Source organism: Streptomyces sp. NPDC026092 (genome assembly GCF_040638605.1).
Taxonomy (GTDB): Bacteria; Actinomycetota; Actinomycetes; order Streptomycetales; family Streptomycetaceae; genus Streptomyces.
Genome location: NZ_JBEZYN010000021.1, coordinates 1 through 56,619 on the forward strand (window position 1 = coordinate 1; position 56,619 = coordinate 56,619).

The following is a 56,619-nucleotide window of genomic DNA, read 5'->3' on the forward strand; positions in this document are numbered from 1 at the left end:
ACCCGCACGCGATCGGCGTCTCGGCGTGGCTGATGGCCAGGCGCACCGGGACGCGGGGCAGTACGACGCCGCCGACGCGGTCACCATGCAGGCTCCACCGCGTCCCCGGGCACACCGGCCGCCCCGGTGGCGCCGGACGTCGCCGCCGCGCGCCGCGAGGGCGACCGGCTGCGCTTCGTCGGGGCCGCGACGCGGCGGATCGCGCGCGGCATAGACCTCGACGAGATCGTCCTGGGCCTCTGCCGCGCGACCGTGCCGACCTTCTCCGACGCGATCCTGGTCTACCTCCGCGACCCGCTCCCGGTGGGCGACGAGCGCCCCGTCGCACCGTTCGTGCTGCGGCTGCGCCGCACCGACCGGCTGCGCTTAGCGGAGGTGGAGGGCGAGGAGCTGACGCTCGTCCCCGACCCGGACCCGACCCCCGCGGCCGAACTCTGCGAGGTGCGTTCCGGCGGGGCCCTGGCCGAGGTGTTGCGCGGTGTCCGGCCGGTCTTCGGCGACTCCGCCGCCGCCCGGGCCGCACTGCCCGAGCTGCTCGGGCCCGAGCACACCCTGCCCGGCGGCCACCGGGCGATCCTGGCCCCGCTGCGGGGGCGGCGCCGGGTCATCGGCGCCGCCGTCTTCCTGCGCCGCCCCGAGCGGCCCGGCTTCGAGCCGAACGACCTGCTCGTCGCCGCCCAGCTCGCCACGCACACGGCGCTCGGCATCGACAAGGCCGTCCTGTACGGCCGCGAGGCCTACATCGCCGACGAGCTCCAGCGCACCATGCTCCCGGACTCGCTGCCGCAGCCGACCGGTGTGCGGCTCGCCTCCCGCTACCTCCCGGCCGCCGAGACGGCCCGGGTCGGCGGCGACTGGTACGACGCGATCCCGCTGCCCGGCAGCCGGGTCGCGCTGGTCGTCGGCGACGTCATGGGCCACTCCATGACCTCCGCCGCGATCATGGGCCAGCTGCGGACCACGGCGCAGACCCTGGCAGGGCTCGACCTGCCGCCGCAGGAGGTCCTGCACCACCTGGACGAGCAGGCCCAGCGGCTCGGTCAGGACCGGATGGCGACCTGCATGTACGCGGTGTACGACCCGGTCTCGCACCGGATCACGATCGCCAACGCGGGCCACCCGCCGCCCATACTGCTCCACCTCGGCGGCCGGGCGGAGGTCCTGCGGGTCCCGCCCGGGGCGCCGATCGGCGTGGGCGGGGTCGACTTCGAGGCCGTCGAGCTGGACGCCCCGGCGGGCGCCACGCTGCTCCTGTACACCGACGGCCTGGTCGAGTCCCGGCTGCGCGACGTGTGGACCGGGATCGAGCAGCTGCGGGAGCGCCTTGCGGCCACCGCCCAGCTGACGGGTCCGGACCACTCGCCGCCCCTGGAGGCGCTCTGCGACGACGTCCTCGACATGCTCGGCCCCGGCGACCGGGACGACGACATCGCGCTGCTCGCGGCCCGTTTCGACGGGATCGCGCCCAGTGACGTGGCGTACTGGTTCCTGGAACCGGAGGACGCGGCACCGGGACGGGCCCGGCGGCTCGCCCGGCGGGCGCTCGCCCGCTGGGACCTGGAGGAGCTCTCCGACTCCGTCGAGCTGCTGATCAGCGAGGTCGTCACGAACGCCGTGCGGTACGCGGAGCGGCCGGTGACCCTGCGGCTGCTCAAGACCGACGTGCTGCGCTGCGAGGTCGGCGACGACTCGCCGCAGCTGCCCCGGCAGCGGCGGGCGCGGGACACGGACGAGGGCGGTCGCGGGCTCTTCCTGGTGAACCGGCTGGCACGGCGGTGGGGGGCGACCCGGCTCTCGGGCGGCAAGGTCGTCTGGTTCGAACTGGCGACCCGCACATGACAACGCACGAACGACCCTAGAGGCCGCTCCCCCAACCGCGACCCCCTCTGATTCCGGCCACATGTTGCCTCTCTCCCGTCGGCGGCGTTGACTTTGGTGGTGGACGAAGCGACCCCACCCCAGCTCCTCACCGACGGGAGGACGCTCGTGACCCACACGACGAACAACGCCGGCATCCCGGTGGAGAGCGACGAGCATTCGCTCACCATCGGCGCCGACGGCCCGATCCTGCTCCAGGACCACTACCTCATCGAGAAGATGGCCCAGTTCAACCGGGAGCGGGTCCCGGAGCGCGTGGTCCACGCCAAGGGCTCCGGCGCGTACGGCATCTTCGAAGTCACCAACGACGTCAGCCAGTTCACCAAGGCGGCCCTCTTCCAACCCGGCGCGCGCTGCGAGATGCTGGCCCGCTTCTCCACCGTCGCGGGCGAGCAGGGCTCCCCGGACAGCTGGCGCGACCCGCGTGGCTTCGCCCTGAAGTTCTATACGGAGCACGGCAATTACGACCTGGTCGGCAACAACACCCCGATCTTCTTCGTCCGTGACCCGCAGAAGTTCCAGGACTTCATCCGCTCCCAGAAACGCCGCCCGGACAACGGGCTGCGCGACCACGACATGCAGTGGGACTTCTGGACGCTGTCCCCGGAGTCCGCGCACATGGTGACCTGGCTGATGGGCGACCGGGGCATCCCGCGGGACTACCGCCACATGAACGGCTACAGCTCCCACACCTATCTGTGGGTCAACGGCGGCGGCGAACGCTTCTGGGTGAAGTACCACCTGAAGACGGACCAGGGCATCGAGTTCCTGACCCAGGCCGAGGCCGACGAGCTGGCCGGGCAGGACCCGGACGCCCACCGCCGCGACCTCTTCGAGGCGATCGACTCGGGGAACGCCCCGAGCTGGACGATGAACGTCCAGGTCATGCCGTTCGAGGACGCCCCCGGCTACCGCTTCAACCCGTTCGACCTGACCAAGGTGTGGCCGCACGGCGACTACCCGCTGATCGAGGTCGGCCGGATGACCCTGAACCAGAACCCGGAGGACTACTTCATCCACATCGAGCAGGCCGCCTTCGAGCCCTCGAGCCTGGTGCCGGGCATCGGCCCGTCCCCGGACAAGATGCTCCTCGGCCGGCTCTTCTCCTACCCGGACACCCACCGGTACCGGATCGGCCCGAACTACACGCAGCTGCCGCCCAACCGGCCGCGTTCGCCCCTCGCCTCGTACGCGAAGGACGGACCGATGCGGTACGAGCCGGCCGCCACCGCCAGGCCGTACGCGCCGAACTCCTACGGCGGCCCCGAGGCCGACGTGCGCTCCTTCGGCGACCCCGCGGGCTGGGCGGCCGCCGGGGAGATGGTCCGCGAGGCGTACACCCTGCACAGCGAGGACGACGACTGGGGGCAGGCGGGCACGATGGTCCGCACGGTCCTGGACGACGCGGCCCGTGAACGCCTGGTGTCGAACATCGCCGGCCATCTGAAGGACGGCGTCAGCGCGCCCGTCCTGGAGCGCGCCGTGCAGTACTGGCGATCGGTCGACCAGGATCTGGGCGACCGGATCGCCAAACAGGTCGACGGCGGCTGAGGCTCCGTACCGAAGCCGAAGGCCGGACCCCTCTCGGGTCCGGCCTTCGTCAGGTCACCGCGGTGGGCGTACGGCGCCGCCCTCGCCGGTGTCGTCACCGCCGGGGTCCGGCGGGTCGATCGTCGGCGGCACCGGGTCCGTCGTCCCGGTGGGCGGCGGCGGCACGGTGATCGTGGTCGTCGGCTGCGGCGGCGTGGTCGCGGTCGACGTGGGCGGCGCCGTCGGGCCCGTGGTGCCGGTGGTGGGCGGCGGGGTCGTGGTCGGCGCCTCGCCGGTCGGCGTGGACGTCGGGTCGGGCTCCACGGAGTCCCCGGAACTGCCGTCGGTCTCCAGGTCGAACTGGGCGTCGGAGCCGCCGCCGAGCGCGGCGCCGGTGTAGTCGCCCCAGATCTGGGCCGGGGTCCTGCCGCCGTTGGCGCGGCCCTCGTTGATCGTGTTGGTCAACGTGACCTGGTTGCCCTTGGTGTCCTCGCCGAAGAGACCGACGGCGGTGACCAGCTCGGGGGTGTAGCCGACGAACCAGGCGGAGCGGTTGTTCTCCGAGGTGCCGGTCTTGCCCGCCGCCGCGTAGTCGCCGGCGGCACGGGATCCCGAGCCGTTGCGGACGACGCCGGTCATGGCCTTGGTGACGGTGTCGGCGGCCTCGCGGCTGATGACCTGGTCGCCGATCGCCTTCACCGGGTCGGCCTTGCGGTCCTTGTGCTCGGCGGACTTCACGATGGTCGGGGTGACCTTGACCCCGTGGTTGTCGAGCGTGGCGTAGACGCCGGCCATGTCCCAGGTGGAGGCGCCCATGGTGCCGAGCGACATCGCGGGGGTCTCGCCGAAGTCGGCGCCGTCCTTCATGCCGAGGTCGAGGGCGGTCTTCTTGGTGTTGCCCGCGCCGACGTCCACGATCATCTGCGCGTAGACGGAGTTGATCGAGCTGTTGGTGGCCTTCTGGACGGTGACCGGGCCGTAGCTCCGGTTGTCCTCGTTCTCCGGGTTGAACGGGATGGTGCTGCCGACCACCTTGCGCTTGCTGGTGCCGTCGTAGATCGTGCCGAGGCCGATCCTGCGGCCGTCCTGCGTCTCGGCCTTGTTGTCGAGGGCGGAGGCGAGGACGAGCGGCTTGAAGGTCGAGGCGGGCTGGTAGTCGCGGCGGGTGGCGTTCGACGTCCAGTGCTCGGTGGCGCCGATGCCGCCGTACATCGCGACGACCGCGCCGGTCTTCGGGTCGACCGAGGTGGCGCCGGCCTGGACGGTGGCGTCCTTCTTGTCGCCCTTGCGGTCGAGCTTCTCCTCCAGCTGCCGCTCGACCGCCTTGACCAGGGCCTTCTGCTTCTTCTCGTCGATGTTGAGGGTGATCGTCCAGCCGCCGGCCTTGATGTCCTCCTCGGGGATGCCCTGCCGCACCAGCTCCTGGTTGGCGGCCTCCACGAGGTAGCCGCGCTGGCCCTCCATGCCGGGGGCGGGCTTGGCCTTCTGCGGGGCGGGGAACTTCAGCCCGGCGCGCGTCGTCGCGTCGAGCCAGCCCTCCTCGACCATGTTGTCGAGGGTGTAGTTCCAGCGGTCCTCGACCAGCTTCTTGCCGGTCGCGCTGGCGGCGGTCCAGTCGTACTGGTTCGGGGCCTGGAGCAGGGCGGCGAGGTACGCGCCCTGGGCGACGTTCAGCTTGCCCGCGTCGGTGCCGTAGTACGACTGCGCGGCGGCCTGGATGCCGTACGCGCTGCGGCCGTAGTAGCTGGTGTTCATGTACCCGGCGAGGATCTCGGGCTTCGTCATCTGCTGGTCGACCTTGAGCGCGATCACCATTTCGCGGAGCTTGCGGGTGACCGTCTGGTCCTGGTCCAGGTAGTAGTTCTTCACGTACTGCTGGGTGATGGTCGAGCCACCCTGCTTGCCCTTGCCGGTCACCGTGTTCACGGCACCGCGCAGGGTGCCCTTGATGTCGATGCCGTTGTCCTTGTAGAAGGTCTTGTTCTCGGCGGCGACGAAGGCGCGCTGGACCTCGAGCGGGATCTTGTCCAGGCCGACGATCTCGCGGTTGATCTCGCCGGTACGGGCGAGGATCTTGCCGTCCGCGTACTTGTAGACGTTGCTCTGCATGGTCGCCTGGGCGTTGGCCCGCGGCACCGGGACCATCAGGTAGATCGCGTAGAAGGCGCCCATCAGGAGCAGGCAGCCGACGAAGAACGTGCCCAGGATCTTCTTCCAGGTGAAGAGGCGGCGTATCCGCCCGCCCTTCTTCCCCTGGCTCTTGTCCGCTCGGCCCATGTTCTCCGTCGCTCCGCTCGTCGTGGTGTCGGGCGTGTCCCCGCTCCGAATCAGCTCAGCAAGCTAACACCGCCGATGCTGACAAAGGGCGATCGATCCGGTCTTTCCGGACGTGACAATCAGCACCTGTCCCGGTGGAACCGACGCGTATGGGGACCGGATGGTTGTGCGGCGCGGGTCACATCACCCCTTCGTGGCAGGTCGCGGCGGCGGAACGACGGCCGGCCGGCTGCCGCGCGGCGGCTATACATCGTGCGTATACACCCGGTGTAGAGTGGCCGCATGTCAATAGGACACACGCTCCTCGGGCTCCTGGAGTCCGGTCCGCGCCACGGCTACGACCTCAAGCGCGCCTTCGACGAGAAGTTCGGCCACGACCGGCCGCTGCACTACGGCCAGGTCTACTCGACCATGTCCCGACTGCTGAAGAACGGCCTCGTCGAGGTCGACGGCATCGAGGCGGGCGGCGGCCCCGAGCGGAAGCGGTACGCCATCACCGAGGCCGGCGTCACCGACGTCGAGCAGTGGATCGGCCGCCCCGAGAAACCGGAGCCGTACCTCCAGTCCACGCTCTACACGAAGGTCGTCCTCGCCCTCCTCACCGGCCGCGAAGCCGCCCAGGTCCTCGACGTGCAGCGGGCCGAGCACCTGCGGCTCATGCGCGAGCTGACCCGGCGCAAGAAGGACGGCGACCTCGCCGACCAGCTGATCTGCGACCACGCCCTGTTCCACCTCGAAGCCGACCTGCGCTGGCTGGAACTGACCGCCGCCCGCCTCGACCGGCTCGCCGAGGAGCTCCACCGATGACCACCACCCCCCTGCTCCGCGCGACCGGCCTCACCAAGACGTACGGACCGACCCCCGCGCTCTCCGGCGCCGAGTTCGCCGTCCGGGCCGGCGAGGTCGTCGCCGTCATGGGCCCCTCCGGCTCCGGCAAGTCCACGCTGCTGCACTGCCTCGCCGGGATCGTCCGGCCCGACGCCGGCACCATCACCTACGACGGGCGGGAGCTCACCGCCCTCTCCGACGGGGCCCGCAGCGCGCTGCGCCGCACCGACTTCGGCTTCGTCTTCCAGTTCGGCCAGCTGGTGCCCGAGCTGACCTGCGCCGAGAACGTGGCCCTGCCGCTCCGGCTCAACGGCGAGCGGCGCAAGGCCGCCGAGGCCCGCGCCCGCGAGTGGCTCGAACGCCTGGAGGTCGGCGACGTCGCCGGCAAGCGGCCCGGCGAGATATCCGGCGGCCAGGGCCAGCGCGTCGCCGTCGCCCGCTCCCTGGTCACCGCCCCGCGCGTGCTCTTCGCCGACGAACCGACCGGCGCCCTCGACTCGCTCAACGGCGAGCGCGTGATGCGGCTGCTCACGGACGCGGCCCGGGACACCGGCGCCGCCGTCGTCCTGGTCACCCACGAGGCGCGGGTCGCCGCCTACTCGGACCGCGAGATCGTCGTCCGCGACGGCTCCGTGCGCGACGCGGAGTGGGCGGTATGAGGCTCCGTACCTGGTCCCGCGATCTGGCGCTCGGCGCCCGGTTCGCGGTCACCGGCGGCCGCAGGGGCTGGATCCGGACGACCCTGACGGCCGTCGGCATCGGCCTCGGCGTGGCCCTGCTGCTCGTCGCCTCCGCCGTGCCGCACATGTCCTTCGCCCGCGAGGTCCGCGAGTCGCAGCGCAGCGTCGACGCGAGCGAGAACAACCCGAACCCCACCGCGGACTCCTTCCTGTACGCGACCCCCGAGACCGTCTTCCGGGGCGACTCGGTCACCGGCCTGGTCCTGCGCCCCGAGGGCGCGGACGCGCCCACCCCGCCGGGGCTGCCGAAGATCCCCGCGGCGGGCGAGATGTGGGTCTCCCCCGCCCTCGCCGACCTGCTCGACTCCCCCTCCGGCGCGCTCCTGAAGGAACGGCTGCCGTACAAGGTGGCGGGCACGATCACCGAGCCCGGCCTGATCGGCCCGGCCGAGCTGCGGTACGTCGCCGCGAGCGCGACGCTCACCACCGACACGTCCGACGGCCGCGGCCGCGGCTACGGCTGGTCGGTGCCGGAGGAGCCGCTCAACGCCTTCCTGCTCCTGCTCGTCGTCATCGCCTGCGTCGTACTGCTGCTGCCGGTCCTCGTCTTCGTCGCGACCGCCGTCCGCTTCGGCGGCGAGCAGCGCGACCGGCGCCTCGCCGCGCTGCGGCTCGTCGGCGCGGACACCGCCATGGTGCGGCGGATCGCGGCCGGCGAGTCCCTCGCGAGCTCGCTCCTCGGGCTCGCGCTCGGCGGTGTCTTCTTCGCCCTGGGCCGGCAGGCCGTCGGCCTGGTGACGGTCTGGGACGTCAACGCCTTCCCCTCCGACGTCGTGCCGCTGGCCCCGCTCGCCGCCCTCGTCCTCACCGTCGTCCCGGTCTCGGCGGTCGTGGTGAGCCTCTTCGCCCTGCGCGGGGTCGCGATCGAACCGCTGGGTATCGTACGGGCCGCCACGCCCCGCCCCCGCAGGCTGTGGTGGCGGCTGCTGCTCGTCGCGGCCGGGCTCGCGCTGCTCCTGCCGATGGCAGGCGACATCGACCTGCGGGAGACGGCGATCGACACCAGCGGTGTCGCGGTCGGCGCCACGCTCGCCCTGATCGGCCTCACCACCCTGCTGCCCTGGCTGGTGGAGGCCTGCGTCAAGCGGCTCCGAGGCGGTCCGGTGGCCTGGCAACTGGCCACCCGCCGCCTGCAGTTGAGCAGCGGTACGGCCGCCAGGGCGGTCAGCGGCATCGTCGTCGCGGCGGCCGGGGCGATCGCCCTGCAGATGCTGTTCCACGCGATGCAGGACGACTTCATGAACGTCACGGGCGCGAACTCCGAGCGGGCGCAGATCCAGTCGACGATCGACGCCAAGGACGGCGGCGAGGCCCGCGAGATGATCGAGAAGTTCTCCAGGACCGAGGGCGTCACGGCCGTCGTCGGCACGATCGAGTCCAACGCCTGGCGGCCGGGACCCCTGAAGACGGGCGAGCAGTTCGCCCCGATCACCCCGCTCGTCGTCGGCGACTGCCCCTCCCTCAAGGAGCTGGCGAACCTGCCCTCCTGCAAGGACGGCGACGTCTTCGTCGCCCTCGCCCACGGGCAGCTGGGCGCGGCGGACGACGACTGGGTCAAGGAGACCGCGCGGCCCGGCGCCGACATCGCGCTCCGGGACCCGGCCGAGCACCGTACCGCGGCGCCGACCTGGCGGATCCCGGCCTCGGCCCGCGCGGTCGACTCCCGCGTCGACCCGGTCGGCAACTACCAGTTCGGGATCTTCGCCACCCCGTCGGCGATCGACGTCGCACGGATGGACGCGGCGGAGGCGACCGCGCTGGTGCGGGTCGACCCCGATGTGCCGGACGCCACCGAGCACGTGCGGAACACCGCGGCGGCGATCGACCCGCTGGCCTGGGTCCGCACCCTGCAGAACATGGAGCGGGACGAGCAGTACTCCAGCGTCCGCACCGGCATCCTGGTCGGTGCCACCGCGACGATGCTGCTGGTCGCGGCCTCGCTCCTGGTCACGACCCTGGAGCAACTGCGGGACCGCAAGCGGCTGCTGTCCTCGCTGGTCGCCTTCGGCACCCGGCGGTCGACCCTCGGCCTGTCGGTCCTCTGGCAGACGGCGGTCCCGATCGGCCTCGGCATGGCGCTCGCCGTCGTGGGCGGCCTCGGGCTCGGCGTGGTGCTCCTGAAGATGATCGGCAAGCAGGTCGTGGACTGGTGGGTGTTCCTGCCGGTGGCGGGCGTCGGCGCGGCGATGGTCGCGCTCGTGACCCTGCTGTCCCTGCCGCCGCTGTGGCGCCTGATGCGCGCGGACGGCCTGCGGACGGAGTAGTACGTGGTGGGGCGCCGGTCAGTGGCCGGCGCCCACCACCCGTACCGGCAGTCAGTGCCCGGCACCCACCACCCGTACCGGCAGCCGCCTCATCGCGCCGCGCAGCGCGCCGGCCAGCTCCTCGAACTCGGCCTGGCGTGCCGAGCCCGTGCGCATGGCGAGGGCGACCTGCCGGGTGGGCGCGGGGTCGGTGAAGCGGCCGGTGAACAGGGCCGTGTTGCGCGCCGTCTCGACCTTGACCGCCGTGCGCGGCAGCAGGGTCACCCCGAGGCCGCCCGCGACCAGTTGCACGAGCGTGGAGAGCCCCGCGGCGGTCGTGGTGACCGGCGTCCCCTCGGTGCGCCCGGCCTCCCGGCAGATGTCGAGGGCCTGGTCGCGCAGGCAGTGCCCCTCGTCGAGGAGCAGCAGCTTGAGCTCCTTGAGGGCCTCGCGCGGAATGTCGTCCCGCCCGGCCAGCGGGTGGCCCTGCGGGGTGACGAGCACGAAGTCCTCGTCGAAGAGCGGGAGTTCGGTGACCCCGGGCACCCCGAGCGGTACGGCGAGCAGCAGCAGGTCGAGCCGCCCGGCCGCGAGCCCCTCCAGGAGCGAGGAGGTCTGCTCCTCGTGGACCTGGAGGTCGAGTTCCGGGTAGCGCTCGTGGACCAGGCTCAGCACGCTGGGCAGCAGGTACGGGGCGACCGTCGGGATCACGCCGAGCCGCAGCACGCCGGTGAACGGGGCCTGCGCCGCCTCGGCCTCCTCCATCAGCTCCGACACGGCGTCCAGGACGGCCCGCGCCCGGGCCGCGAGGCGCTCACCGGCGGGCGAGAGCAGCACCTTGCGCGTCGTACGCTCGAGGAGCTGGACACCCAGTGCCTCTTCGAGGGCCGAGACCGCGCCGGAGAGCGCCGGCTGACTCATCCCTATGGCCGCCGCCGCATCCCGGAAGTGCAGATGCTCCGCGACCGCCGCGAACGCTCTGAGCTGGGACAAGCTGGGCTGCTTCACACGCCGCACCGACACCACTGATAACCACCTTCGATCAACCCGACCCAGTCTAGCTATTTCACTGATCAATGCACTCCGTGCCAGGATGACGACCGTCCAACCCCTCACGGAAGCCCCAAAAGGGACCTTCCAACCTGCAAGGAGAGCGCGTGCTCACTGTCGGTGACCAGTTCCCCACCTACGACCTGACCGCCTGCGTGTCGCTGGAGAGCGGCAAGGAGTTCGAGCAGATCGACCACAAGTCCTACGAGGGCAAGTGGCGTGTGGTGTTTTTCTGGCCGAAGGACTTCACTTTCGTCTGCCCGACCGAGATCGCCGCTTTCGGCAAGCTGAACGACGAGTTCGCGGACCGCGACGCCCAGATCCTCGGCGTCTCCGGCGACTCGGAGTTCGTCCACCACGCCTGGCGCAAGGACCACGCCGACCTGCGTGACCTGCCCTTCCCGATGCTCGCCGACTCCAAGCACGAGCTCATGCGCGACTGCGGTGTCGAGGGCGAGGACGGCTTCGCCCAGCGCGCCGTCTTCATCGTGGACCAGAACAACGAGATCCAGTTCACGATGGTGACCGCCGGCTCCGTGGGCCGTAACCCCAAGGAGGTCCTGCGGGTCCTGGACGCCCTGCAGACCGACGAGCTGTGCCCGTGCAACTGGAACAAGGGCGAGACCACCCTCGACGCGGCCGCGCTCCTGTCGGGCGAGTGATCTGACATGGCTCTCGACGAACTCAAGTCCGCCGTACCGGACTTCGCCAAGGACCTGAAGCTGAACCTCGGTTCGGTCATCGGCAACAGCGAGCTCCCGCAGCAGCAGCTGTGGGGCACGGTCCTCGCCTGTGCGATCGCCTCGCGCTCGCCGAAGGTCCTGGCGGAGCTGGAGCCGGAGGCCAAGGCCAACCTCAAGCCCGAGGCGTACACGGCGGCCAAGTCCGCCGCCGCGATCATGGCGATGAACAACGTCTTCTACCGGACCCGGCACCTGCTGTCGGACCCCGAGTACGGGACGATGCGCGCCGGTCTGCGGATGAACGTCATCGGCAACCCGGGCGTCGAGAAGGTCGACTTCGAGCTGTGGTCGCTGGCCGTCTCGGCGATCAACGGCTGCGGCCAGTGCCTGGACTCGCACGAGCAGGTCCTGCGCAAGGCCGGTGTCGACCGCGAGACGATCCAGGAGGCCGTCAAGATCGCCTCGGTCATCCAGGCGGTCGGCGTCACGCTGGACGCCGAGGCCCTCCTCGCCGAGTAGGGCGTACGAGCGGACTCACGCGAAGGGCCCCGGGGCACAAGACCCGGGGCCCTTCCGTCATGTCTTCCCGCGCGTCACTTCTTCAGCGCGGCCATCAGAGCCAGCAGGTCCTGCGCGAGGACGGTGTCGATGCCCTCGAGGTCGACCCGCTCGGTGGTGCTGACCGACTCGCCCGCCTCCTCGTCCCAGACGGTGTTGGTGCTGACCGAGATCTCCAGCTCCACCTGCCCGTCGAGGACGGCCATCTCCGCACCCTCGTCGCCCGGGTGCAGGAGGTAGAAGGCGCTCTCCCCCACACCGTCGACGCGCTGGAAGTCCCCCCACGAGGAGCCCTCGTAGCGGGCGAGGAACTCCGGCCCCGGGTCGGTCACCTTGTGCAGCCGGTAGCTGATCGAGACCCCGTGCCCGGTCGCCGGGTTCCCCATCGTCAGCGAGCAGTGCGCCGTGTCCAGCGCCTCGTGGTTCTCCGAGGAGGCCCCGACGTCCGCGGACTTCGGGCCCAGGGCGCCGGCGAGCCCCTTCAGTTGGGCCGTCGCGCACAGGTCCGCGACCGTCCGGTACCCGGCGAGGTCCGGCCCGTCCCCTTCCTGGCTCCGCTCGTACGCGTAGAGCCCACCGGCCCACACCGCCGAGGCGACGACCGCGCCGCCGAGCGCCCACAGCCAGGGACGGCCCGGACCCGTCGGGCGAGCGGGCGGCTCGACGGTCTCCGGCACGGGGACCTGCCCGGCCGGGAAGTCCTCACCGCCCACCAGCTCGGGCTCGGATATCACGCGTCGTCCCTTCCCTTCGTGCCCGGCGCGGGCGTGGGCGCCACCGCCCACGCGGTCGCGCCGCGCGGTTCCGGGGTGCTGAGCAGCGCCTGTTCATGGCTGTACGCGCGGAGGTAGCCGACCACGGTGTTGGTGACGGCGACCAGCGGCACCGCGACCACCGCGCCGCCGATGCCGGCGGTCAGTCCGCCGGCCGCGACCGCGAGGACGACGGCCAGCGGGTGGACGCGTACCGCGCGGCCCAGGATGAACGGCTGCAGCACATGGCCCTCGATCTGCTGCACGGCGAGGACCACCAACAGGACCATGAGGGCGGTGAACACGTCGTTGGTGACCAGCGCGACCACGACCGCGAGGGCACCGGAGATGACAGCGCCGACCAGCGGGATGAACGCGAACAGGAAGATGAACACGGCCAGCGGCACGGCCAGCGGCACATCGAGGAAGTACAGGCCGAGGCCGATGAAGACGGCGTCGATCAGGGCGACGAGCACCGTGCCGCGTACATAGGCGGTCAGCGTCCGCCAGGCCCGGGGCCCAGCGCCCGCGACACCGGGACGGGCCTGTGCGGGCACCAGCTTGAGCGTCCACTGCCAGACCTTCTTCCCGTCGTAGAGGAGGAAGAGGGTGCAGAACATCGCGAGCAGTATCCCGGTGATCGCCTCGATGACGACGGTCACGCCCTGGAGTCCGGCGGAGGTGATCTGCTCGGTGTTGGAGCCGATGGTGTCGCTGAGGTTCTTGGCGATGTCGTTGATCTGCTTCTCGGTCACATGGAACGGGCTGTCGAGGAGCCAGCGCTTGAGCTCCTCGATGCCGTCCCGGACGCGGTCCGAGAGGTTGTCGATGTTGTCCAGGACCTGCCAGACCACGAACCAGCCGACCAGGCCCATGATCACGAACCCGGAGACGGCGGTGACGGCCGTGGCGACCCCGCGCGGCAGCCCCATCGAGCGCAGCCGGGCGACGGTGGGCTGGAGCAGGGCGGTGATGAGGAGCGCGGCAACGAAGGCGAGGACGACCAGCTGCACCTCGCTGATCACCTTCATCAGCACCCAGACCGTGCCCGCGAGCACGAGCAGCCGCCAGCCGGCCTCGGCGGCGACCCGGATGCCCCACGGGATCGCGGCGACGGGGTCGGGGCGTGCCGCTATGGCCGGGGCGTAGTCGGGCGGCGCGGGTACGGAGGTGACGGCGCCCTGCGGCCCACGGCGGCCGGGCCACCGCTCACCGGCGGGCGTCGCCCCGCCCGCGGCCGGTCCGCCGGCGGGCTCCTGGGGCGACTCCTGTCGTGACTCCCGCTCGCCGCCCGCGCCTTCACCCGCGCCCGCGGCGGGGCCCGCGCCCGTGGGCGGCTCGGCGCCCAGGTCGTCGGCGCGCTCCGCGCGGGCGCGGCGCTCGCCGATGCGGCTGAGCTCCCCGCCCAGCCGGCTCAGCCATCCTGGCAGTCTCGACATCCTCTTCCCTCTTCCCCCGCTCACTCCCTCGGGGAGCACATGGGCCCGAACCTACACGCATGAAGCCCCCCACCGTAGGACGGTGAGGGGCTCAGCGAGGTTGAGAGCGCCGGTACTAGTACCAGCGGTTGGCCTGCCAGAAGTTCCACGCGCCACAGGGGCTGTCGTAGCGGTTGTTCATGTAGTTCAGGCCCCACTTGATCTGGGTGGCCGGGTTCGTCTGCCAGTCGGCGCCGGCCGACGACATCTTCGAACCCGGGAGGGCCTGGACGAGACCGTACGCGCCGGAAGACGGGTTGGTCGCGCGGTAGTTCCAGCCGGACTCGTGGTCCACGATGTTGCTGAAGCACTGGAACTGCGAGGCCGGGATCATCTGCCGGGCGATGGCCTTGACCTCGGCGATGGAGTAGGAGCCCTGCGCGGAGAAGCTCGCCGCGTCGCGGACCGAGGAACGCTCGGCGCGCTCGGCGGCCTCCTTGCGGTCCTTCTCCGCCTTGTCGGCGGCCTTCTTCTTCGCTTCGGCGTCCTTGGCGGCCTGGATGCGGGCCGATTCCTCCGCGGACTTCTTCGCGGCCGAGTCGGCCGCGGCGGCCTGGACAGAGGCCTGCTCCGAGAGCGAGGAGACCTGAACCTGGGCCTGCTCGCCCACGGGAATGTCCGCGAGCAGCGTGGTGTCGGCCGCGGTGGCCTCGAAGTTGTCGCCCGAGGGCTGGGTGTCGCCCGAGGCAACACCCACGACGGCGCCGACGGTGGTGACCGCAGTGGCCGAAGCCACCGCGAATCCCCGGACCGAGATCCGGCTCACACGGTTTCCTTCCAGCATCGCCCACACAGGTGACCAAGCGGGCGAAATCGTGCCCCTTGCGCTGGTCTCCGACGTACTGGGTCACAGAAGACACGGGCCCGTGGTGCTGTGGGCGGCATACGGCGAACGGCTGTTGAGTTGTGTGGTGCCACACCCCTGGAGGTGTGCGTGGGCCGTATGCGGGGCCTGACGGAAGCAAGACTCTGCCGGACGCCGACACCGCAAGGCAATTCCGTGTTGCGTGTGAAAGCTCACACCTCGTAAGTCACAGAAGTTTTGGCCGATTTACCGGACAGCACGGCGCCGCCCGGCTAAGCTCCTGCGCTCTGCCGGGCGGCGCCAACTCCCATACCCGTACGGGAAGGTGCTAATCGGTCCAATGGGACCGAACGGATCAGATCTGGCCGTCCTCCAACATCTCGGTCACGAGTGCGGCGATCTGCGAGCGCTCCGAGCGCGTCAGCGTGACGTGCGCGAAGAGCGGATGCCCCTTCAGCTTCTCGACGACGGCGACGACTCCGTCGTACCGGCCGACCCTGAGGTTGTCGCGCTGAGCCACGTCATGGGTCAGGACGACACGGGAGTTCGCCCCGATCCGGGACAGAACGGTCAGCAGAACGTTCCGCTCCAGCGACTGGGCCTCGTCCACGATGACGAACGCGTCGTGCAGGGAACGGCCCCGGATGTGCGTGAGCGGCAGGACCTCCAGCATCCCCCTGCCGAGCACCTCCTCGATGACCTCACGGCCCGCCACGGACGACAGCGTGTCGAAGACGGCCTGCGCCCACGGGCTCATCTTCTCGGCCTCGCTGCCCGGCAGATAGCCGAGCTCCTGGCCGCCGACCGCGTACAGCGGACGGAACACCATCACCTTCTGGTGCTGCCGGCGCTCCAGGACCGCTTCCAGGCCCGCGCAGAGGGCCAGCGCCGACTTGCCCGTACCGGCCCGGCCGCCCATCGAGATGATGCCGACGTCCGGGTCGAGGAGCAGATCGAGCGCGATCCGCTGCTCGGCGCTGCGGCCACGGATGCCGAACGCCTCCCGGTCGCCGCGCACCAGGCGGACGTTGCCCTCCGCCGTGATCCGGCCGAGCGCCTTGCCCCGCTCGGACTGCAGGACCAGACCCGTGTGCACCGGAAGCTCGGCGGCCTCCGGCACGTACAGCGTCTCCTGGTCGTAGAGGATGTCCACCTGGTCGGCGGAGAGGCCCAGTTCGGACATACCGGTCCAACCGGAGTCCGTGATGGCGAGTTCCGCGCGGTACTCCTCGGCGAGGAGACCGACCGAGGACGCCTTGATGCGCAGCGGCAGGTCCTTGGAGACGACCGTGACGTCGTACCCCTCGGCCTGCAGATTGCGCGCGACGGCCAGGATCCGGGAGTCGTTGTCCCCGAGCCGGTAGCCGGCCGGGAGGACACCGGGGTCGGAATGGTTCAGCTCGACACGCAGGGTGCCGCCCAGATCCCCGATGGGGAGCGGGGCGTCCAGACGCCCGTACCGGACCCGGAAGTCGTCCAGGAGGCGCAGGGCCGCCCGGGCGAAGTAGCCGAGCTCGGGGTGGTGCCTCTTGGCCTCCAACTCAGTGACCACGACGATCGGGAGCACGACCTCGTGCTCGTCGAACCGTGACACGGCGTTGGGGTCGGCCAGCAGGACGCTGGTGTCGAGAACATAGGTGCGCCTGTCGGACAAGCGGCGCTTAGTGCTGGTCACCACGGAAGGACAGACCCCCTTTGACGACCCCTGAGAGGTCGGGGCGCGACGGAAGCGGTGTCGCTGCGGGATGGGACCGGGCTCTGGCCACGATGCGCGGGCCGAGCTCCGGCCCTCCGCTCCGTCCGTACATGTCCTGCACGGTCGTCCTGGTGCAACGGGCCTCCCGGGTGGCGGTCTCCGTGCCGCTCACTCTGGAAGGGATATGCCCTCGATCACGCGCCGCCATGCCATGGCATATGACGACGTGTTCGTGAACAGAGTCGAACGTGTGGCGATCGCTCCCGCGGACGGACCGGGGAGAAGGGAGTGAAGAGGGTGAAGCCGGTGAAGGGCGTGCCTGAAGTGCCCGGGGTGCCTGGGGTGACGCGGAGGTGGCTCAGGATCCGTAGCGGCGGTGACGCGCCGCGTAGTCACGCAGCGCCCGCAGGAAGTCGACCTTGCGGAAGGCCGGCCAGTGGACCTCACAGAAGTAGTACTCCGAGTGCGCGCTCTGCCACAGCATGAAACCGGACAGCCGCTGCTCACCACTGGTCCGGATCACCAGATCCGGGTCGGGCTGGCCCCGCGTGTACAGGTGTTCGGAGATGTGTTCGACATCCACGATCTCGGCGAGCTCCTCGAAGCTCGTCCCCTTCTCCGCGTGCTCCAGGAGCAGCGAACGGACCGCGTCCGCGATCTCCTGACGGCCGCCGTAGCCCACCGCGACGTTCACGAGTATCCCCGTGTTGTCGTGCGTGGCCTGCTCGGCCTCCTTCAGCACGGACTGCGTACGCTCCGGCAGCAGATCGAGCGTGCCCACGTGGTGCACCCGCCAGCGGCCGTCGGCCGCCAGGGCGCGCACCGCGTCCTCGATGATGGCGAGCAGCGGGCGGAGCTGGTCCTCGGGCCGGTTCAGATTGTCCGTGGACAGCATCCAGAGCGTCACGACCTCGACGTCCGTCTCGGCACACCAGCCGAGCAGCTCCTGGATCTTGTCCGCGCCGGCCTTGTGGCCCTGCTCGGGGGTCCCACCGGAGGCCTTGGCCCAGCGCCGGTTGCCGTCAAGGATGACGCCGATGTGCTTGGGCACCTGGGCGTGGTCGAGGCGGCCTTCCACCCGGCGTGCGTAGAGCCCGTACACCAGGTCGCGCAGGTTCACTGTTCTTAACCCCTCCATGCCGCGGCGTTCCCCGAAGCCGACACCCTACTGCGGACGGGTAACAGGCTCCCAGCCCGGGACTGTCACAAGTCCGTGATAAGCAGAGATACGTGACTGATTCCCCGATCTACACCGCCTCCGCGGACCGCTACGAGCACATGGAGTACCGCCGCACCGGCCGCAGCGGACTCAAGCTCCCCGCCGTCTCCCTCGGCCTCTGGCACAACTTCGGCGACGACAAGACCCTCGGCACGCAGCGCGCGATCCTGCGCCGCGCCTTCGACCTCGGCGTCACCCACTTCGACCTGGCGAACAACTACGGGCCGCCGCCCGGCTCCGCCGAGCTGAACTTCGGCAAGATCTTCGCCCAGGACTTCGCGCCGTACCGGGACGAGCTGATCGTCTCGACCAAGGCCGGCTACGAGATGCACCCCGGACCGTACGGCGAGTGGGGCTCCCGCAAGTACCTGATGTCCTCGCTCGACGCCTCCCTGAAGCGGATGGGCCTCGACTACGTCGACATCTTCTACTCGCACCGCTTCGACCCGCACACCCCGCTGGAGGAGACGATGGGGGCGCTCGCCTCCGCCGTCCAGCAGGGCAAGGCGCTGTACGTCGGCGTCTCCTCCTACACCAGCGAGCAGACCGCCGAGGCCGCGCGGATCCTCAAGGACATGGGCGTCCCCGCGCTCATCCACCAGCCGTCGTACTCGATGATCAACCGCTGGACCGAGGAGGACGGCCTCCTCGACACGCTGGAGGCGGCCGGCATGGGCTGCATCTCCTTCGTGCCGCTGGCCCAGGGCCTGCTCACCAACAAGTACCTGAAGGGCATCCCGGAGGGTTCGCGGGCCACGCAGGGCAAGTCCCTCGACCCGAACCTGCTCTCCGACGAGGTCCTGCGGCGCCTGCGCGGCCTGGCCGAGATCGCCGAGCGCCGCGGCCAGTCCCTGGCACAGCTGGCGCTGTCGTGGGTGCTGCGCGACGAGCGGATGACCTCCGCGCTGATCGGCGCGTCCAGCGTCGCCCAGCTCGAGGAGAACGTGGCCGCGCTGACGGCGCCGCCGCTGACGGAGGAGGAGCTGAAGGAGATCGACACCTTCGCCGTGGACACCGAGGGCACCAACATCTGGGCCGGCCGGGGCTGAGACGCCCTGATCCGCTGAGGCGAAGGCAAGCCGGGGGAAAGAAAACGGGCCGGTCCGTGGGGGGGATACGGACCGGCCCGAGGGGGGGTTTCCACCATAACCCTTCATAAGCGCTGCTGCGTGCCACACGACACCGCCGGTCCCACCCGGTTTCCCCGGAGCCCAGTCGGGACAAGGGCCGTGAGGGTCTCTGGCGGGTTTGCGCCCCGGCGTGGCGGCGGGTTCCGTACCTCCCAAGAGGGACCCCCTCGGGTGGGCCTCCGGTTGACGGACGACCGCCGCCCGAAGCAGGTCAGGCTGCCTCCACCGCGCCATCGGCAGCGCCCTCGGAAGCCTCGTCGGAGACGTCCTGGGAGACCTCCTCGGCCGTGCGCCGGGCTTCCTTGATCGCGAGGATCTCCGCCATGAAGGACTCGCCCCAGTCCCCCAGCGGCAGCAGCGCCGTGTTCAGCGCCTCGCCGAGCGCGGTCAGCGAGTACTCCACCCGGGGCGGCACCTCCGGATAGACCTCCCGGTGGACGATCCCGTCCGCCTCCAGCTCGCGCAGCTGCTGGATCAGCACCTTCTCGCTGACGCGGGCGATCTGCCGCCTCAGCTCACCGAAGCGCGTCGCGCCGTGCGCGTGCAGCGCCCACAGGATGAGCGGCTTCCACTTGCCGCCGACGACATCGACGGCCGCGTCGAGCCCACACCCGTACTCGGTCTTCCCCTTGGCCATCGCCAACTCCTCGCCCGGTCCCGACTCTTCGGCCCCTATGGGCAAGGCGGACAGCCCCTGACCTATTCCGCGCCTACCGTCGGCACATGACGACCTCCACCCCGCCAAAGGTCAGCTGGGCACAGGCCGACGCCCGCAGGATCCACCGGCAGTTCCTGGACCAACCCACCGACGCACCGCCCGCGACGGTGGCCGCCGCGATGCTCGGCGCCCACGCCCAGGTCCTCTCCGCCGCCGAACTCTCCCTCGCGCTGCGCACCACGGACTCCACCCGGGTGGACGTACGGGCGGCGCTCTGGGAGGACGGCACGCTGGTCAAGACGTACGGCCCGCGCGGCACGGTCCATCTGCTGCCCGCCGCCGACCTGCCGATGTGGACCGGCGCCCTGTCGGCCATCCCCACCGGCGCGAACCCGATGCCGGCGGACGTACGGATGACGGAGGAGCAGACCGACCAGGTCCTGGCGGCCATCGCCGACGCCCTCACGGACACGGAGCTCACCGTGGACGAGCTGACGGACGCGATCGTGGCGCGCACCGGCCCGTGGGCGGGCGACCGGGTCATGGAAGCCTTCCAGGACAAGTGGCCGCGCTGGCGGCAGATCACCCACCTGGCGGGCCACCGCGGAGTGCTGTGCTTCGGCCGGGACCGCGGCCGGAAGGTCACGTACACCAACCCCGGGGTCCGCCCGGCGGAGGGGACGGGGGCGCTCGGCGACCTCGTGGCGCGCTACCTCCACGCGTACGGCCCGGCGAGCCCCCGGCACTTCGCCAAGTGGCTCGCGGCCCCGGTCGGCTGGGCGACCGGGCTCTTCGCCTCGCTCGCCGGGGCGGGCCGGATCGAGGAGGTGGAGTTCGAGGGGGCGCCGGGGTGGGTCGTCGCCGGAGACACCACGTTCCCGGACGCCCGCCCGGCGCGCGGGGTGCGGCTGCTGCCGTACTTCGACGCCTTCACGATCGCCTCGCAACCGCGCGAGTCCCTCTTCCCCGGGGACGCGTACAGCCGGGCGCTCGCGGGCGGCCAGGCCGGGAACTATCCGGTGCTCCTGATCGACGGCACGGTCGCGGGCGTCTGGCACCAACGCCGGTCGGGCCAACGGATCACGGTGACGGTCGAGCTGTTGAAGTCGCTGAGCTCGCCGGAGTCGTCGAAATCGCCGAAAACGCCGCACCCGCTCAGCGCGACCCGGCTGCGGGCCCTGGAGGCGCAGGCCGAACGTGTCGCCACGATCCTGGAGGGCCGTGCGGAGCTGGTGGTCGGGCAGGTGACGGTGGGCCCGCACGCGTAGGGCCGCTAGTTCGGGGATCGGCGCAGGAGGGTCACGCCGTCCCGGGCGGCCACCACCTCGTACCCGTGCTTCTCGCTCGCGGCCCGGAGCTCGGCCTCCTGCTGCTCGGCGGGGTAGGGCCACGGGCCGCTCTTCTGCGGCCACGCCTCCGGCGGTACGGAGTCGTAGACGATCCACTCGGCCGTCGGGGCGGGCAGCGGGCCGGTCTCCCGGAGGTCGAGGCGGGTGTCCACCGGGAACGTCGGGAAGATCATCACCTCGCAGCGCGAGGTGAGCTGCGGGGCCAGCCGGTTGGAGGCGGCGACGGTCGCCCCGTCCGGGACGCGCGCGAGCAGCGCGCGGGCGGCCTCGATGTGCGGCGTGGTCCGCCAGGTGGGCCGCTGGACGAGCTGGGCCAGCGGGAACGACGGCAGCAGCACGGCGGTCACGGCGAGGACGGTGACGAGGGAGGCGCGCACGTTCCGGGCGGACTTCTCCCGCGCGAGGACGTCGATCAGGCCGGCGAGGACGACGGGCATGAGGATCGCGCTGTAGTGGTACGCCGTGCCCCAGTGAAAGGGGTTCTCGGAGACCATCCGCCACCCGAGGGTCGGTACGGCGATCATCGCGAGCGGCGAGCGCAGCGCGAGCAGCGCGGACGGGGCGAAGACCAGGACCAGGGTCAGCGCCTTCACGTCGGGGCGCAGGGCGTCGAGCGGCGCGTGGGCCAGGGTGGAGAGCAGCGAGCCGTGACCGTCGGCGAGGTTGCCGCCGTGGGCGTAGCCACCACCGAGGTTGAAGGCGGGCAGCAGGAACTTGATCTCGACGAGCGAGCCGAGCAGCCCGACGGCCGCGGTGGCGATCCCGAGCCGCCGGGGCCCCTTGACCGCGACGTACACGCCCACGGCGGCGAGGGTGAGCCCCAGGTCCTCCTTGATGAACAGGAGCGGCGCGGCCCAGGCGACGGCGGCGCGCCAGCGGCGGTGGGCGAGCGCTTCGAGGGAGAAGGCGAGCAGCGGTACGGCGAGGGCGACCTCATGGAAGTCGAACGCGGCGGCGGAGGCGATGCCCCAGCTGAGCCCGTACCCGGCGGCGACCGCGTGCGCGGCGCGCACACCCAGCGCACGCCGGGCCCAGCGGGCGAGCGGGACGACGGCGAGGGCGAGGAGGGCGGACTGGGCGACGAGGAGGCAGAGGGGCGAGGGCCAGAGGCGGTAGAGGGGGGCGAGGGCGGCGAGGAGGGGGTGGAAGTGATCGCCGAGGAGGTTGAAGCCGGCGCCGCGCAAGGGGACGACGGGGGCGCGGAGTTCGGCGTAGGCGCGGACGGCCTGCTCGAAGATGCCCAGGTCGTATCCGGTGGTCCGGAGGAGCTGATGGCGACGGACGGCGACGGTCGCGTAGAGCAGACAGAGCCCGGCGGCCCACGCCCAGGGGAGGAGGGCGGGGTGGCGGTACCAGGGGGCGGGGGCGGGAGGCGCCTCCGGCTGCGAGTCGACGGGCAGTTTGTCAGTCAATGTCCGCATGTGCCGGAATGCTAGGCCGCGAACCTCAAGGGGAGGCGGAGAGCGCGCCGAGGAGCAGCCCGAGCAGGGTCCCACCGATCATGAACGGCCCGAACGGAATCGCGGACTTCCGGCTCCCGCGCCGGACGAGGACCAGACCGAACCCGTACAGCGCGCCGAAGAGGAAGCCCGCGAAGGTACCGGCGAACAGAACCCCCCAGCCGTACCAGCCGAGGACCGCGCCGACGGAGAGCGCGAGCTTGACGTCCCCGAAGCCCATGCCGCCCGGCCGGATCAGATGCAGCAGGAAGTAGCCGCCGCCCAAGGCGAGTCCGCCGAGCAGGGCGTGGAGCCAGGATCCGGCGTCGTACGGGAGGAGTTCGGCGCCCAGGAGGAGGAGCGGGGCGACGGCGGCGAGCGGGAGCGTGAGCAGGTCGGGCAGCCGGTGCACCCGGACGTCGACGGTCGCGAGCAGCACGGCGACGGGCGCGCAGAGCAGCCAGACGACGAGCTCGGGCCGGGGCCCGGTGGCGGCGGCGAGCGCGGCGCAGGAGAGGGCGGTGAGGAGGACGGGGGTGAGGAGGACGGGGGTGAGGAGGCCGGAGGTGAGGAGGCCGGAGGTGAGGAGGCCGGAGGCGAGGGGTCGGGGCCGGCTCTCGCAGGAGCGGCAGCCCGGGGCGCCGAGCCAGCCGCGCGCAGGCCCCGCGAGGGCGTGGCCGGCCTCGCAGGTGTCGCGCCACGGCTCCTCCGGCTCGACCGACAGCCGGTACGCGGCGCGCGGCACGAGCAGCCCGGTGGCGGCGCCCCAGAGCGCGGCGACGGCGATCAGCGTGGCGAACACCCGCCGCACCCTACCCAGCCGCACCGCTACCGTCTCCCCCATGGGGAGACCGGGGAAATGGCGCGACGGCGGAGCGGACTTGCTGGTCGGTGCAGCGGAGGACTCGATCCCGCTGGAGGTGGCGGCCTCCTACCGGGCCCGGCGGCGCGGCCTGCTCGGCCGGGACGGCATCGACGGGGCGATGCTCATCACCCCGACGAACAGCATCCACACCTTCGGCATGCGCTTCGCCCTGGACGTCGCCTACCTGGACCGGAACTTCACCGTCCTGGACGTCGTCACCATGAGACCCGGCCGGCTCGGCATGGTGCGCCCGCGCGCCCGGCACGTACTGGAGGCGGAGGCCGGGGCGATGGCGGGCTGGGGGCTGGTGAAAGGCGTGAGGGCGCAGATCCGGGTGACGGATCCGGGTCACGGGGGTCCTGAGCCGAGGAGCGTGAAGGCGCCGTAGGCACCGGACGCGAGAGCGAGGCCGGTGAGTGCGAGGACCCGGTCGCGCGGGCGGAGCCGTACGAGCGCCACGGCGGGCGGCAGGAGCAGCCCGAACGCGGGCATCATCAGGCGCGGCCGGGAGCCGAAGTACGCGGCGCCGATGAGCGAGATCACGACGACCGCGATCGTGTACACGAGGAGCGGCAGCGGCTGCTTCTGCCGGACGCAGAGGGCGACCAGCCAGCCGAGCAGGGCGAGCGCGGCGACCAGACCGAGCGCGGCGAGCGGCGGGAGACCCCGGATGAAGCGGGCGAGGGCGACCCCGCCGTCGATCGAGTTGCCCCAGGCGGCCTGGACGTCGAAGTAGGCGGTGGCGCTGGATTCGCGGACGCCGACGTAGACGACGTACGCCAGCCAGCCCAGCGGCGCGAGCAGGACACCGGCCACCATGCGGGCGGACAGCTTCCGTTCGCGTACGACGGTGACGACGGCCGTGATGCCGATCGCGGCGATCAGGGCGGCGGCCGTCGGCCGGGTGAGCCCGGCGAGCGCGCACAGCGCCCCGGCGAGGATCCAGCGCCCGCGGAGGACGGCCAGGATCGACCAGGCGGCGAGGGCGGTGAAGAGCGTCTCGGTGTACGCCATCGACTGGACGAACGCGGTCGGGTACACGCCCCAGAGGACCGCGAGCACGACCCCGGCCTGCCGGCCCGCGACGTGCGCGCCGACGGCGTAGATGCCCCAGGCGGCGGCGAGGGAGGCGGTCCAGGAGACGAGGAGCCCGGCGGTGGCCGCGTCGACGGGGAGGACGGCGGACAGGCCTCGTTCGAGCGCGGGGAAGAGCGGGAAGAAGGCGAGGTCGGAGTGGACGCTGCCGTCGGGGAGGGTGACCTGATGGCCGTACCCGTTCTCGGCGATCCGGACGTACCAGACGGAGTCCCAGCGGCCGCGCAGCCGATGCAGCCCGTCCTTGCCGGTCCCGACGGCGGCGAGGGCGAGGATCGCGAGGCCGATGACGCGGGCGGCGGCGTAGCCGCCGAGGGCGAGGGTGAGCGAATCAGGCGTTCGGCGCTTTTGGGGCGCATCGGATGAACGGGACCGGTCTGGGGACATGCGCTCGATTATGTCCGGGCGGGTGGGGGCGGCCGGGGCGGGGGCGGGGCTCGTACCCGACCCCGTGCGCACCCGTACCCGTACCCCTGCCCCGTCAGCCCCCGGGGCGGATGCGTACGAACCGCGCCGCCATGACCGGGCCGAGCTCCTGGACGATGGCGTACCCGGGCTCGTGCGGATACGGCAGGTCGTTGAGGAACGAGGTGACGATGACCTCGTCGACGCCGAGGTCCCCGCGCGCGCTCTGCTCCTCCAGGAAGTCGAGCGTGCGCCGCCAGTCGGCCGCCGCGGGGTCCTCGCCGAGGAAGGATCGGACGCAGTTCTGGACGACGTCCCAGAAGAAGACGTGCGGCAGCACATCACCCTGACTGAAGATGTGGGACTCGTACGCTCCCCGGAACTCGGGGATGTGGGTCACGAGATCGCTGACCAGCCGAACGCTGGGGGATGTGGTCGTCATCGGCAGTCCACTTCGGTGCGGGCCCTGCGCCCGTTCGCACCAGGATGCGGCATGACGGCAGGAGTTATCCACAGGGGGTGCGAATAATCCCCCGTCCGTGGATCGTTGAGCCATGGCGGGAGAGACGGAGGAGTGGGTGAGGGTCGCCCGGGGCGGGGTGCTCCTCACAGCGTGGGCCTACGAAGCGGGATGGCCGGCAGGCAGCGGCCAGGTCGGAAGGCGGCTGCGCGCGGAGGGCTGGCAGCGGATCTGCCGGGGCGCATGGGCGGCCCCCGGCAAGGACGTGGACTGGCGCGTCCGCGCCCGAGCCCACCAGCTGCTCCGCCCGGAGCTGGTGTGCAGCCACGGCACGGCGGCGACACTGCACCGCATCGAAGTACTCGGGGGGTGGGGGGAGGGGGTGGGGGTGGGGGACCCCCCGAGGACAGGTAGCGGCGCGGCGCGTGGCACCTCAGCGGCGAGGCCGGCGGGGTCGGGGCCGACGGTGTCGGGGTCGGCAGCTTCGGGGCCGGCGGCTTCCGCAGCGCGGTCGGCGGCTTCGGTGTCGGCAGCGGTGCCGGATGGGCCGGGCGTCCTGGAGTTCACCGTGCGGCGCCCGCACTCCTCCCGTACCGGCGAGGGCGTGCGCGTCCATTCGACGGAGTACCTGGCCGACGCCGACTGCGTCATGCGCGCCGGCCTCCGGACGACGAGTCCGGCGCGGACGGTCGGCGACCTCATGCGAAGGTGCCGGACGCGCGAGGCGGCGGTCGTGGTCGCGGACTCGGCGCTGTCGCGGCGCACGGTCCGGGGCGTTCGCCGCGAACCGCTCGTGCACCGCGCGCAACTGGCGGCCGAACTGTCGGCGCCCCGCACCGGCGCCACCCTGGCCCGCCACTGGCTGAAGCTCGCGGACCCGGCGTGCGGCTCCCCGGCGGAGACGGTCGCCCGCCTCCACATGCGCGACGCCGGCCTCCACCCGGAGTCCCAGCCGCTCCTCGGGTCCCGCTCCGGCCGCACCCTGCGCCCGGACTTCCTCTTCCGGCGGGCGGGCCTGGCAGTCGAGATCGAGGGGTACGCCTACCACGGCACCCGCCAGGCCCACGACCACGACATCCGCCGCTACAACGACCTCGCCGACTGCCCGGAGGTCCGCCGGGTCCTGCGCTTCACGGCCCGGGACGTCTTCCGCCGCCCGGACGCCGTCGTCGCCACGATCCGGGCGGTGCTGGGGCAGTTGGCAGGAGGCTAGGGCGAGGGAGCTAGGGGGCGGGGGAGGTCGTGGTCGTTCGCGGGAAAGAGATCTCTACGCGGCGGTTCTTGGTGCGGCCTTCCTCGGTGGCGTTGGAGGCGATCGGGTAGTCCTCGCTGTAGCCGCGGATGTCGAACGTCTTCCCCGGTTTGAGCGTCTTGGCCAACTCCTGCTGCACAGCGTCGGCGCGCTCCTTGGAGAGCTTGAGCCCGTGCTCGTACGTCCCGAGGTCGTCGGTGAATCCGAAGACGCGGACGCGGCTGGAGTTCTGCTTGTTGATCTCGACGGCGATGGCGGCGATGCGGGCGGTGGCGGCGGGGCCGAGCTTGGCGCTGTCCTTCCCGAAGAGCACCTCGGCCTGCAGGGCGAAGGTCACGTCGACGTTGGTGTCCTCCCGCCGCTGCTCGCCGCCCTCCTCCTCGACGACCTGCTTGATGTCGAGCACCTTGGGCGCGGCGAGGGTGGCCCCGTCGGGAAGCATCAACTCGGGTGAGTTGGCGTCGATCTCGGGGGGCGGGGACGCGCTGGAGGTGGAGTTGGGGGGATCGTCGGCGAGGACGGGGCCGGTTGCGGTGACGTAGAGGAGGAGGGTGAGGGCGGCGAGGGGGGCGAGGTGGCGGGGTGTCATGGCGGCGTCCGTCAGGAGAGTTTGATGGTGCCGGGTTCGAAGGTGGGGAGTTGGAAGGTGACTTCGGTGGTGCCGGCGGGGGGTGCGGGGAATTGCATGAAGACTTCGGATGAGGCTCCGGACCGGAAGATGTCGAGTCCGGTAGTGGTCAGGGGCCTGCCGTCCGTGTCCCGGAGGACGTAGTAGCGCTTCTTCGCCACCCCATCCACCAGCGTGGCGCCCCCCAGGGAATCGCCGTGCTTCAGCACTTCGGTCTCGTTGCCCTTCACGCCCTGCGGCAGGGCACGCGCCTTCTCGGAAGTGTTCGTCAACCGCCCCTTGACCGTGAGGAAGGCTCCGGCGTCACGCTGGGCCGAGGTGATCGTCAGCTCGAAACCGTCCTGCCCCTTGAGTACGGCCAAGGTCTCCTCCGGCGCCTCTGGCGCCTCCGACTGAGGCTCTTTGTTGCCTTCGCTCTTGGGGGACGAGGAACTCGTGGCGGGCTGGGTATTCGGAGGTTCATCGTCACTGCCGCAGCCGGCTACGCCGAGGACCAGGCCGGCCGTGGTGACCGCCACGGCCCACCCCCTGAGGGCCGTCGTTGCGTACCGAACACTCATGAACGGGATTCCTTCGTTTGTCAGTCGGCCAGTCGTACGGTGAAGAGATCAGCGGCGCTGGGCAGTTCCGGATCGTCGGGGTCGATCGTCCACGGGACACCGTTGCACGTGAGACCGAGAATCGGGGCCGGTTCGGTCGGCGTGGGTTCTGGCTCCGGCTCCGAGGAGGGATCAGGGTCGGGATCGGGTGTGGGCGGTTCAGGTTCCTGAGTCGGTTCAGGAGCCTTGAACGTGCAACGCGATTCCAGCACGGCGGTCGCCTTCGCTGTGGCGTGCTGGTTCTCCGTCCCAGGGACGACGGAAGAGCCGACGGAGTCCAGAGTGCGAACCTCCACTCGGAATCCCTGCTCACCGGCGGGGAGGGAGACACAGCCCTCTCCCGAGAGTTCCGCGTCGTTCTTGGCGGCGAAGGAGACCGCGCGACCACATGCGACGGACTCGTCGTACGCGAGACCCGAGAGGAAGTCACCCCACTGTGCGGGGTCGAGAATGACTCCCAGCCAACCATCCCTGAGCTGATCGCGGGCGTCCTGTGCTGCAGCCAGTGCCGCAGCGTCTGCGGCTGTCTGGGCACCGTTCCGGGTTGCCGCGGCCTGGCCGACGGCGAAGTACGCGAAGGCTAGAAAGAGCAGGCCCGCCATCACTGTGATGTAGACAGGGAATGCCTGCCCCGAATCCGTGCGGCGGCATCTGCCGACCGGCATTAGTCGATGAGGTCGGCGATCTTGTTCGAGATCGCGGTCCGGATCGTGTTGCCGATACTCGTCCCGCTGATCGCCACCACGATCGCCACGACCACCACGATGATCCCCAGGTACTCGACCGCCGTCTGGCCGCGGTCGTTTGTCGTCCTCGTGCGGAGCCAGGCTTCGACGTGGAGTTTTGCCTTCGTCGCAGCCTTCAGCATGAGGTCGCTCATGGTCGCCGTCCCCTCCGGATTCGTACATCCCCGTGCCGCTGCCGAGTTCGGCACGCGCACGGTACGTCAACACCACCTCCTCCCCACAGGGCCCGTAGGCCCAAACACGGGCCCAGCTCATGAGGCGGCCCTTGTGCCGAGCCAGGCTGCTATGGCTTCGCTGCGGGAGGTGGCGTGGAGTTTGGCGAAGATGCGGTTGATGTGGTTCTTGACCGTTTTCTCGCTGATGAAGCATGTGTCGGCGATCTGCCGGTTGTTGAGGCCCGATGCGATCAGGTCCATCACCTCCCCCTCCCTCACGCTCAGTCCAAAGCGTGACACATTCGGTTGCATCTGCGAAGCCCCGGAGCCAAATCGCCATCCGGTCGAGACAATTGGCCGCACACTGCCGTGTGCAGTCGCACCCCGCACCACTCCCACCAACGCGTTGGCCGCCGTCGGGGTGAAGCGGGCGCGGCCCGCTCGTACGTCGCGGACGGCTGTCACGAGTTCCTCGGCCGTGAACTCGCCGTGGACCAGGTAGCCCCCGGCTCCGAGGCGGAGTGCCTCCTGGACGACCTCGGTCTCCACGCTGTACGTGAGCATCAGGACCGGGGCCACGCGGACCAGGTGCGGGAGGGCGGTGAGGCCGTCGACGATGGGCATGCGGACGTCGAGGAGGACGACGTCGGGGCGGGTGCGGCGGGCTTCGTCCATGGCGGTGCGGCCGTCGGGGGCCTCCGCGACGACCCGGATGTCGGGGGTCGCCGCGTCGAGCAGGGCGCGCAGGCCGGCGCGGACGACCGGGTTGTCGTCGGCGACGAGCACTCTGAGCGTCATCGTGTCCTCACCTTCACTCCCCCGTGATCGATCCGAGGTTCGTCCCCGAGCCGAGGAACAGGCCGGCGCCCAGGAGGATCATCGTCGCGGGGACCATGAGCGTGGTGATCACCATCGTGGCCTTGGGGACGGCCTTCGCGGCCTTCCGGCGGGCGTTCTGGGCGTCGGTGCGGCGCATGTCGTTGGCGATCTGTATGAGCGTCTCGACGATCGGTGCGCCGAGCTCCTCGCCCTGCTGGAGGGCGGTGACGAACTGTGCGACCTGTTCGCTGTCGTTGCGGCGGCGCAGTTCGTCGAAGGCCTGGCGGCGGCTCACGCCCATGTCCATCTGCCGGAGGGTGATGCGGAGTTCGTCGGCCCAGGGGCCTTCGTACTTCTCCGCCACCCTGTCCAGTGCCTGGCGGAAGCCGAGGCCGGCCGACACCACCACCGCGAGGACGTCCAGGAAGTCCGGGAGGGTGCGCTCGATCTGGTCCTTGCGGATGCGGATCGCCGACCAGATGCCGACCTCGGTCCAGAACGCGCCGAAGGCGAAGAGCAGCAGCGCGACGAGTACGTCGCCGTCGGAGAGCATGATCAGGCCGCCGAAGCCGCCGAGGAAGCCGTAGACGGCGCGCCGTGCTCCGTAGCGGTCGATGGTCAGGCCGCCGGGGTTGCCGGCCAGGTCGATGCGGCGGCGGACGGCGTCGACGCGCTTGGGGCCCATCGCGCGCAGGACGGCGGCGGAGTAGCGCATGCCGAGGCGGTCCACGACGGAGTAGACGGCGCCGGTGCGGGTGGAGCCGACTTCCAGGGCGAGTTGGAGGTCGTCGGGGAGTTTGGCGTCGGCCCGGTAGAGGCGGATGCCGTAGAGGATTCCGGTGACCGACAGGGCGGCGGCCAGTGCGAGGAGAAGGTTCATGTCCGTCCGCCCCTCACACGTCGATCTTCGAGAAGCGGCGGATGATCACGAAGCCGACGACGTAGAGCGCGAACGCGGCGACGACGGCGGCCTGGCCGAGGCCCGAGCCGGTCATCCGGTCCAGGGCCCCCGGCTGCATGTTGTCGATGAGGAGAAGGGAGCCGATGCCGATCACCGGGACGGAGTACGCCGTCATGCTCACCTGGGAGAGTTGTGTACGGACCTCCCTGCGCGTCTCTTTCCGTTCCTCCAGGGTCTCGGTGAGGTTGCGCAGCGAGGAGACGACGGTGCCGCCCGCCTTGTTGGCGAGGACGAGGGTGGTGACGAGGACGACGAGTTCGCGGGAGGGCAGACGTTCGGCGAGTTCGCCGAGCGCGTCGTCGATCGACGTGCCGACGGCGAGTTGTTGGGCGACCTTCTCCAGTTCGTCGCCGGCCGGTGCGTCGAGTTCGTCGGCGGCCATGCTGAGGGCCATGCGCAGGGCGAGTCCGGCCTGGGTGGCGTTGGCGAGGATCCGGGAGAGTTCGGGGAGTTGGTTGATGAACTTCTCGATGCGTTTCTGGCGCTGCCAGTTGAGGAAGCCCAGGGCGACCCAGATGCCGACGAGGCCGCAGATCGGGCCGAAGAACGGCGAGAGCACGGCCTGGCCCGCGATCCAGAGCAGGAGCACCATGACCGTCATGGCGACGACGAACTCGCCGGGAGTCACGTCGAGGCCGGTGGCGGAGATCCGTAGCTCCAGTTTCCGGCCGAAGGCGGTGCGTCGTACGCGCCGGTCGATGCCGCGGAAGCGGCGCCTGCGGCGGCCGGTGAGCTCCGGTTCGCCGGTCTGCTTGAGCCGGGCGACCAGCGCGGCGCGGTCGGCGGTGCCGCGGGCGTACGTGTGGATGCCGAGCACCCCGAGGACGCAGGCGAGCAGTACGACGCCGGTCACCGGCCAGGTCGACGAAAGCATCTCTGTTCCCCTCCCTCTCCTACTTCGCTTCTCGGGTGGTCAGCTGGTCGTCGGACGTGGCGACGCCGAAGGCCTGTGGGACGGGCTGGCCCGCCAGGTAGAGCCGGTCGGCGACGCGGCGGGGCAGCGGGTGGTACGCGTACACGCCGTACACGCGGCCGTCGGCGGCGAGCGGCTGTGCGCGGAAGGAGCAGACGGTGGCGAGGGTGAAGCGTTCGCGGCCGCGTGAGGCGAGGACGGCGATCTCGGTGACGCGGCGGGTGCCGTCGGGGTGCCGGGTGAGCTGGACGAGGACGTCGACGGCGCTGTTGATCTGGTCCCTGAGCGCCTCGAAGGGGACCTTGACCTCGGACATGGAGGCGAGGGTCTGGAGTCGCATGAGGGCGTCCTCGGCGGAGTTGGCGTGGACGGTGGCGAGGGAGCCGTCGTGGCCGGTGGACATGGCCTGGAGCATGTCGAGGGTCTCGCCGCCGCGGACCTCGCCGACGATGATGCGGTCGGGGCGCATGCGCAGGGAGTTGCGGACGAGGTCGCGGATGGTGACGGCGCCGCGGCCCTCGATGTTCGGGGGGCGGCTCTCCAGGCGGATGACGTGGGCCTGGCGGAGCTGGAGTTCGGCGGAGTCCTCGATGGTGATGACGCGTTCGCCGTCCGGGATCAGTTCGGAGAGCGCGTTGAGGAGGGTGGTCTTTCCGGTGCCGGTGGCTCCGGAGACGATCACGTTGAACTTGGCCTGCACGAGTCCGGCGAGCAGCAGCACCATCTGTTCGTCGAGGGAGCCGAGGCCGACCATCTCGCGGAGTGTGTACGCGCGTGGGAAGCGGCGGATCGTCAGGGTCGCCCCGGTGAGGGAGAGCGGCGGGATGATGACGTTGACGCGTTCGCCGGAGGGCAGCCGGGCGTCGACCATCGGGTTGGACTCGTCGACGCGGCGGTTGACGGTGGAGACGATCCGCTCGATGGTCTGCATCAGCTGTTCGTGGGAGGCGAAGCGGAGCGGGAGGAGTTCGACCCGGCCGGCCCGTTCGATGTAGATCTGGTCGGGGCCGTTGACCATGATCTCGGTGATGGAGGCGTCTTCGAGGAGGGGTTCGAGGACACCGAGGCCGAGGGCCTCGTCGACGACGCGGCGGATCAGCTGGGCGCGTTCGGCGGTGGAGAGGACGGGGCCTTCGCGGCTGATGATGTGGCCGAGGACGCGTTCGAGGCGGGCGCGCCGCTCGGTGGCGACGAGCGCGGACATCTCGGTGAGGTCGATCTCCTCCAGGAGCTTCGCGCGGAAGGTCGCGACGAGGTGGCTGTCCTCCTTGGCGCCTCCGACGCGGGGTTCGTCGGGGGTACTGATGCGGGCTCGCAGGCTCATGGCTACTCGCCCTCCTCGGGCACGGGCATGGTGGCGCTCTTCTCGATCCGCCCGAAGTCCCAGAAGGGGACGACGGACGGGATGTCCACGGTGACGGTGGCGACGGCCTCGCCGCCGCCTTCGCGGACGACGACTTCCGCGTTCGACGCGATCCAGTCGCTCATCGCGGACCGGCCGGCCCGTCGCGGGTCGATGCTCGCGTCGTCGTGGCCTTGGGCCCGGGCTGCGGCGCGCGCTCCCGTTCCGGCCTGCTGGGCCGCGTACGCGGCGATGCCGAGCTGGATTCCGGCGAGGGCGACGAGGAGGAGGATGGGGAGGAACCCGAGGTACTCGACGGCTGCCTGGCCGCGGTCGCGGGCGACCGCTCGTCCTCCGTCGCAGACGACCGCTCGTCCCCCGTCGCGTGGCGCGACGGTGCGTGGCGCGGCGGTGCGTGGCGCGGCGGTGCGTGCGCGGCTCATCCGGCTCCCGCCCCCTCGTCCTCCCGTACGACTCCGGCCTCGCCGGTCACGGTGAAGGGGAACGAGACCGTGCCCGGGACGAGGACCGGGACCTTGAGCCTCACCGTCGCCTGGGCCAGGTCGCCCGACGCGTCGCAGCCCACCCCGGCCGCCCACGCCTCGCCCACGTGCCGCTTCCCTGCCGCCGCGTAGTCGCCGCCGACCGCGCAGACGCGGGCCGCCTCGTCGGCGGCGTTGGCGGCCAGCGTGAAGGTGTAGCCGACCAGGACGCACTGCCAGAGCAGGACGAGCGTGATCAGGATGAGCGGCACCATGCCGAGGAACTCGACGGCGACCTGCCCCCTGTCGTCCCCTCGCGCCCGAGCTCTACGCCCCGAAGTCGGCATGGCTCAGCGCCCGCCCTTGCCGCGGGTCAGCCGGGCGAACTGCTTCCCGGAGCCGAGCTGCTTCCCCGAACCGGAACCGGACTGCCTACCGGAACCGGGCCCCAGCGCCGGCCGCTGTTCGCCGCCCGAGCCGACAGCCCCGGCCGGCGGGCCGACGAGCCCCAGCTCGCCGGCGAGCGCCCACAGGGCCTGCTTGACGCTCGACCGGGCGTCGAGTTCGTGCATGCGGCCCGCGTCGACGACGCCCTGCAGCTCCTTGAAGTTGGCCGGGACGACGACGCCCGCCATGCGCGTACCGGTGATCTTCTGGATGAGGGCGGGCTGGATCTCGGTGCCGCGGGTGTGCCGGTTGACCAGGACGGTCGTCTCCTCCGCCTTGCGGATCTGGAGCCGGTCCCACATCCGTACGGTCCGCTTGGCGGCCCGCACCGCGACCACGTCCGGGGTGGTGACGAGGACGGCCGCGTCGGCCATCTCGACGGCGGCGGCGTTGGCGCCGTTGAGGTACGTGCCGCAGTCGACGACCACGACGTCGTAGCGGGAGCGCAGGGCGCCGACGATCTGGCGGGCGGAGCGGTCGGCGACGTCCTCGCCGCGTTCGCCCTCGCCGGGGGCGAGGAGGAGGGCGATGCCCGTCTCGTGGACGTACAGGGCTTCCTGGAGGACGCGGGGCGAGATGTCGTCGACGGCGGCGAGGTCGGCGACCGAGCGGCGGAACTGGACGTCGAGGTAGGAGGCGATGTCGCCGCCCTGGAGGTCCATGTCGACGAGGGCGACGTTGCGGCCCGAGGCGCGGGAGGCCAGGGCGAGTTGGACGGCGGCGACGGTGGTCCCGACGCCGCCCTTGGCGCCGCTGACGGTCACGACGGTCCCTCCGGGTCCGGTGAGGACGTCCGTTCCGCCGCCGAGGTGGCGGCGGACGCCGACGGACCACTGGGCGGCGGCCTGGACGCGGCTGGCCAGCTCCTCGTACCCGAGCGGGAGGGTGACCAGGCCGCGCGCGCCGGAGTCCATGGCGGCGGAGAAGAGCACGGGGCTCGCGTCGGCGGTGATGAGGACGACGCCGACGGCGGGGAAGCGGAGGGCGACCTCGCGGACGAGTTCGAGGGCCGGCATCGGGCCGATCCGCTCGTGGACGAGGACGACTTCGGGGAGTTCGTCGAGGGACTGGGCGGCCAGCCGGGCGAGGGTGTCGACGAGCTGGGTGGAGTCGGCGACGGGCGCGCCGGGTTCGGCGCCGGGGAGCTGGCTGAGGAGGCTGATGACGGCGCGGGCCGCGTCGGGGTCGGCGACGGCCGGCAGGATCCTGGTGGTCATACCGGCCTCACTTGTCCTTGTCGAGCGTGTAGGTGCGGTCGTCGGGGGTGAGGGTGGGCTCGCCGCCGGGGGCGACGAGGGCGAGCCGTACGTGCTCGGCGAAGGACTCGGCGTACGCGACGCGCTGGGTGTCGAGCGTGGAGAGCGCGAAGGTGATCGGGACGGCTTCGGTGGGGCCGTTGCTGCGGTCGTCGCGGTCGGAGATGGGGGTGAGCTTGCCGACGTCGATGACGCGGGCGTTGCTGACGATGACCTTGGACTGGGCGGCCTTGCCGCCCTTCTCGCCGGCGAACGTGGCGTAGATGTTGACCGTGGCACCGGCGGTGATCTTGCCGGCGACGCCCGTCGCCGCGTCGATCATGATGGCGATCTCCTGCTGGCCGGGCTGGAGCGCGGGCCGCTTGACGATCATGTCCGACTGGAGGAGGGAGCCGGCTTCGAGCCGGGTGACGGCGATCTTGCCCCGGATCTGGTCGAGGTCGGTCACGGCGGTCTTGGAGAGCCAGCGCTTCGGCATCGAGATCTTCTCGAACTGCCCGTCGTTCAGCGGGGTGTGGGGCGCCACGTCGCCCTTGACGCGGTACGCGGTCACCTCGGGTCCGACCTTGGAGTTGACGTCGTCGATCACGGAGAGGACGCCGGCGAACGCGCCGAGGGCGCACAGGACGGACAGCAGCAACAGGATGACGCCACGACGCTGGCGAGAGTTCATTGCCGGACAACCTCGATCGGGGGTACGTAGGTCAGCGGACGGGACACGTGGGGCTCAGCGGGCGGGGTGCGTGGCCGGCGGGATGTCTCCCGGCGGCGGCGGTGACGGCGTCGACGGCCACGGGGGCGCCGAGGGCGCCGGTGCGGTCAGCGCGCGGGACGGGCGGTCGCCGGCGGCGGTCGGCAGCGCGTTCGGCGGGGCGGACGCGGGGGCCACCGAACGGGCGGCGGCCGAGGTGCCCGACGAAGCGCCCGACGACCCCACCGCCCCCGCCCCCGCGCCCACTCCCGCCGCGGTGCGCGACGGCGCGGGGGCCGTCGACGCGGCCCACGGCGCGGCGCAGAAGCCGCAGCGGTCGCCGATGAGTTCCATGCCGCACCAGTGGCAGGTCTCGCGCCGTACGGAGGCGACGAGCCGGTGGAGTACGGCGATGTCGGGGAGGTACGCGGTGAACTCGACGAGCCGCCCGGTCCCCCACCAGCGGGCCGACTCGGCGGGCAGCGGCGCCTCGTGGACGGCCTGGACCTGCCAGGTCGGGGCGAGCGTGCCGGTGGGCCAGTCGGTCTGGAGCTGGCCGCGGGCGACGAGGAGCTGGGTGGCGAACTCGGGTCCCGTGGGCGGTGCGACGCCCGCGCCGATCCGGACGAGCTGCGGGACGGGTCCGGCGAGCACGGCGAACTGGGCGCCGGGGAGCCAGCCCTTGACGTGCGACGTCAGGGTGACGGGCACCCGGTCGAGCTTGGCGACGGAGCCGAGGACGGCGCCGGCGTAGATGTAGTGGGTGAGCAGCCGGGCGGCCGAGGCGACGACGCCGGGGCTGAAGTCGCAGACGGAGAGCTGCCGCAGCTGCCGGGCCAGGACGGCGGTGCCGAGGGGCGGCAGGTCGGTCTTGACCAGGGCGATCCGGTCGCTCTCCAGGAGGGAGCGGATGGCGTGCAGGCGCTGTTCGGCCGGCTTGGGCAGGGAGCTCGGGCAAAGGACGATCACATGGCCGTAGCGGTCGAGGAGGAGCTGGAGGTCGGCCACGGCGGAGGAGAGGGACCGGGCTTCGGGTGCGGGCAGGACGGCGGCGGTGGGTGTCTGCTGGTCGGTCGGTGGCAGCACCAGGTCGGCACTGGTGACCGCGATCGCTGTCGGCACGTCGGGCTCCCCGTCCCCAAGTCCCCATGTCCCCATGACTCACTGCGTTCACCGCGTTACTGCACAGCGCGATGCTGGCACTTTATCCACGACCTGTGGGCTGGTGAACACACAATCCGGCAAGCACAACGAGAATTCTTGGTCCGGATGGGTCTTGCGCTGGGCCTGACACCGGACCCAGCGCTGGGCCCACAGCTGGGCCCTGGACTGGGTCCGCGCATGGGCCCGAGACGGCCCCTCGGGCCCACCCGCCCAACTCCCCAGCCCCGTCAGAGGCCTTGACAACTCGATTGGTCTGGACCAGCTTGTTCCTCCAACGGTGGCCACCGTGACCTACCTCCCTTTCCCCTCCCCCTCTCCCCCATCTCCCCCACCGGAGGCAGCAAGTGGACCGCACCACCACACGCTCGCGCAGATGGATCGGCGGCGCCCTCGCGCTCGCCGTCGGCTCCGGGCTCGCCCTCGTCGGCGGCACCGGCACCGCCCAGGCCGCGGACATCAACGTGGCCAAGAACGCGGGCTTCGAGTCCGGCCTGGCCAACTGGACCTGTACGGCGGGCAGCGGCGCCGCCGTCTCCTCGCCCGTACGCACCGGGGCGGGCGCCCTCAAGGCGAGCCCGGCGGGCCAGGACAACGCCCGCTGCAGCCAGGTCGTCACCGTCAAGCCCAACTCGACGTACTCGCTGAGCGCCTGGGTGCAGGGCGGGTACGCCTACCTCGGCGCGACCGGCACCGGCACCACCGACGTCTCCACCTGGACCCCCGACAGCACCTCCTGGAAGCAGCTGACCACCAGCTTCACCACGGGCGCCAACACCACCCAGGTGACCGTCTACACCCACGGCTGGTACGGCCAGGCCGCCTACCACGTCGACGACGTCTCCGTCTTCGGCCCCGACGGCGGCGGCCCGGTCGACCCCGACCCGGTCGTCCCCGCCACCCCTGCGGGCCTCGCGACCGGCTCGATCACCTCGTCCTCCGTCGCCCTGAGCTGGAACGCGGTCTCCGGCGCCACCGGCTACAAGGTGTACCGCGACGGCTCCCTCGCGCAGACCGTCTCCGGCGCCTCCGCCACGGTGACGGGCCTCGCGGCCAACACCACGTACCAGTTCCAGGTCTCGGCGACCAACGCGGCGGGCGAGTCCGCCAAGTCGACCGCCGTCTCCGCCCGTACGACCAACCCGGGCCCCGGCCCGTCCGTGCCGAAGCACGCCCTGACCGGCTACTGGCAGAACTTCAACAACGGCGCGACCGTCCAGAAGCTGCGGGACGTACAGGCGCAGTACGACATCATCGCCGTCTCCTTCGCCGACTCGACGACCACGCCCGGCCAGATCGTCTTCAACCTCGACCCGGCCGTCGGCTACGCCTCCGTCGCCGACTTCAAGGCCGACGTCGCCGCGAAGAAGGCCGCGGGCAAGTCGGTCATCATCTCGGTCGGCGGCGAGAAGGGGAACGTCACCATCAACAGTGACGCCTCGGCGACCGCCTTCGCGGACAGCGCGTACGCCCTGATGCAGGAGTACGGCTTCACCGGCGTCGACATCGACCTGGAGCACGGCATCAACTCCACGTACCTGACGAAGGCGCTGCGCCAGCTCTCCGCGAAGGCCGGCTCCTCGATGGTCCTGACGATGGCCCCGCAGACCATCGACATGCAGAACACGGGCACCGAGTACTTCAAGACCGCGCTCGCCGTGAAGGACATCCTCACGGTCGTCAACATGCAGTACTACAACAGCGGTTCGATGCTCGGCTGCGACGGCAAGGTGTACAGCCAGGGTTCGGTGGACTTCCTCACCGCGCTCGCCTGCATCCAGCTCCAGGGCGGCCTCGACGCCTCCCAGGTCGGCCTCGGCGTGCCGGCCTCGACCCGGGGCGCGGGCAGCGGCTACGTCGACCCGTCGATCGTGAAGAACGCGCTCGACTGCCTGGCCCGCGGCACCAACTGCGGCTCCTTCAAGCCCTCGCAGACCTGGCCGAACCTGCGCGGCGCGATGACCTGGTCGACCAACTGGGACGCCACGGCCGGCAACGCCTGGTCCAACGCGGTCGGCCCGCACGTCCACAACCTGCCGTAACCCCACAGCAGGACCCTGTCGTAGCGACCCACAGCAGGACCCTGCCGTAACCACCCCACAGCACGACAGCGGCGCCGTCGCCCCCCCAGCGACGGCGCCGCGCCATGTCCTGCCGTCCTACGCGGGCAGGTAGCGCCTCAGGGCCAGGTCGAGCTGCCGGGCCCACGCGTCGGCGCGCTCGGTGCCGCGGGCGTCGACCTCGCAGGTGTAGGTGGAGCCGTCGTACAGCGTGAGGGTGACGACGAGCCGCCGGCCGCGCCGGGTCAGCTCGCTGGCGACGGACCCGATCTCCTCCCAGCCGAACTCCGCCTCGACGTCCGAGACCACGAAGACCACCCCGTCGGCGTCGACGGCGATCCCCGAGGTCTTGTCGGCGGCCTCGAACGTCGGCGCGGGCCCCGGCGGCGCGGCGGGCCGCGGCGGTACGACGACGGTGGGCTGCGCGTGTACGGGCACGGCGTCCTGGACGTGGACGGGTACGGCGTCCTGGACAGCGTCCCTTGAAACGACGGACACGACGGTCGGCGTCGGCAGCACGGGCTCGGGCTCCGCCACGAGCGCGTCGAGGAGCTGCGCGGGCGTGGGCCGCTCGGCCGGGCTCTTGGCGAGGCAGCGCCCGACAAGCCCGCGCAGCGCTTCCGGTACGGAGGTCAGGTCCGGCGCCTCGTGGACGGTGCGGTACATGAGCCCCATCGGGGTCCCGTCGCCGAACGCCCGCCCGCCGGCGGCCGCGACGAGGACGCCGCCGAGGGCGAACACGTCGGCGGCGCCGGTCACCTCCTCGCCGAGGGCCTGCTCGGGGGCGAGGTAGCCGGGGGTGCCGAAGGCGGTTCCGGTGGCGGTGAGCCGGGTCGACTCCAGGGCGCGGGCGATCCCGAAGTCCAGGACGCGAGGCCCGTCGGCGGCCATGACGATGTTGCCGGGCTTGAGGTCGCGGTGGACGAGCCCGCAGCCGTGGATGGCCTCCAGGGCCTCGGCGAGCGCGGCGCCCAGCGCCCGGAGCCGCCGCTCGTCCATCGGGCCCTCCGCGGCGACGAGGCCGGCGAGGGTGGGGCCGGGGACGTAGGCGGTGGCGAGCCAGGGCGCCTCGGCGTCGGGGTCGGCGTCGACGACCTGCGCGGTGTGGAAGCCGCCGACCCGGCGGGCGGCGAGGATCTCGGCCCGGAACCGCTCGCGGAATCCGGGGTCGGCGGCGAGTTCCGGCCGGGCCACCTTGACGGCGACGGCGCGTCCGCCGCGCGAGCGCGCGAGCCAGACGGTCCCCATGCCGCCCTCGCCGAGCTTGCGTTCGATCTCATACGTGCCGATCAGCGTCCCCACGCGGCACAGTATCGCCGAAGGATCTTCCTTTCGCGGTTTTCGCGGTCCGATGTGATCTCCTGTGGAACCCGGCCACGAAGGCGACCTTGACGACCGGTGGCCGAACCGCACTCTTGACCCGTCCATGTCATAGCCTCACCATGTGCGAACACCCGCGCGGAACACGCGCACCGAGCACCCGCACGGCAAATCCCGCACGGCACATCCCGCACAGCAACCCACCACAAAAATCCCGCACAGCCTGTCGCACCCCCCACCCTCCCCACCCAGGAGACAGCATGCGACTTCGAACCCGCGGAAGCGGAACGCGCGATACGCGCGGCAGGAGGTCCGCCACGCTCGCGGCCCTGCTGGCGCTCGCCCTCGCGGCGCCGCTCTCGCTCGGCAGCCAGCAGGCCGGAGCCGACTCCGAGCCGACCCCCGCCGCCGAGGAAGTGATCCGCCAGTACGAGATCCACGGCCCGTCCACCGTCGCCGAACGCACCGCGCTCGCCGCCACCGGCGTCTCCATCGACGAGGCCGACGACCACAGCGTCGTCGTCAGCGCCAACCAGGCCCAGCTGCGCAAGCTCCGCGCCCTCGGCCACCGCCCGGAGGCGCTGCCGGCGCCGCCGGACCGGTCGGCGAAGGGCCTGGGCGTCGAGCCCTTCGACTTCCCCTCGGCCGACTCGAAGTACCACAACTTCGCCGAGATGAACGCGGAGATCGACCAGCGCATCGCCCAGTACCCGAGCCTCATGAACAAGCGGGTCATCGGCAAGACCTACCAGGGCCGGGACATCGTCGCCATCAAGATCAGCGACAACGTCGGCACGGACGAGGCCGAGCCCGAGGTCCTCTTCACCCACCACCAGCACGCGCGCGAGCACCTGACCGTCGAGATGGCGCTGTACCTGCTGCGCGAACTCGGCGCGGGCTACGGCTCCGACAGCCGGGTCACGAACATGGTGAACAACCGCGAGATCTGGATCGTGCCGGACCTCAACCCGGACGGCGGCGAGTACGACATCGCCTCCGGCTCGTACCGCAGCTGGCGCAAGAACCGGCAGCCCAACGCCGGCTCGTCCTACGTCGGTACGGACATGAACCGTAACTGGGACTACAAGTGGGGCTGCTGCGGCGGCTCCTCGGGCACCAAGAGCTCGGAGACCTACCGGGGCACGGCCCCCGAGTCGGCCCCCGAGGTGAAGGTCGTCGCCGACTTCGTCCGCACCCGGGTGGTGGGCGGCAAGCAGCAGATCAAGGCGGCGATCGACTTCCACACGTACAGCGAACTGGTGCTCTGGCCCTACGGCTGGACCACCGCGAACACCGCGCCGGGCCTGACGCAGGACGACCGGGACGCGTTCGCGGCGGTCGGCGGGAAGATGGCGGCGAGCAACGGCTACACGGCCGAGCAGTCCAGCGACCTCTACATCACGGACGGGTCGATCGACGACTGGCTGTGGGGCGCGCAGAAGATCTTCGGCTACACCTTCGAGATGTATCCGGCCTCGTCCTGGAACGGCGGCTTCTACCCGCCCGACGAGGTGATCGAGCGCGAGACGAGCCGCAACAGGGACGCGGTGCTCCAGCTTCTGGAGAACGCGGACTGCATGTACCGCTCGATCGGCAAGCAGGCGCAGTACTGCACGACGTGACGGCGGGTACCACGTGACGAGGAGGGCGCTCCCGGAAAGCCGGGGGCGCCCTCCTCCGTAGTAACCGCGGGGCTAGACCGCCAGACTGAGCGCGGCGGCGACGGCGAATCCGGCCACGGAGAGGACGGACTCCAGGACGGTCCAGGACTTCAGGGTGTCCCGCTCGGAGATGCCGAAGTACTTCGAGACGATCCAGAAGCCGCCGTCGTTGACGTGCGAGGCGAAGATCGAGCCGGCCGAGATCGCCATGATGACCAGGGCGAGGAAGGCCTGCGAGTGGTCGCCGCCCTCGACCAGCGGCAGGACGATGCCGGCGGTGGTGACGATCGCGACGGTCGCGGAGCCCTGGGCGACGCGGAGCACGAGGGAGATCAGGTAGGCGAGGACGATGACGGGCAGGCCGACGTCGTTGAAGGTGTCGGAGAGCGCCTGCGCGACACCGCTCGCCTTCAGGACCGCGCCGAAGACTCCACCCGCGCCGACCACGAGCAGGATGTTGCCGACCGGCTTCAGCGAGGACGTGGACACCTGCTCCAGGGACTTGCGGGACCAGCCGCGCCGGATGCCGAGCAGGTAGTACGCGAGGAACAGCGCGATCGTCAGGGCGACGAACGGGTTGCCGAAGAACTCGATCACGGAGCGGGCGGTCGACTCGTCGAGCGCGATGGAGGAGAAGGTCGCGGCGAGGATGAGGACCAGCGGCGTACCGATGATGAGGAGCACGGTGGCCAGCGAGACGGGCGCCTCGGAGGCGCCGTCCTTGCGCTCGGCGGCGACCTGCGCCTTGGCGTCCTCGGCGGCCTCCAGCATGTCCTGCGGGACCTCGACGAAGAGCCGCTTGCCGATCCAGGCGGCGTAGGCCCAGGCGGCGAGGACGGCGGGGATGCCGACGACGATGCCCATGAGGATGACCCAGCCGAGCGAGACGTGGAGCAGTCCGGCGGCGGCGACGGGACCGGGGTGCGGCGGCAGGAAGGCGTGGGTCATCGACAGACCCGCGAGCAGGGGCATGCAGTAGAGCAGGATCGATTTGCCGGACCGCTTGGCGGCGGCGTAGACGATCGGCGCGAGGACGAAGATGCCGACGTCGAAGAAGACGGGGATGCCGAAGATCAGTCCGGTCAGGCCCATCGCGAGCGGGGCGCGCTTCTCGCCGAAGAGGCCGAGGAGGCGGGAGGACAGCACCTCGGCTCCGCCGGAGACCTCGAGGATCGCGCCGAGCATGGTGCCGAGGCCGATGATGATCGCGACATGGCCGAGGATGCCGCCCATGCCGTTCTCGATGACGGAGGTGGCGGCGGACTTCTGGACGGTGCCGAAGAGTTCGGTGACGGAGAGTCCGGCGGCGAGGCCGACGCTGATGGAGACGGCGAGCAGCGCGACGAAGGGCTGCAGGCGGACTTTGATGATGAGGACGAGGAGAAGGGCGATGCCGAGGGCGGCGACGGTCAGCAGACCGGCCGTGCCGGGTATGAGGAGGAGCAGTCCTCCGGTGTGGGGTGGCGCCTCGGCGGCGGGGGATGCGGCGGCGAGCAGCATGGTGGGGCCTCGTTTTTGGGTAGGGGGGAGCGCGGCACGGCGTCCCGGGGACGGACGCCGTGCCGTAAAGCGGCGTGCTCAGCGAAATCAGCTCAGGTTGTGGGGGTACCGGCTCGGGCTCGGGCGCGGAATCGGGCTCAGGAGAGGACGGCGAGGGCGTCGATCTCGATGAGGAGGCCCTTGGGGAGGCCGACGTAGACCGTCGTACGCGCGGAGGCGGGGGCCTTCAGGCCCTGCTCCTCGAAGTACGCGTTGTAGATCTCGTTCATCTCGGCGAAGTGGTCGACGTCGGTGAGGTAGACGCGCATCATCATCACGTCGTCCCAGCTCGCGCCGCCCTCCTCCAGGATCGCCTTGACGTTGGCGAAGGTCTGCAGGGTCTGCTCGCGCAGGGTCGGGCCCGCGGGCGTGGGCGCCTCGCCCTCCTCGGCGGGCAGGAACCCGACCTGCCCGGCGACCTGCAGAATGTTCCCCTTCTTGACGCCGTGCGAGAACTTGGCGGGCGGGGCGGTGTGGGTGGCGGGGGTGAGCGCGATCTTCTCGGTCATGTCCGGTCCTTGGTAGGGGTGTTGCCTGAGTAGTCCCGGCTGATGGCGTCGGCGGTGCGGCGCACCAGCGGGAGCAGGGTGAGGAGTTCCTCGGCGGTCACGACCACATTGGGCGCCGAGACCGACATGGCGGCGACGACACGGCCGTCGGCGCCGCGGATGGGCGCTCCGACACAGTTGATGGACTCCTCGTGGCCACCGAGGTCGGTGGCCCAGCCCTGTTCGCGTACGGTCGCCAGCTCCTTGAGGAAGGCGGTGGCGTTGGGGGTCGAACGGGGCGTGTACATGGGGTAGTCGAGCTTGGCGGCGATGGCGCGCCGCTCGGGCTCGGGGAGGTCGGCGAGCAGCAGCTTGGCGACGGCGGCGACGGTGATGGCGACGGGCTTGCCGATACGGGAGTACATCCGGACCGGGTAGCGGCTCTCGACCTTGTCGATGTAGAGCACCTCGCTCTCCTCGTAGACCGCGAGGTGGACGGTGTGCCCGATCTGCTCGTTGAGCGCGGTGAGGTGGGAGTGCGCGATCTCGCGGATGTCGAGGTTCTCGACGGCCTCCTGCGCGAGGGCGAAGAGACGGGCGCCGAGGCGGTAGCGCTGGTCCTGCTGGCGGTAGACGAGGCCGTGCTCGTGCAGGGTGCGCAGCAGCCGCAGGGCGGTGGACTTGTGCACCCCGAGCCGGTCGGCGACCTGGCCGAGGTCGGCGGGCCCCTGGGCGAGCAGCGGCAGGATGCTCAGCGCGCGGTCGACGGTCTGACTCATGGCGTACGTACCTCCTGGTCCTCCCCCGTCCACCCGGGGCCGAGGTGCAGTGTCTCCCAGGCGGAGTCGCCGAGGGCGACCAGCCGGTCGGCGTGTGCGATCCAGGAGGGGCGCTGCGAAGCAGCTCCGTGAGGGGTGGTGGCCGGGTGACGGGTGGGCGGCAAGGCGAGATCTCCGGGCACGGTGAGCGCGGCGGCGGCCATGAGATGCCCATGCCGAACCCGCTCCCGTACGGGCAGCCCCCGAAGGGTCCCCGACAGAAACCCGGCAGCGAACGCATCCCCGGCCCCGACGGCCGCGACGACATCGACACGGGGTGCGGGGACGTCGGTGACGGCGTCGGGGACAAATCCAGCCCTGCCGCCAAATCCGGCCTCGCCGGCAAATCCAGCCCCGCTGGGGGTCCCCCCACGCCCCTTGGCGTAGGGGGAGTTTGAGGCGCGGGGGTCTGGGGGCAGAGCCCCCAGTTCGGGAAGGGGCGGGGTGGGGAATGGCCCAGCGCAGCGCTCAAGGACGACCGCCCCCGCCGCCCCTCGCTTCACGACGAGCACGGCCGGCTCAGGCAGCGCGCCCCGGACAGCCTCCGGCCCCACCAACCCCCACGCCTCCTCCGCCTCGTCCTCCCCCACAAACACCACATCCGCCCCCCGAGCAAGCTCCAGCAGCACCCGCCCACCGACCACGGCGTCCCGCCAAAGCCCCGCCCGAAAGTTCACGTCGAACGACACGACCGGCCGCCGACCCACCCGCCGAGCGGTCAGCACCCGCATCAGCGCCAGACTGCCCTCCGACAGCGCCGCGGTGATCCCCGACAGATGCAGCACCCGCCCGTCCACCACCGACTCGTACGGAACCGTCTCCGGCGACATCGCCGAAGCCGCCGACCCGGCCCGGTAGTACGCGACCTCGTGCGCCGCCGCGGCCCGATCCGTGGCCGTACGGAAGTAGATCCCGGTCGGCCGCACGGCATCCCGCCCCACCGCCGACACATCGACCCCGTACGCCCCGATCGCCTCGACGAGGTGGTCGCCGAACCCGTCCGCACCCACCCGGCTCACCCACTTCGCGCGGTGTCCCGCCGAGGCGAGCGCGCAGGCGACATTGGACTCGGCGCCGCCGATGGCGCGGGCGAACGTGGGCACGTCGGCGAGGCGTCCCGGCCGGGAGGGCAGAAAGGTGACCATGGACTCACCGAGGCAGACGACGTCCACGGGTGGCGCGTCCACGGTCGGGTGGTCTCCGGTCAGGGCGGTCACCTGCGGGCTCCTCGTCGATCATGCGGGTCCATTGACCCGGCGTTGGCCCGGATGTTAGACACCCTTTAGCGATATGCGCAATGACCGTTGCGCATACTGCAACGCAATGACGCGAGGCCCTGGAGGAACCATGCAGCAGGAGCACCACCACACCCCCGCTCCCACCGACATCCCCAACCCCAACCGCACCCCCACACCCACCCAGCAACTCGCGCACGAACGCGTGGACCACCGCTTCAAGGCCCTGCCCCCCGACGCCGAGGGCCTGACCGTCGGCGAGCTCGCCGCCCAGCGCCGCAACCTCTTCACCGGCGGCTTCACCACCCCCGTCCTCGCCCTCTCCGCCGAGTCCGTCGAGCACAACCTCCGCCTCCTGGAGACCTACGCCGAGCGCCACGGCCTCGCCTTCGCCCCGCACGGCAAGACCTCGATGGCCCCGCAGCTCTTCGACCGCCAGCTGGAGCACGGCGCCTGGGGCATCACGGCAGCCGTCCCGCACCAGGCCCGCGTCTACCGCGCCCACGGCATCGCCCGGATCTTCCTCGCCAACGAGCTCGTCGACGCCCCCGCCCTGCGCTGGCTGGCCTCCGAGCTCGACGCCGACCCCGACTTCCGCTTCATCTGTTACGTCGACTCGGTCCGCGGGGTCGAGCTGATGGACGCGGCCCTCACCGAGGCCGGCGCGCGGCGCCCCGTGGACGTCGTCGTCGAGCTCGGCGCCGGCGAGGGGGCCCGTACCGGAGCCCGTACGGAAGCCGACTGCACCGCCGTCGCCGACGCGGTCGCCGCGGCCGGCACGCTCCGCCTGGTCGGTGTGGCGGGCTACGAGGGCGAGGTCCCGCAGGCGGACGCCGACCGGGTCCACGCCTGGCTGAACCGCCTCGTCTCCCTCGCCGCCGACCTCGACAAGGCCGGCCGCTTCTCCCCCGACATCGAGGAGATCGTGATCAGCGCGGGCGGCAGCGCCTGGTTCGACGCGGTCGCCGACGTGTTCGCGGAGATCCCCGAACTCTCAGTCCCCGTACTGAAGTTGCTCCGCTCCGGCGCGTACGTCTCGCACGACGACGGCCACTACCGGCACCTCACCCCCTTCAACCGGGTCCCCGAAGAGGGCGCGCTGCAGCCCGCGTTCCGGCTCTGGACACAGGTCGTCTCCCGCCCGACCCCCGAGCAGGCCTTCACCAACGGCGGCAAGCGGGACGCCGCGTACGACCTCGACCTCCCCGAGGCGCAGGTGGTCCGCGACGCCCGTACGGGCACGGTCCGCCCCGCCGACGGCATCACGGTCACCGGCCTGTCCGACCAGCACGGCTGGGTCCGCACGGAACCGGGCGCCGAGATCGAGGTCGGCGACTGGCTCGGCATGGGCCTCTCCCACCCCTGTACGTCCTTCGACAAGTGGCAGCTGATCCCGCTGGTCGAGGCGGACGGCACGGTCGTCGACTACATCCGTACGTTCTTCTAGAGGAGCCGGTCACCATGGACCTCGTCATCCGCGACGTGGACGTCATCGACGGCTCGGGCGGGGAGTCGTACCGCGCCGACGTCGCCGTCGACGGCGGCCGGATCGCCGCGATAGTGAAGGAGGGCGCGGCCGCGGGCTGCCAGCGCCCCACCGCCCGGCGCGTCCTGGACGCCGAGGGCCTCGCCCTGTCCCCCGGCTTCATCGACATGCACGCGCACTCCGACCTCGCGCTGCTCCGCGACCCGGAGCACACCGCGAAGGCCGCGCAGGGCGTGACCCTCGAAGTCCTCGGCCAGGACGGCCTCTCGTACGCCCCGGTCGACGACCGCACGCTCGCGGAGGTCCGCCGGGCGATCACCGGCTGGAACGGCGACGGTTCGGACATCGACTTCGACTGGCGCACGGTCGGCGAGTACCTGGACCGCCTGGACCGCGGGATCGCGGTGAACGCGGCGTACCTGATCCCCCAGGGAACGGTACGGATGTACGCCGTCGGCTGGGACGACCGCCCGGCGACGGAGCGGGAAACGACCCGGATGCGGCAGCTGGTGGCGGAGGGCATGGAGCAGGGCGCGGTGGGCATGTCCTCCGGCCTGACGTACACGCCGGGCATGTACGCGAAGGACACGGAACTGGCCGACCTCTGCAAGGTCGTGGCGGGGTACGGCGGCTACTACTGCCCGCACCACCGCTCGTACGGCGCCGGTGCGCTCCAGGCGTACGAGGAGATGGTCGCCCTCACCCGGGACGCGGGCTGCGCGCTGCACCTGGCGCACGCGACGATGAACTTCGGCGTGAACAAGGGCAAGGCCCCGGACCTCCTGTCCCTCCTGGACGAGGCGCTGGCCGGCGGCTCCGACATCACCCTGGACACGTACCCGTACACGCCGGGCTGCACGACCCTGGTGGCGATGCTCCCGAGCTGGGCGGCGGAGGGCGGCCCGGAGGCGCTGCTGACGCGCCTGAAGGACGACGAGACGGCGGAACGGATCCGCCACCACCTGGAGGAGATCGGCTCGGACGGCTGCCACGGGGTGCCGATCGAGTGGGACACGATCGAGATCTCGGGGGTAAGCGACCCGGGTCTGGCGTCGTGCGTGGGCAAGACGATCGCCCAGTCGGCCGAGATGCGCGGTGAGGCCCCGTGGGTCACGGCCCGCCGCCTCCTGATCGACGACCGCCTCGGCTCGACGATCCTCCAGCACGTCGGCCACGAGGAGAACGTCCGCACGATCATGCGCCACCGGGTGCACACGGGCGGCTCGGACGGCATCCTCCAGGGCTTCAAGCCCCACCCGAGGGCGTACGGGACGTTCCCCGAGTACCTGGGCAAGTACGCGCGCGACGAGGGCGTCCTCTCCCTGGAGGAGTGCGTCGCCCACCTCACCTCCCGCCCGGCCGCCCGCCTCCGCCTCCCCGACCGCGGCCTCGTCCGCGAGGGCTACGTGGCGGACCTGGTCCTCTTCGACCCGACCACGGTCGCGGCCGGGTCGACGTACGACTCCCCCCGCTCCCTCCCGGTGGGCATCCCCCACGTCCTGATCGACGGCCAGTTCGTCATGGAAGACGGAAAGCGCACGACGGCCCTGGCGGGCAGGGCGATCCGAAGGACACCGACCCCCTGACGGTGCTGGGCGGGTGCGCACCTTAGGGCCGGCACCCGTCCCAACCGCCTGGGCGCCCGTCCGGCCCCACCCCGCGTGGGCACACGTCCCGCAGGGCGGTGGGGGTCCCCCAGGGCGAAGCCCTAGGGGGAGGGTGGGCACACGGGACGGCGCCCTTACGGGCGCGTCCGCTCCAGGTCCCCGCCCACCACGGCTCCGGCGGCCACCACCGGGCGCGGCCACGACGACCGCCGCACCCACCAGAGCCCCGCCGCCAGCACGACCCCGGCGGCCACGAACCCGTACCAGGGGGTCGCCCCCGACGGCGCGGTCTCGTACACAAGCGCCGCCGACGCCACGGCGAGCACCTGCCCCACCCGCCCCCGCCAAGCAGCCGTCGCCGCGACAACCACCACGCCCCACAGCAAGTACCAGGGCTGCACCATCGGCGACAGCGCGACGAGCGCCACCAACGCCAGCCCCAACCCCAGCACCGGATCGATCCGCCCCTTCCACGCCCGCCAGGCGAGCGCCAGGATGATCCCCACCGCGATCACGAGGCCGAGCTTCTGGACGACGCCCTTCACGGGCTCGGGGCCGTCCCCGAGAAGCAGCCCGAGCCCCAGCCCCACGTCACTCGTGACCGACAGCGCCGTATGGATCGCCCCCGCCACACTCTGCGTCCGCAGCCACCCGAACCCCGTCCCGGCCGCCACCGTCGCGCCGACGGCCACCGCCCCCGCGACGACCCCCGGCCCGACGAGCCCCTTCACCACACCCCGTACGCCCCCACCACCCGCACGCGCCACCATCACCCCGATGAAGAGCAGGGCGACCGCGGCCGGCGACTTGACCATCATCGCGAGCCCGACCAGCACGCTCCCGAGCACCCACCGCCCCCGCGAGGCGAGCAGCACGCCGCCGAGCATGAGCCCGATCATCAGCCCGTCGTTGTGCATCCCGCCCACGACGTGGATCAGCAGCAACGGGTTCAGGACCGCAAGCCAAAGCGCCCCACCAGCACCCCCACCCCCGCGCCGCCCCGCAAGCCCCCGCACCGCCCAGACGATCAGCGCCAGCGCGCCGAGCGCGAGGAGCCGCATCCCGAACACCGCCGGGACGATCGCCCCGCCCGTCACCTTCACCACGGCCTGCGCGAGGACGAGGAAGGCCGGCCCGTACGGCGCCGGGGTGTCCGTCCAGTGCCCGCCGACGCTCGCCGCGGCCTCCACGCCGAGGTCCCCGGGGCCCAGGACCGACGGCCCGGCCCCGTACACGTCGTACCCCTCCAGGACCATGGCGCCCTGGGCGATGTAGCTGTAGACGTCCGCGCTGTACAGCGGAGGCGCGAGCACCAGAGGCGCGCACCACCACCCCAGGGTCGCCAGGACCCCGCCACGGGCGTCCTGGTCCCCGCGGGCAAGCAGCTCCCCGTACCGCCCCCACGCCGCCACGAGCAGCGTCAGCCCGAGGTACGCCAGGACCGCGCCCGCCGCCGTCGCCGCCGTGCCCCGGGCGGCCCACAGCCCCCACGGCTCCGGCTCGTCCGGCAGGGTTCCGGCGGCGTAGCCGCCCACGGTGACGGCGAGCGCGCCGAGCGCTCCCGACCACCGGCACCCGGCGGCGCTCCACAGACGGCTCCACCACGCCACGACCGCCTGCCTCACCTCGGGCGCTTCGTCTTCCCGGGCGCCGCGCCCGACTTCCCGGGCCCGTCGCTCCCGGAGTCCCCGGTCGCGGTGGGCGCGGCGGCATCCGTGGCGGAGGCACTCGCCCGCACGGACGCCGAGGCCGATGCCGTTGCGGATGCGGACGCCGACGCCGAGCGGGGCGCGGCGGACGAGGACGGCGCCGGCGTACCGGTCGCGTCCGGCTCCGCGTCGACGGAAGGATCGGCCTGGATCAGCGACGGCAGCCCCGGCCGGCCGTCGTCGCCCGTGGGCGCACCGCCGGTCTGACCCGACCGGAACGCCCCGGAGACGACCGCGACCAGCAGCCCGATGCCGACGACGCCGGCGCCCGCCAGCAGTCGGCGCGGGCCCGGGGCCCGCCGCTTCGTGGCATGACGGCGTCGGCCTGGGGCGTCTGCGGCTCGGTCGCGCTGGTGGCTCATGGCCGCGCATTCTACGGAGCGCACGGCGAGCCGAGCCGCGCCAGGTCACCTCCCAGGCGCCGCCCGGGGACCACCCCGGGACCACCCGTGGACCGCCCAGGCACCGCCCGGGGACCGCCGGGAAGGACGGCCCCGGCCGCCCCGGGACCACCCAGGCACCGCCAGGAAGGACGGGCCCAGACGCACCCCTCCCCGCCCCCGGCCCCACCCCGATTCCGCCCGACGTGTCCCAAAACACGAGGCGCCTCGCGCGACCCCGCCGTAAGCTCTCGACATGCAGGTGATCCAGTCCACGAAGCTCGCCAACGTCTGTTACGAAATCCGGGGCCCGGTGCTCGAAGAGGCGATGCGGCTCGAGGCTGCCGGTCATCGCATCCTCAAGCTCAACACCGGAAACCCGGCCGCGTTCGGCTTCGAGTGCCCGCCGGCGATCCTCGAGGACGTGCTGCGCAACCTGGCCGACGCGCACGGTTACGGCGACGCGAAGGGCCTGCTGTCCGCCCGCCGCGCGGTGATGAGCCACTACGAGACCAAGGGCATCCCGCTCTCCGTCGAGGACATCTACCTCGGCAACGGCGTCTCCGAGCTGATCCAGATGTCGATGCAGGCGCTGCTCGACGACGGCGACGAGGTGCTCGTCCCCGCCCCGGACTACCCGCTGTGGACGGCGTCGGTCTCGCTGGCCGGCGGCACGGCGGTGCACTACCGCTGCGACGAGCAGTCGGACTGGATGCCGGACCTCGCCGACATCGAGCGGAAGATCACCGACCGCACCAAGGCGATCGTGATCATCAACCCGAACAACCCGACGGGCGCCGTCTACGACGACGAGATGCTGCGCTCCCTCACGGAGATCGCCCGCCGGCACAACCTGGTCGTCTGCTCGGACGAGATCTACGACAAGATCCTCTACGACGGCACCACGCACACGCCCACCGCCGCGATCGCCCCCGACCTGCTCGTCCTCACGTTCAACGGGATGAGCAAGAACTACCGGGTGGCCGGCTTCCGCTCCGGCTGGCTCGCGGTCTGCGGGCCGAAGGCGCACGCCTCCTCGTACATCGAGGGCCTGACGATCCTCGCCAACATGCGGCTCTGCGCCAACATGCCGGCGCAGCACGCGGTGGCCGCCGCGCTGCAGGGCCGGCAGTCGATCGAGGACCTGGTGCTGCCGGGCGGGCGGCTCCTGGAGCAGCGGGACGTGGCGTACGACCTGCTGACGCAGATCCCGGGCGTCACCTGCGTGAAGCCGAAGGGCGCGCTGTACCTCTTCCCGCGGCTCGACCCGAGCGTCTACAAGGTCAAGGACGACCGTCAGATGGTCCTCGACCTGCTGCGGGCCGAGAAGATCATGGTGGTCCACGGGACCGGGTTCAACTGGCACGAGCCGGACCACTTCCGGATCGTCACGCTGCCGAACGCCATCGACCTGGCGGACGCGGTGACCCGCATCGGCACGTTCCTGGACGGCTACAGCCAGCCGTGACCACCCGGCCGGCCGGCCGTGACTCACCGAAGCCCGCCCCCGCCCCTTCAGACCGCACTCAACTTTAGATTGAATCTAAGCTAGGATGGCTCCAGACACTCAGGAGGCCATCCCATGTACGAACCGATCCGCACGAAGTCGGTCCACCGGATGGCCGACGACGACCAGAACGCGTACCCGCACCGCTCCCGCGAGGAGGAGCTGGACATCCAGCTCGCCGGACACCTCGCCGCCCTGCTCGCCGTCACGGACGAGCTCGGCGACACGGAGGCCGGCGATCTCATCGCCCGCCAGGTCGCACGCCTTCGCGGCGCGCCGCCGGCCAGGCACGCGGGACTGAGCGGCTCGAACACCCCGTCGCTGCACGAGCGCGCCCACGCCCTCGCGGGCCGGGCCCTCGTCGTCGCCGCCTCGCGGGCCGACACGGCCGCCGCGATCCTCGCCGCCGAGCGCATGGACGCCCACTCCGAGGCCCTCACCACCCCCGAGCCGCTCCTCACCACCCCCTGACGGCCCCGGTCCGCGCGCGCCAGGGCCGCGCGGACCGGGCGCCACCACACCCCGCCCCAGCCGGGTGCCGCCCCAACCCCGGGCCCCGCCCCAACTCGCCGCGCCCACACACCAGTCCCCCACACTCCGGTTCCGTACCGGGATCACCCCTTCACCCTCCGTACACCCAACTCCCCCTGGAATGTGGGCTTCCGCGAGCAATCTGCCCCCGTGAGACGCATCCTGGGAATCGTCCTGGCCGTCCTGCTCCTGGGCGGCGTGGCCGCCGTCCTCGTAGTGGGCGGCGACAAGGACAAGGACACGGCAACGAAGACCGTGCGAGGAGTGATCGGGTCGGAGAAGGCGGAGTTCTTCGCCGACCCCAAGGTGGTGCAGGCCCTGGCCGACGAGGGCCTCACCGTGGAGACGGAGACCTCCGGGTCGTGGGACATGGAGGAACTGCCCCTCAAGGGGTACGACTTCGCGTTCCCGTCGTCCAAGGCGCCCGCCGACGAGCTGCGCGCCAGGAACGGGGTGAAGGCCGCCGCGCTGCGGCCCTTCTACTCGCCGCTGGTCGTCGTCGCCCACCGCGGCGCGGCCGACGTCCTCGCCGACAACGGCCTGGTGTCCTTCAGCCCCGGCGGCCAGACCGGCACCCTGCGCATGGAGCCGTACCTGAAGGCCGCGAAGGCCGACCGGACCTGGCAGCAGCTCAAGGGCTCGGCCGGGCGGCCGGAGCTGAGCGGCACGGTGTTCATCACCTCGACCGACCCCGTCGCCTCAAACTCCGGCGCGCTCTACCTCGCCGCCGCGAGCTTCGTCGCCGACGGCGGCAAGGTGGCCGGGGGCAAGGCCGACGTGGGCCGTACGGCCCCGCTGATGCGCAAGCTGATCCAGGTCCAGGGCGCCCAACAGTCCAGCTCCGACGCCCCGTTCCGGGACTTCATCAGCGGCGTCGGCAACCAGCTGGTGCTCGTCTACGAGTCCCAGGTCGCCTCCCAGCTCCTCGCCAAGCGACAGATGGGCGACCTGGTCGTGCTCTACCCGGACACCACGGTGATCAGCGACCACACCGTCGTACCGCTCACCGACACCGGCCGCGAACTCGGCGAACTGCTCACCAACGACAAGGAGTTGCGCGAGCTCGCGGTGCGCCACGGCTTCCGCCCGCAGGGCGCCGCAGCCGAGTTCACGGCCGCCACCGCGGACCTCGCGCACCGCCTCAACCAGAATCTGACCGGGGTCCGCCAGGCGCCCGTGCCCACCAGCGAGGTGCTGCACGACATGGCGCGCCGGGCCCGCAACCAGGGGGACACCGCATGACCACGCCCGACCCTCGCATCAGCCCGCCCCACGACCCCGCCACCGCCCAGCTGGTCCTGACCCCGCCCGAGCCGGTGCCCCCGGTCCGCGCCGAGCAGGCCTCGGGCCTCGTGCCGCTGGACGAGTCGGTCCGTACGGAGATGAGCCGGCGCGCGGTCGAGTACGTCGACTCGCTCGCCGGGCTCGACACCCGCTCGCCCGAGTTCGCGGGCCGCATCGGGGAGATCGCGGCCCTCGGGGCCGGCGAGATGCGCAGCGCGGCCGCCCAGTCGAACCGGATGCTCGACCGCACGGTCCGCTCGCTGAGCGAGGGCGGCGGCGACGCGCAGACCCGGGTCGGCTCCTCGCTCGTCGAGCTGCGCCGCACCGTCGAGGACCTCGACCCCCGCGACACCCCGGGCAAGGGGGCGCGGAAGTTCCTGTCCAAGCTGCCCGGCGGGAACAAGCTGCGCGACCACGTCGCCAAGTACGCTTCCTCGCAGGGCACGTTGACGAAGATCGTCGGTACGCTCCGCGGCGGCCAGGACGAACTGCGCCGTGACAACGCGGCGTTGCAGACCGAGCGGGGCCGGCTCTGGGAGACCATGGGCAAGCTCCAGGAGTACGCGGTGCTCACGGAGGCCCTCGACGCGGCCGTGGAGGAGCGGATCGCGCTGACCCCGGACCAGGCGGCCGCGGACGCGCTCCGATCCGACGTGCTCTTCCCGGTCCGCCAGAAGCACCAGGACCTGCTGACCCAACTCGCCGTCTGTGCGCAGGGGTACCTGGCGATGGACGTGGTCCGGCGCAACAACGACGAGCTGATCAAGGGCGTCGAGCGGGCGGCGACGACCACGGTCTCGGCGCTGCGGATCGCGGTCATGCTCTCCTCCGCGCTGGAGAACCAGCGCAAGGTGGCCGAGCAGGTGAACGTGCTCCGCTCGACGACCGAGGACCTGATCCGCGGCAACGCGGAGATGCTGGCGACGCAGAGCGGCGAGATCCAGCGCATCGCGGCCGACCCGGCGGTGGGTGCGGAGACGCTGCGCACGGCGTTCCAGCAGATCTACCGGACGCTCGACGCGATCGACACGTACAAGGTCCAGGCGACCGAGTCGATGGCGGCCACGGTCGAGTCCCTGACCGCCGAACTCCAGTCGGCCAGCGCGTATCTGGCCCGTACCCGCCGCACGAGCGCCCTGGAAGGCGGCCTCGAATGAGATCCACCGGCCGAGGCCTCCCCCGAGGCGCGAGATCCCTCCCCCGCAGGGCCGCGTCCACGCTCGCCCTCCTGACGACCCTGGCCACCCTGACCCTCACCGCCTGCACCACCGACGGCGGCGACGGCGGAAGCGGCAGCGGCGGCGGTACGGGGAAGGGGGGCGAAGCCGGTGCCCCCTCCACCCTCCGTGTCCTCGCCTCCTCCGAGCTCTCCGACATGGAGCCCGTCCTCGAAGAGGCCCGGAAGAAGACCGGGGTCACGGTCAAGCCGACGTACGCCGGCACGCTGGACGCCGTCGAGCAGATCGCGTCCGGCGCGGCGGAGAAGTCGTACGACGCGGTGTGGCTCTCCTCCAACGACTATCTGCGGCTGCGCCCGAACGCCGTGAAGCGGATCACCGCCGAGACGCCGATCATGACCTCGCCGGTCGCGCTCGGGCTGCGCCCGGAGAAGGTGACGGCGCTCGGCTGGGATCCGGCCAAGGTCACCTGGTCGCAGATCCACCAGGCCGTCGTGGCGAAGAAGCTCGGCTACGGCATGACCGACCCGGCCCGCTCCAACTCCGGTTTCTCCGCCCTGGTCTCGATCGCCTCGGGGCTCTCCGGCGCGCAGTCGGCGCTGACCGAGCAGAACGTCACCGCGGCGACGCCGAAACTGAAGGAGTTCTTCGGCGGGCAGAAGCTGACCTCCGGTTCCTCCGGCTGGCTGGCGACCGCCTGGTCGCGCCGCGAGGACGTCGACGCGCTGATCAACTACGAGTCGGTGCTGCTCACCACGGGCAAGGAGCTCACGGTCGTCCGCCCGGCCGACGGTGTCGTCACCGCCGACTACCCGTTCACCCTGCTCACCGCGGCGAGCCCGGACGCCAAGCAGGCGGCCGCGCGCCTCACCGCCCATCTCCGCACCTCCGACGCCCAGCGGCTGATCACCCAGCGGACGCTGCGCCGCCCGGTCGTCCCCGGTGTGGAGCTCGCGAAGCCGCTCGCCGCCGACCAGCGCCGCGAACTGCCGTTCCCCGGCAGCCGCGCCGTCGCCGACGGCCTCCTCGACGCGTACGAGAACAAGCTCCGCCGCCCCTCGCGCACGGTCTACGTCCTCGACACCTCGGGCTCCATGGAGGGCGAGCGGCTCACCCGGCTCAGGTCCGCGTTCGCCGAGCTGACCGAGGACTTCCGGGACCGCGAGACGGTCACCGTGATGCCGTTCGGCACCTCGGTGAAGCAGAACGAGGTCCGTACGTACACG

General features: G+C 71.6%; 52 protein-coding genes (1 of these 52 only partly in view). 20 read left to right on the top strand and 32 right to left on the bottom strand.

What is annotated here, in order from left to right:
* The first annotated feature begins 126 nt into the window (after window positions 1-126).
* Together AB0F56_RS28645 and AB0F56_RS28650 are read left to right on the top strand one after the other, a co-directional pair.
* Entirely contained in the window at window positions 127-1,839 is a 1,713-nt protein-coding gene (locus AB0F56_RS28645; protein ID WP_362014603.1) for a SpoIIE family protein phosphatase, read from the top strand.
* Window positions 1,840-1,938: 99 nt separating this feature from the next.
* A complete protein-coding gene (locus AB0F56_RS28650; RefSeq protein ID WP_362014605.1) occupies window positions 1,939-3,429 on the top strand; it encodes a catalase in 1,491 nt (496 codons plus the stop codon).
* A 54-nt stretch (window positions 3,430-3,483) separates the two neighbouring features.
* Here AB0F56_RS28650 and AB0F56_RS28655 read toward each other — a convergent pair whose 3' ends face one another.
* On the bottom strand, window positions 3,484-5,685 hold the full coding sequence (locus tag AB0F56_RS28655) for a transglycosylase domain-containing protein (protein ID WP_362014606.1): 2,202 nt from the start codon (window positions 5,683-5,685) through the stop codon (window positions 3,484-3,486).
* A 282-nt stretch (window positions 5,686-5,967) separates the two neighbouring features.
* Between AB0F56_RS28655 and AB0F56_RS28660 the strand changes: the two genes are divergently transcribed.
* The 3 genes from AB0F56_RS28660 to AB0F56_RS28670 are packed head-to-tail and all read left to right on the top strand — an operon-like array spanning window position 5,968 to window position 9,517.
* The gene (locus AB0F56_RS28660) at window positions 5,968-6,492 is read left to right on the top strand and encodes a PadR family transcriptional regulator (RefSeq protein ID WP_362014608.1); all 525 of its coding nucleotides are present in this window, start codon (window positions 5,968-5,970) and stop codon (window positions 6,490-6,492) included.
* Window positions 6,489-7,172 carry an ABC transporter ATP-binding protein gene (locus AB0F56_RS28665; RefSeq protein ID WP_362014610.1) on the top strand — a complete coding sequence of 228 codons (684 nt, stop codon included), beginning with the start codon at window positions 6,489-6,491 and terminating at the stop codon, window positions 7,170-7,172. The genes AB0F56_RS28660 and AB0F56_RS28665 overlap by 4 nt, the downstream gene beginning before the upstream one ends.
* A complete protein-coding gene (locus tag AB0F56_RS28670) occupies window positions 7,169-9,517 on the top strand; it encodes an FtsX-like permease family protein (protein ID WP_362014612.1) in 2,349 nt (782 codons plus the stop codon). Before AB0F56_RS28665 ends, AB0F56_RS28670 begins: the two co-directional genes overlap by 4 nt.
* A 51-nt stretch (window positions 9,518-9,568) precedes the next feature.
* On the opposite strand, the gene AB0F56_RS28675 is transcribed toward AB0F56_RS28670, so the two are convergent.
* A complete protein-coding gene (locus AB0F56_RS28675) occupies window positions 9,569-10,522 on the bottom strand; it encodes a LysR substrate-binding domain-containing protein (RefSeq protein ID WP_362014614.1) in 954 nt (317 codons plus the stop codon).
* Between the two features lie 131 nt (window positions 10,523-10,653).
* Between AB0F56_RS28675 and AB0F56_RS28680 the strand changes: the two genes are divergently transcribed.
* The gene (locus AB0F56_RS28680) at window positions 10,654-11,208 is read left to right on the top strand and encodes a peroxiredoxin (protein WP_362014616.1); all 555 of its coding nucleotides are present in this window, start codon (window positions 10,654-10,656) and stop codon (window positions 11,206-11,208) included.
* 6 nt (window positions 11,209-11,214) lie between these two features.
* Window positions 11,215-11,748, top strand: a complete 534-nt coding sequence (locus tag AB0F56_RS28685) for an alkyl hydroperoxide reductase (RefSeq protein ID WP_362014617.1) — start codon at window positions 11,215-11,217, stop codon at window positions 11,746-11,748.
* A gap of 74 nt (window positions 11,749-11,822) precedes the next feature.
* Here the strand turns inward: AB0F56_RS28685 and AB0F56_RS28690 are convergent, their stop codons facing one another.
* The 5 genes from AB0F56_RS28690 to AB0F56_RS28710 all read right to left on the bottom strand — a co-directional run bounded on the left by AB0F56_RS28690 (window position 11,823) and on the right by AB0F56_RS28710 (window position 17,638).
* Window positions 11,823-12,521, bottom strand: coding sequence for a hypothetical protein (locus AB0F56_RS28690; protein WP_362014619.1), 699 nt, complete (start codon window positions 12,519-12,521; stop codon window positions 11,823-11,825).
* Window positions 12,518-13,978, bottom strand: a complete 1,461-nt coding sequence (locus AB0F56_RS28695; protein WP_362014621.1) for an AI-2E family transporter — start codon at window positions 13,976-13,978, stop codon at window positions 12,518-12,520. Before AB0F56_RS28695 ends, AB0F56_RS28690 begins: the two co-directional genes overlap by 4 nt.
* A gap of 115 nt (window positions 13,979-14,093) precedes the next feature.
* Window positions 14,094-14,783, bottom strand: a complete 690-nt coding sequence (locus AB0F56_RS28700) for a transglycosylase SLT domain-containing protein (RefSeq protein WP_362014623.1) — start codon at window positions 14,781-14,783, stop codon at window positions 14,094-14,096.
* A gap of 394 nt (window positions 14,784-15,177) precedes the next feature.
* Window positions 15,178-16,500 carry a PhoH family protein gene (locus AB0F56_RS28705; RefSeq protein ID WP_362014625.1) on the bottom strand — a complete coding sequence of 441 codons (1,323 nt, stop codon included), beginning with the start codon at window positions 16,498-16,500 and terminating at the stop codon, window positions 15,178-15,180.
* 376 nt (window positions 16,501-16,876) lie between these two features.
* Window positions 16,877-17,638 (bottom strand): isoprenyl transferase, encoded by a 762-nt coding sequence (locus AB0F56_RS28710; RefSeq protein WP_362014627.1) that lies wholly within the window; start codon window positions 17,636-17,638, stop codon window positions 16,877-16,879.
* A gap of 110 nt (window positions 17,639-17,748) precedes the next feature.
* On the opposite strand from AB0F56_RS28710, the gene mgrA reads away from it, so the two are divergent.
* The gene (gene mgrA / locus AB0F56_RS28715; protein WP_362014628.1) at window positions 17,749-18,786 is read left to right on the top strand and encodes an L-glyceraldehyde 3-phosphate reductase; all 1,038 of its coding nucleotides are present in this window, start codon (window positions 17,749-17,751) and stop codon (window positions 18,784-18,786) included.
* 292 nt (window positions 18,787-19,078) lie between these two features.
* Here mgrA and AB0F56_RS28720 read toward each other — a convergent pair whose 3' ends face one another.
* Window positions 19,079-19,504, bottom strand: coding sequence for a helix-turn-helix domain-containing protein (locus tag AB0F56_RS28720; protein ID WP_362014630.1), 426 nt, complete (start codon window positions 19,502-19,504; stop codon window positions 19,079-19,081).
* A gap of 86 nt (window positions 19,505-19,590) precedes the next feature.
* Here AB0F56_RS28720 and AB0F56_RS28725 point away from each other — a divergent pair, with 86 nt between their 5' ends.
* Window positions 19,591-20,793, top strand: a complete 1,203-nt coding sequence (locus tag AB0F56_RS28725; protein WP_362014632.1) for a winged helix DNA-binding domain-containing protein — start codon at window positions 19,591-19,593, stop codon at window positions 20,791-20,793.
* A gap of 5 nt (window positions 20,794-20,798) precedes the next feature.
* Here AB0F56_RS28725 and AB0F56_RS28730 read toward each other — a convergent pair whose 3' ends face one another.
* The gene (locus AB0F56_RS28730) at window positions 20,799-22,295 is read right to left on the bottom strand and encodes a DUF2079 domain-containing protein (protein WP_362014634.1); all 1,497 of its coding nucleotides are present in this window, start codon (window positions 22,293-22,295) and stop codon (window positions 20,799-20,801) included.
* Window positions 22,296-22,320: 25 nt separating this feature from the next.
* Window positions 22,321-23,115, bottom strand: a complete 795-nt coding sequence (locus tag AB0F56_RS28735; protein WP_362014636.1) for an A24 family peptidase — start codon at window positions 23,113-23,115, stop codon at window positions 22,321-22,323.
* Window positions 23,116-23,155: 40 nt separating this feature from the next.
* On the opposite strand from AB0F56_RS28735, the gene AB0F56_RS28740 reads away from it, so the two are divergent.
* The gene (locus AB0F56_RS28740) at window positions 23,156-23,566 is read left to right on the top strand and encodes a DUF192 domain-containing protein (protein ID WP_362014637.1); all 411 of its coding nucleotides are present in this window, start codon (window positions 23,156-23,158) and stop codon (window positions 23,564-23,566) included.
* Here the strand turns inward: AB0F56_RS28740 and AB0F56_RS28745 are convergent.
* Entirely contained in the window at window positions 23,527-24,660 is a 1,134-nt protein-coding gene (locus tag AB0F56_RS28745) for a hypothetical protein (protein ID WP_362014639.1), read from the bottom strand. The two genes, AB0F56_RS28740 and AB0F56_RS28745, sit on opposite strands and share 40 nt — an antisense overlap.
* A 94-nt stretch (window positions 24,661-24,754) precedes the next feature.
* The gene (locus AB0F56_RS28750; protein ID WP_362014641.1) at window positions 24,755-25,120 is read right to left on the bottom strand and encodes a hypothetical protein; all 366 of its coding nucleotides are present in this window, start codon (window positions 25,118-25,120) and stop codon (window positions 24,755-24,757) included.
* 553 nt (window positions 25,121-25,673) lie between these two features.
* Between AB0F56_RS28750 and AB0F56_RS28755 the strand changes: the two genes are divergently transcribed.
* Complete coding sequence (locus AB0F56_RS28755; RefSeq protein WP_362014643.1) at window positions 25,674-26,351, top strand: hypothetical protein; 678 nt, start codon at window positions 25,674-25,676, stop codon at window positions 26,349-26,351.
* 10 nt (window positions 26,352-26,361) lie between these two features.
* On the opposite strand, the gene AB0F56_RS28760 is transcribed toward AB0F56_RS28755, so the two are convergent.
* The 13 genes from AB0F56_RS28760 to AB0F56_RS28820 all read right to left on the bottom strand — a co-directional run bounded on the left by AB0F56_RS28760 (window position 26,362) and on the right by AB0F56_RS28820 (window position 36,551).
* Window positions 26,362-26,979, bottom strand: coding sequence for an OmpA family protein (locus AB0F56_RS28760; protein ID WP_362014645.1), 618 nt, complete (start codon window positions 26,977-26,979; stop codon window positions 26,362-26,364).
* 11 nt (window positions 26,980-26,990) lie between these two features.
* Window positions 26,991-27,536 (bottom strand): hypothetical protein, encoded by a 546-nt coding sequence (locus AB0F56_RS28765; protein WP_362014647.1) that lies wholly within the window; start codon window positions 27,534-27,536, stop codon window positions 26,991-26,993.
* A 62-nt stretch (window positions 27,537-27,598) separates the two neighbouring features.
* The gene (locus AB0F56_RS28770) at window positions 27,599-28,282 is read right to left on the bottom strand and encodes a pilus assembly protein TadG-related protein (RefSeq protein ID WP_362014649.1); all 684 of its coding nucleotides are present in this window, start codon (window positions 28,280-28,282) and stop codon (window positions 27,599-27,601) included.
* Entirely contained in the window at window positions 28,282-28,497 is a 216-nt protein-coding gene (locus AB0F56_RS28775) for a Flp family type IVb pilin (RefSeq protein WP_362014651.1), read from the bottom strand. The genes AB0F56_RS28770 and AB0F56_RS28775 overlap by 1 nt, the downstream gene beginning before the upstream one ends.
* A 117-nt stretch (window positions 28,498-28,614) precedes the next feature.
* Window positions 28,615-29,316 carry a response regulator transcription factor gene (locus AB0F56_RS28780; RefSeq protein WP_362014652.1) on the bottom strand — a complete coding sequence of 234 codons (702 nt, stop codon included), beginning with the start codon at window positions 29,314-29,316 and terminating at the stop codon, window positions 28,615-28,617.
* Between the two features lie 13 nt (window positions 29,317-29,329).
* Window positions 29,330-30,217: a DUF5936 domain-containing protein gene (locus AB0F56_RS28785; RefSeq protein WP_362014654.1), complete on the bottom strand. Its 888-nt coding sequence runs from the start codon at window positions 30,215-30,217 to the stop codon at window positions 29,330-29,332.
* Window positions 30,218-30,230: 13 nt separating this feature from the next.
* On the bottom strand, window positions 30,231-31,172 hold the full coding sequence (locus AB0F56_RS28790; protein ID WP_362014656.1) for a type II secretion system F family protein: 942 nt from the start codon (window positions 31,170-31,172) through the stop codon (window positions 30,231-30,233).
* A 19-nt stretch (window positions 31,173-31,191) separates the two neighbouring features.
* A complete protein-coding gene (locus tag AB0F56_RS28795; RefSeq protein ID WP_362014657.1) occupies window positions 31,192-32,535 on the bottom strand; it encodes a CpaF family protein in 1,344 nt (447 codons plus the stop codon).
* Between the two features lie 2 nt (window positions 32,536-32,537).
* The gene (locus tag AB0F56_RS28800) at window positions 32,538-32,996 is read right to left on the bottom strand and encodes a TadE family protein (RefSeq protein ID WP_362014659.1); all 459 of its coding nucleotides are present in this window, start codon (window positions 32,994-32,996) and stop codon (window positions 32,538-32,540) included.
* Window positions 32,993-33,382, bottom strand: coding sequence for a TadE/TadG family type IV pilus assembly protein (locus AB0F56_RS28805; protein WP_362014661.1), 390 nt, complete (start codon window positions 33,380-33,382; stop codon window positions 32,993-32,995). The genes AB0F56_RS28800 and AB0F56_RS28805 overlap by 4 nt, the downstream gene beginning before the upstream one ends.
* Window positions 33,383-33,385: 3 nt before the next feature.
* Window positions 33,386-34,699 carry a P-loop NTPase gene (locus AB0F56_RS28810; protein WP_362014662.1) on the bottom strand — a complete coding sequence of 438 codons (1,314 nt, stop codon included), beginning with the start codon at window positions 34,697-34,699 and terminating at the stop codon, window positions 33,386-33,388.
* 7 nt (window positions 34,700-34,706) lie between these two features.
* Window positions 34,707-35,411 carry a Flp pilus assembly protein CpaB gene (cpaB, locus tag AB0F56_RS28815; RefSeq protein WP_362014664.1) on the bottom strand — a complete coding sequence of 235 codons (705 nt, stop codon included), beginning with the start codon at window positions 35,409-35,411 and terminating at the stop codon, window positions 34,707-34,709.
* A gap of 54 nt (window positions 35,412-35,465) precedes the next feature.
* Window positions 35,466-36,551 (bottom strand): hypothetical protein, encoded by a 1,086-nt coding sequence (locus tag AB0F56_RS28820; protein ID WP_362014666.1) that lies wholly within the window; start codon window positions 36,549-36,551, stop codon window positions 35,466-35,468.
* A 386-nt stretch (window positions 36,552-36,937) separates the two neighbouring features.
* On the opposite strand from AB0F56_RS28820, the gene AB0F56_RS28825 reads away from it, so the two are divergent.
* Window positions 36,938-38,632, top strand: a complete 1,695-nt coding sequence (locus tag AB0F56_RS28825) for a glycoside hydrolase family 18 protein (RefSeq protein WP_362014668.1) — start codon at window positions 36,938-36,940, stop codon at window positions 38,630-38,632.
* Between the two features lie 117 nt (window positions 38,633-38,749).
* On the opposite strand, the gene AB0F56_RS28830 is transcribed toward AB0F56_RS28825, so the two are convergent.
* Window positions 38,750-39,952, bottom strand: coding sequence for a serine/threonine-protein kinase (locus tag AB0F56_RS28830; protein WP_362014669.1), 1,203 nt, complete (start codon window positions 39,950-39,952; stop codon window positions 38,750-38,752).
* A 278-nt stretch (window positions 39,953-40,230) separates the two neighbouring features.
* Between AB0F56_RS28830 and AB0F56_RS28835 the strand changes: the two genes are divergently transcribed.
* On the top strand, window positions 40,231-41,592 hold the full coding sequence (locus tag AB0F56_RS28835) for a M14 family metallopeptidase (protein WP_362014671.1): 1,362 nt from the start codon (window positions 40,231-40,233) through the stop codon (window positions 41,590-41,592).
* 72 nt (window positions 41,593-41,664) lie between these two features.
* On the opposite strand, the gene AB0F56_RS28840 is transcribed toward AB0F56_RS28835, so the two are convergent.
* The 4 genes from AB0F56_RS28840 to AB0F56_RS28855 form a co-directional block, all read right to left on the bottom strand.
* On the bottom strand, window positions 41,665-43,131 hold the full coding sequence (locus tag AB0F56_RS28840) for a gluconate:H+ symporter (protein ID WP_362014673.1): 1,467 nt from the start codon (window positions 43,129-43,131) through the stop codon (window positions 41,665-41,667).
* A gap of 137 nt (window positions 43,132-43,268) precedes the next feature.
* Window positions 43,269-43,679 carry a RidA family protein gene (locus tag AB0F56_RS28845; protein WP_362014675.1) on the bottom strand — a complete coding sequence of 137 codons (411 nt, stop codon included), beginning with the start codon at window positions 43,677-43,679 and terminating at the stop codon, window positions 43,269-43,271.
* Window positions 43,676-44,437 (bottom strand): IclR family transcriptional regulator, encoded by a 762-nt coding sequence (locus AB0F56_RS28850; RefSeq protein ID WP_362014677.1) that lies wholly within the window; start codon window positions 44,435-44,437, stop codon window positions 43,676-43,678. Before AB0F56_RS28850 ends, AB0F56_RS28845 begins: the two co-directional genes overlap by 4 nt.
* On the bottom strand, window positions 44,434-45,684 hold the full coding sequence (locus AB0F56_RS28855; protein WP_362014798.1) for a sugar kinase: 1,251 nt from the start codon (window positions 45,682-45,684) through the stop codon (window positions 44,434-44,436). Before AB0F56_RS28855 ends, AB0F56_RS28850 begins: the two co-directional genes overlap by 4 nt.
* Window positions 45,685-45,823: 139 nt before the next feature.
* Here AB0F56_RS28855 and AB0F56_RS28860 point away from each other — a divergent pair, with 139 nt between their 5' ends.
* Together AB0F56_RS28860 and AB0F56_RS28865 are read left to right on the top strand one after the other, a co-directional pair.
* Entirely contained in the window at window positions 45,824-47,158 is a 1,335-nt protein-coding gene (locus tag AB0F56_RS28860) for an amino acid deaminase (protein ID WP_362014679.1), read from the top strand.
* Window positions 47,159-47,172: 14 nt separating this feature from the next.
* Window positions 47,173-48,783, top strand: a complete 1,611-nt coding sequence (locus AB0F56_RS28865) for a D-aminoacylase (RefSeq protein WP_362014681.1) — start codon at window positions 47,173-47,175, stop codon at window positions 48,781-48,783.
* A 155-nt stretch (window positions 48,784-48,938) separates the two neighbouring features.
* Here AB0F56_RS28865 and mptB read toward each other — a convergent pair whose 3' ends face one another.
* Window positions 48,939-50,396, bottom strand: coding sequence for a polyprenol phosphomannose-dependent alpha 1,6 mannosyltransferase MptB (gene mptB / locus AB0F56_RS28870; RefSeq protein WP_362014800.1), 1,458 nt, complete (start codon window positions 50,394-50,396; stop codon window positions 48,939-48,941).
* 29 nt (window positions 50,397-50,425) lie between these two features.
* Window positions 50,426-50,875, bottom strand: coding sequence for a hypothetical protein (locus AB0F56_RS28875; protein ID WP_362014683.1), 450 nt, complete (start codon window positions 50,873-50,875; stop codon window positions 50,426-50,428).
* 274 nt (window positions 50,876-51,149) lie between these two features.
* Here AB0F56_RS28875 and AB0F56_RS28880 point away from each other — a divergent pair, with 274 nt between their 5' ends.
* The 5 genes from AB0F56_RS28880 to AB0F56_RS28900 all read left to right on the top strand — a co-directional run.
* Window positions 51,150-52,361 (top strand): pyridoxal phosphate-dependent aminotransferase, encoded by a 1,212-nt coding sequence (locus AB0F56_RS28880; RefSeq protein WP_362014685.1) that lies wholly within the window; start codon window positions 51,150-51,152, stop codon window positions 52,359-52,361.
* Between the two features lie 114 nt (window positions 52,362-52,475).
* On the top strand, window positions 52,476-52,871 hold the full coding sequence (locus tag AB0F56_RS28885) for a hypothetical protein (protein WP_362014687.1): 396 nt from the start codon (window positions 52,476-52,478) through the stop codon (window positions 52,869-52,871).
* Window positions 52,872-53,054: 183 nt separating this feature from the next.
* A complete protein-coding gene (locus AB0F56_RS28890) occupies window positions 53,055-54,173 on the top strand; it encodes a hypothetical protein (protein ID WP_362014689.1) in 1,119 nt (372 codons plus the stop codon).
* Window positions 54,170-55,372, top strand: a complete 1,203-nt coding sequence (locus AB0F56_RS28895) for a toxic anion resistance protein (protein WP_362014690.1) — start codon at window positions 54,170-54,172, stop codon at window positions 55,370-55,372. The genes AB0F56_RS28890 and AB0F56_RS28895 overlap by 4 nt, the downstream gene beginning before the upstream one ends.
* Window positions 55,369-56,619: the 5' portion of a VWA domain-containing protein gene (locus AB0F56_RS28900; protein WP_362014692.1), read on the top strand. 384 nt of this gene lie beyond the right edge of the window; 1,251 of the gene's 1,635 nt are visible here — the first part of the coding sequence; it begins with the start codon at window positions 55,369-55,371; its stop codon lies beyond the right edge, outside the window. The genes AB0F56_RS28895 and AB0F56_RS28900 overlap by 4 nt, the downstream gene beginning before the upstream one ends.

What these genes read in the sequence shown, in the direction of transcription:
- AB0F56_RS28850 (WP_362014677.1), bottom strand. Translation starts at nt 44,437, where the DNA reads ATGAGTCAGACCGTCGACCGCGCGCTGAGCATCCTGCCGCTGCTCGCC.
- AB0F56_RS28745 (WP_362014639.1), bottom strand. Translation starts at nt 24,660, where the DNA reads ATGTCCCCAGACCGGTCCCGTTCATCCGATGCGCCCCAAAAGCGCCGA.
- AB0F56_RS28770 (WP_362014649.1), bottom strand. Translation starts at nt 28,282, where the DNA reads ATGCCGGTCGGCAGATGCCGCCGCACGGATTCGGGGCAGGCATTCCCT.
- AB0F56_RS28800 (WP_362014659.1), bottom strand. Translation starts at nt 32,996, where the DNA reads ATGAGCCGCGCACGCACCGCCGCGCCACGCACCGCCGCGCCACGCACC.
- AB0F56_RS28810 (WP_362014662.1), bottom strand. Translation starts at nt 34,699, where the DNA reads ATGACCACCAGGATCCTGCCGGCCGTCGCCGACCCCGACGCGGCCCGC.
- AB0F56_RS28725 (WP_362014632.1), top strand. Translation starts at nt 19,591, where the DNA reads ATGACGACCTCCACCCCGCCAAAGGTCAGCTGGGCACAGGCCGACGCC.
- AB0F56_RS28805 (WP_362014661.1), bottom strand. Translation starts at nt 33,382, where the DNA reads ATGCCGACTTCGGGGCGTAGAGCTCGGGCGCGAGGGGACGACAGGGGG.
- AB0F56_RS28895 (WP_362014690.1), top strand. Translation starts at nt 54,170, where the DNA reads ATGACCACGCCCGACCCTCGCATCAGCCCGCCCCACGACCCCGCCACC.
- AB0F56_RS28880 (WP_362014685.1), top strand. Translation starts at nt 51,150, where the DNA reads ATGCAGGTGATCCAGTCCACGAAGCTCGCCAACGTCTGTTACGAAATC.
- cpaB (WP_362014664.1), bottom strand. Translation starts at nt 35,411, where the DNA reads ATGAACTCTCGCCAGCGTCGTGGCGTCATCCTGTTGCTGCTGTCCGTC.
- AB0F56_RS28660 (WP_362014608.1), top strand. Translation starts at nt 5,968, where the DNA reads ATGTCAATAGGACACACGCTCCTCGGGCTCCTGGAGTCCGGTCCGCGC.
- AB0F56_RS28840 (WP_362014673.1), bottom strand. Translation starts at nt 43,131, where the DNA reads ATGCTGCTCGCCGCCGCATCCCCCGCCGCCGAGGCGCCACCCCACACC.
- AB0F56_RS28885 (WP_362014687.1), top strand. Translation starts at nt 52,476, where the DNA reads ATGTACGAACCGATCCGCACGAAGTCGGTCCACCGGATGGCCGACGAC.
- AB0F56_RS28685 (WP_362014617.1), top strand. Translation starts at nt 11,215, where the DNA reads ATGGCTCTCGACGAACTCAAGTCCGCCGTACCGGACTTCGCCAAGGAC.
- AB0F56_RS28865 (WP_362014681.1), top strand. Translation starts at nt 47,173, where the DNA reads ATGGACCTCGTCATCCGCGACGTGGACGTCATCGACGGCTCGGGCGGG.
- AB0F56_RS28835 (WP_362014671.1), top strand. Translation starts at nt 40,231, where the DNA reads ATGCGACTTCGAACCCGCGGAAGCGGAACGCGCGATACGCGCGGCAGG.
- AB0F56_RS28860 (WP_362014679.1), top strand. Translation starts at nt 45,824, where the DNA reads ATGCAGCAGGAGCACCACCACACCCCCGCTCCCACCGACATCCCCAAC.
- AB0F56_RS28795 (WP_362014657.1), bottom strand. Translation starts at nt 32,535, where the DNA reads ATGAGCCTGCGAGCCCGCATCAGTACCCCCGACGAACCCCGCGTCGGA.
- AB0F56_RS28695 (WP_362014621.1), bottom strand. Translation starts at nt 13,978, where the DNA reads ATGTCGAGACTGCCAGGATGGCTGAGCCGGCTGGGCGGGGAGCTCAGC.
- AB0F56_RS28785 (WP_362014654.1), bottom strand. Translation starts at nt 30,217, where the DNA reads ATGAACCTTCTCCTCGCACTGGCCGCCGCCCTGTCGGTCACCGGAATC.
- AB0F56_RS28875 (WP_362014683.1), bottom strand. Translation starts at nt 50,875, where the DNA reads ATGAGCCACCAGCGCGACCGAGCCGCAGACGCCCCAGGCCGACGCCGT.
- AB0F56_RS28655 (WP_362014606.1), bottom strand. Translation starts at nt 5,685, where the DNA reads ATGGGCCGAGCGGACAAGAGCCAGGGGAAGAAGGGCGGGCGGATACGC.
- AB0F56_RS28775 (WP_362014651.1), bottom strand. Translation starts at nt 28,497, where the DNA reads ATGAGCGACCTCATGCTGAAGGCTGCGACGAAGGCAAAACTCCACGTC.
- AB0F56_RS28780 (WP_362014652.1), bottom strand. Translation starts at nt 29,316, where the DNA reads ATGACGCTCAGAGTGCTCGTCGCCGACGACAACCCGGTCGTCCGCGCC.
- AB0F56_RS28730 (WP_362014634.1), bottom strand. Translation starts at nt 22,295, where the DNA reads ATGCGGACATTGACTGACAAACTGCCCGTCGACTCGCAGCCGGAGGCG.
- AB0F56_RS28790 (WP_362014656.1), bottom strand. Translation starts at nt 31,172, where the DNA reads ATGCTTTCGTCGACCTGGCCGGTGACCGGCGTCGTACTGCTCGCCTGC.
- AB0F56_RS28720 (WP_362014630.1), bottom strand. Translation starts at nt 19,504, where the DNA reads ATGGCCAAGGGGAAGACCGAGTACGGGTGTGGGCTCGACGCGGCCGTC.
- AB0F56_RS28845 (WP_362014675.1), bottom strand. Translation starts at nt 43,679, where the DNA reads ATGACCGAGAAGATCGCGCTCACCCCCGCCACCCACACCGCCCCGCCC.
- AB0F56_RS28740 (WP_362014637.1), top strand. Translation starts at nt 23,156, where the DNA reads ATGGGGAGACCGGGGAAATGGCGCGACGGCGGAGCGGACTTGCTGGTC.
- AB0F56_RS28750 (WP_362014641.1), bottom strand. Translation starts at nt 25,120, where the DNA reads ATGACGACCACATCCCCCAGCGTTCGGCTGGTCAGCGATCTCGTGACC.
- AB0F56_RS28760 (WP_362014645.1), bottom strand. Translation starts at nt 26,979, where the DNA reads ATGACACCCCGCCACCTCGCCCCCCTCGCCGCCCTCACCCTCCTCCTC.
- AB0F56_RS28665 (WP_362014610.1), top strand. Translation starts at nt 6,489, where the DNA reads ATGACCACCACCCCCCTGCTCCGCGCGACCGGCCTCACCAAGACGTAC.
- AB0F56_RS28670 (WP_362014612.1), top strand. Translation starts at nt 7,169, where the DNA reads ATGAGGCTCCGTACCTGGTCCCGCGATCTGGCGCTCGGCGCCCGGTTC.